The sequence below is a fragment of the Gottfriedia acidiceleris genome, from assembly GCF_004138285.1.
GTDB classification, from domain to species: domain Bacteria; phylum Bacillota; class Bacilli; order Bacillales; family Bacillaceae_G; genus Gottfriedia; species Gottfriedia acidiceleris_A.
In genome coordinates, this window is the sequence record NZ_SCFN01000014.1 from 1 (window position 1) to 57671 (window position 57671).

The 57671-nt window shown below is 31.9% G+C and carries 51 protein-coding genes and 1 riboswitch; of the genes, 43 read left to right on the forward strand and 8 right to left on the reverse strand.

Annotation, left to right across the window (positions count from 1 at the left end; translation table 11 throughout):
• Positions 1-826: 826 nt before the first annotated feature.
• A riboswitch (FMN riboswitch) is annotated at positions 827-974 on the forward strand.
• A 333-nt stretch (positions 975-1307) separates the two neighbouring features.
• From ribE (EP747_RS17795) to EP747_RS17830, 8 genes are all read left to right on the forward strand, one after another.
• A complete protein-coding gene (gene ribE, locus EP747_RS17795) occupies positions 1308-1955 on the forward strand; it encodes a riboflavin synthase (RefSeq protein ID WP_129691438.1) in 648 nt (215 codons plus the stop codon).
• Positions 1956-1967: 12 nt separating this feature from the next.
• Positions 1968-3161, forward strand: coding sequence for a bifunctional 3,4-dihydroxy-2-butanone-4-phosphate synthase/GTP cyclohydrolase II (locus EP747_RS17800; protein ID WP_129691439.1), 1194 nt, complete (start codon positions 1968-1970; stop codon positions 3159-3161).
• Between the two features lie 17 nt (positions 3162-3178).
• Positions 3179-3640 carry a 6,7-dimethyl-8-ribityllumazine synthase gene (ribE, locus tag EP747_RS17805; RefSeq protein ID WP_088014180.1) on the forward strand — a complete coding sequence of 154 codons (462 nt, stop codon included), beginning with the start codon at positions 3179-3181 and terminating at the stop codon, positions 3638-3640.
• A 355-nt stretch (positions 3641-3995) separates the two neighbouring features.
• Entirely contained in the window at positions 3996-5282 is a 1287-nt protein-coding gene (locus EP747_RS17810) for a class I SAM-dependent methyltransferase (protein WP_129691440.1), read from the forward strand.
• On the forward strand, positions 5279-7864 hold the full coding sequence (locus EP747_RS17815; protein WP_129691441.1) for a metallophosphoesterase: 2586 nt from the start codon (positions 5279-5281) through the stop codon (positions 7862-7864). The genes EP747_RS17810 and EP747_RS17815 overlap by 4 nt, the downstream gene beginning before the upstream one ends.
• Before the next feature lie 133 nt (positions 7865-7997).
• Entirely contained in the window at positions 7998-9092 is a 1095-nt protein-coding gene (locus tag EP747_RS17820; RefSeq protein ID WP_129691442.1) for an MBL fold metallo-hydrolase, read from the forward strand.
• 75 nt (positions 9093-9167) lie between these two features.
• A complete protein-coding gene (locus EP747_RS17825; protein ID WP_235832928.1) occupies positions 9168-9650 on the forward strand; it encodes a YbaK/EbsC family protein in 483 nt (160 codons plus the stop codon).
• A gap of 161 nt (positions 9651-9811) precedes the next feature.
• On the forward strand, positions 9812-10633 hold the full coding sequence (locus EP747_RS17830) for a hypothetical protein (RefSeq protein WP_129691485.1): 822 nt from the start codon (positions 9812-9814) through the stop codon (positions 10631-10633).
• Positions 10634-10832: 199 nt separating this feature from the next.
• On the opposite strand, the gene EP747_RS17835 is transcribed toward EP747_RS17830, so the two are convergent.
• Positions 10833-11270, reverse strand: coding sequence for a VOC family protein (locus EP747_RS17835; RefSeq protein ID WP_129691444.1), 438 nt, complete (start codon positions 11268-11270; stop codon positions 10833-10835).
• A gap of 335 nt (positions 11271-11605) precedes the next feature.
• The gene (locus EP747_RS17840) at positions 11606-12796 is read right to left on the reverse strand and encodes an ABC transporter permease (RefSeq protein ID WP_129691445.1); all 1191 of its coding nucleotides are present in this window, start codon (positions 12794-12796) and stop codon (positions 11606-11608) included.
• Between the two features lie 182 nt (positions 12797-12978).
• Between EP747_RS17840 and EP747_RS17845 the strand changes: the two genes are divergently transcribed.
• Complete coding sequence (locus tag EP747_RS17845; RefSeq protein WP_165347130.1) at positions 12979-13587, forward strand: TetR/AcrR family transcriptional regulator; 609 nt, start codon at positions 12979-12981, stop codon at positions 13585-13587.
• Between the two features lie 81 nt (positions 13588-13668).
• On the opposite strand, the gene EP747_RS17850 is transcribed toward EP747_RS17845, so the two are convergent.
• Positions 13669-14517: a MurR/RpiR family transcriptional regulator gene (locus EP747_RS17850; protein ID WP_129691447.1), complete on the reverse strand. Its 849-nt coding sequence runs from the start codon at positions 14515-14517 to the stop codon at positions 13669-13671.
• 628 nt (positions 14518-15145) lie between these two features.
• Between EP747_RS17850 and EP747_RS17855 the strand changes: the two genes are divergently transcribed.
• The 13 genes from EP747_RS17855 to EP747_RS17915 all read left to right on the forward strand — a co-directional run bounded on the left by EP747_RS17855 (position 15146) and on the right by EP747_RS17915 (position 34561).
• Positions 15146-16405, forward strand: coding sequence for a helix-turn-helix domain-containing protein (locus tag EP747_RS17855; protein ID WP_129691448.1), 1260 nt, complete (start codon positions 15146-15148; stop codon positions 16403-16405).
• A gap of 376 nt (positions 16406-16781) precedes the next feature.
• On the forward strand, positions 16782-20942 hold the full coding sequence (locus tag EP747_RS17860; protein ID WP_129691449.1) for a S8 family serine peptidase: 4161 nt from the start codon (positions 16782-16784) through the stop codon (positions 20940-20942).
• A 454-nt stretch (positions 20943-21396) separates the two neighbouring features.
• The gene (locus tag EP747_RS17865; RefSeq protein WP_129691450.1) at positions 21397-25569 is read left to right on the forward strand and encodes a S8 family serine peptidase; all 4173 of its coding nucleotides are present in this window, start codon (positions 21397-21399) and stop codon (positions 25567-25569) included.
• A gap of 127 nt (positions 25570-25696) precedes the next feature.
• Entirely contained in the window at positions 25697-26767 is a 1071-nt protein-coding gene (locus tag EP747_RS17870; protein ID WP_129691451.1) for a GerAB/ArcD/ProY family transporter, read from the forward strand.
• Positions 26764-28230, forward strand: a complete 1467-nt coding sequence (locus EP747_RS17875) for a spore germination protein (protein WP_129691452.1) — start codon at positions 26764-26766, stop codon at positions 28228-28230. The genes EP747_RS17870 and EP747_RS17875 overlap by 4 nt, the downstream gene beginning before the upstream one ends.
• 8 nt (positions 28231-28238) lie before the next feature.
• Positions 28239-29354 carry a Ger(x)C family spore germination protein gene (locus EP747_RS17880; RefSeq protein WP_165347132.1) on the forward strand — a complete coding sequence of 372 codons (1116 nt, stop codon included), beginning with the start codon at positions 28239-28241 and terminating at the stop codon, positions 29352-29354.
• A 127-nt stretch (positions 29355-29481) separates the two neighbouring features.
• Entirely contained in the window at positions 29482-30201 is a 720-nt protein-coding gene (locus EP747_RS17885) for a hypothetical protein (RefSeq protein ID WP_235832929.1), read from the forward strand.
• Positions 30202-30264: 63 nt separating this feature from the next.
• Positions 30265-30831 carry a bifunctional adenosylcobinamide kinase/adenosylcobinamide-phosphate guanylyltransferase gene (gene cobU / locus EP747_RS17890; protein ID WP_205753847.1) on the forward strand — a complete coding sequence of 189 codons (567 nt, stop codon included), beginning with the start codon at positions 30265-30267 and terminating at the stop codon, positions 30829-30831.
• Between the two features lie 10 nt (positions 30832-30841).
• Positions 30842-31582: an adenosylcobinamide-GDP ribazoletransferase gene (gene cobS / locus EP747_RS17895; protein WP_129691454.1), complete on the forward strand. Its 741-nt coding sequence runs from the start codon at positions 30842-30844 to the stop codon at positions 31580-31582.
• The gene (locus tag EP747_RS17900) at positions 31579-32178 is read left to right on the forward strand and encodes a histidine phosphatase family protein (RefSeq protein WP_129691455.1); all 600 of its coding nucleotides are present in this window, start codon (positions 31579-31581) and stop codon (positions 32176-32178) included. Before cobS ends, EP747_RS17900 begins: the two co-directional genes overlap by 4 nt.
• A 14-nt stretch (positions 32179-32192) precedes the next feature.
• Positions 32193-32690, forward strand: coding sequence for an ECF transporter S component (locus EP747_RS17905; RefSeq protein ID WP_165347134.1), 498 nt, complete (start codon positions 32193-32195; stop codon positions 32688-32690).
• Positions 32691-32703: 13 nt separating this feature from the next.
• The gene (locus EP747_RS17910; RefSeq protein ID WP_165347136.1) at positions 32704-33441 is read left to right on the forward strand and encodes a hypothetical protein; all 738 of its coding nucleotides are present in this window, start codon (positions 32704-32706) and stop codon (positions 33439-33441) included.
• 31 nt (positions 33442-33472) lie between these two features.
• Positions 33473-34561 (forward strand): DNA alkylation repair protein, encoded by a 1089-nt coding sequence (locus EP747_RS17915; RefSeq protein WP_129691458.1) that lies wholly within the window; start codon positions 33473-33475, stop codon positions 34559-34561.
• A 66-nt stretch (positions 34562-34627) separates the two neighbouring features.
• Here EP747_RS17915 and EP747_RS17920 read toward each other — a convergent pair whose 3' ends face one another.
• Entirely contained in the window at positions 34628-35500 is an 873-nt protein-coding gene (locus tag EP747_RS17920; protein ID WP_129691459.1) for a hypothetical protein, read from the reverse strand.
• 463 nt (positions 35501-35963) lie between these two features.
• Between EP747_RS17920 and EP747_RS17925 the strand changes: the two genes are divergently transcribed.
• Positions 35964-37097 (forward strand): zinc-dependent alcohol dehydrogenase, encoded by a 1134-nt coding sequence (locus EP747_RS17925; protein ID WP_129691460.1) that lies wholly within the window; start codon positions 35964-35966, stop codon positions 37095-37097.
• Between the two features lie 38 nt (positions 37098-37135).
• Here EP747_RS17925 and EP747_RS17930 read toward each other — a convergent pair whose 3' ends face one another.
• Entirely contained in the window at positions 37136-38386 is a 1251-nt protein-coding gene (locus tag EP747_RS17930) for an MFS transporter (RefSeq protein WP_129691461.1), read from the reverse strand.
• Between the two features lie 537 nt (positions 38387-38923).
• On the opposite strand from EP747_RS17930, the gene EP747_RS17935 reads away from it, so the two are divergent.
• From EP747_RS17935 to EP747_RS18005, 15 genes are all read left to right on the forward strand, one after another.
• Entirely contained in the window at positions 38924-39298 is a 375-nt protein-coding gene (locus EP747_RS17935) for a hypothetical protein (protein ID WP_129691462.1), read from the forward strand.
• A 445-nt stretch (positions 39299-39743) separates the two neighbouring features.
• Positions 39744-40622, forward strand: a complete 879-nt coding sequence (locus EP747_RS17940) for a LysR family transcriptional regulator (RefSeq protein ID WP_129691488.1) — start codon at positions 39744-39746, stop codon at positions 40620-40622.
• Positions 40623-40909: 287 nt separating this feature from the next.
• Positions 40910-41455: an NADPH-dependent FMN reductase gene (gene ssuE / locus EP747_RS17945; RefSeq protein WP_129691463.1), complete on the forward strand. Its 546-nt coding sequence runs from the start codon at positions 40910-40912 to the stop codon at positions 41453-41455.
• A 30-nt stretch (positions 41456-41485) separates the two neighbouring features.
• Complete coding sequence (locus EP747_RS17950) at positions 41486-42307, forward strand: transporter substrate-binding domain-containing protein (protein ID WP_129691464.1); 822 nt, start codon at positions 41486-41488, stop codon at positions 42305-42307.
• 25 nt (positions 42308-42332) lie between these two features.
• Positions 42333-43115, forward strand: coding sequence for an amino acid ABC transporter permease (locus tag EP747_RS17955; RefSeq protein ID WP_129691465.1), 783 nt, complete (start codon positions 42333-42335; stop codon positions 43113-43115).
• On the forward strand, positions 43112-43822 hold the full coding sequence (locus EP747_RS17960; protein WP_129691466.1) for an amino acid ABC transporter permease: 711 nt from the start codon (positions 43112-43114) through the stop codon (positions 43820-43822). The genes EP747_RS17955 and EP747_RS17960 overlap by 4 nt, the downstream gene beginning before the upstream one ends.
• Positions 43819-44571, forward strand: coding sequence for an amino acid ABC transporter ATP-binding protein (locus tag EP747_RS17965; protein ID WP_129691467.1), 753 nt, complete (start codon positions 43819-43821; stop codon positions 44569-44571). Before EP747_RS17960 ends, EP747_RS17965 begins: the two co-directional genes overlap by 4 nt.
• 18 nt (positions 44572-44589) lie before the next feature.
• On the forward strand, positions 44590-45600 hold the full coding sequence (locus EP747_RS17970; RefSeq protein ID WP_129691468.1) for an LLM class flavin-dependent oxidoreductase: 1011 nt from the start codon (positions 44590-44592) through the stop codon (positions 45598-45600).
• A 25-nt stretch (positions 45601-45625) separates the two neighbouring features.
• On the forward strand, positions 45626-46804 hold the full coding sequence (locus EP747_RS17975; RefSeq protein ID WP_129691469.1) for an amidohydrolase: 1179 nt from the start codon (positions 45626-45628) through the stop codon (positions 46802-46804).
• Positions 46801-47274 carry a DinB family protein gene (locus EP747_RS17980; protein ID WP_129691470.1) on the forward strand — a complete coding sequence of 158 codons (474 nt, stop codon included), beginning with the start codon at positions 46801-46803 and terminating at the stop codon, positions 47272-47274. Before EP747_RS17975 ends, EP747_RS17980 begins: the two co-directional genes overlap by 4 nt.
• Before the next feature lie 15 nt (positions 47275-47289).
• A complete protein-coding gene (locus tag EP747_RS17985; protein WP_129691471.1) occupies positions 47290-47823 on the forward strand; it encodes a GNAT family N-acetyltransferase in 534 nt (177 codons plus the stop codon).
• Between the two features lie 14 nt (positions 47824-47837).
• On the forward strand, positions 47838-49166 hold the full coding sequence (locus EP747_RS17990) for an LLM class flavin-dependent oxidoreductase (protein ID WP_129691472.1): 1329 nt from the start codon (positions 47838-47840) through the stop codon (positions 49164-49166).
• Positions 49167-49344: 178 nt separating this feature from the next.
• Positions 49345-49617 (forward strand): hypothetical protein, encoded by a 273-nt coding sequence (locus EP747_RS17995; RefSeq protein ID WP_129691473.1) that lies wholly within the window; start codon positions 49345-49347, stop codon positions 49615-49617.
• A gap of 388 nt (positions 49618-50005) precedes the next feature.
• A complete protein-coding gene (locus EP747_RS18000) occupies positions 50006-50677 on the forward strand; it encodes a response regulator transcription factor (protein ID WP_129691474.1) in 672 nt (223 codons plus the stop codon).
• A gap of 8 nt (positions 50678-50685) precedes the next feature.
• Positions 50686-51921: a sensor histidine kinase gene (locus tag EP747_RS18005; protein WP_129691475.1), complete on the forward strand. Its 1236-nt coding sequence runs from the start codon at positions 50686-50688 to the stop codon at positions 51919-51921.
• Positions 51922-52255: 334 nt separating this feature from the next.
• On the opposite strand, the gene EP747_RS18010 is transcribed toward EP747_RS18005, so the two are convergent.
• Positions 52256-53389, reverse strand: a complete 1134-nt coding sequence (locus EP747_RS18010) for a tyrosine-type recombinase/integrase (protein WP_129691476.1) — start codon at positions 53387-53389, stop codon at positions 52256-52258.
• Between the two features lie 83 nt (positions 53390-53472).
• Here EP747_RS18010 and EP747_RS18015 point away from each other — a divergent pair, with 83 nt between their 5' ends.
• Positions 53473-53700 carry a helix-turn-helix domain-containing protein gene (locus EP747_RS18015; RefSeq protein WP_129691477.1) on the forward strand — a complete coding sequence of 76 codons (228 nt, stop codon included), beginning with the start codon at positions 53473-53475 and terminating at the stop codon, positions 53698-53700.
• Between the two features lie 137 nt (positions 53701-53837).
• Here EP747_RS18015 and EP747_RS18020 read toward each other — a convergent pair whose 3' ends face one another.
• Entirely contained in the window at positions 53838-54242 is a 405-nt protein-coding gene (locus EP747_RS18020) for a hypothetical protein (protein WP_129691478.1), read from the reverse strand.
• A 278-nt stretch (positions 54243-54520) separates the two neighbouring features.
• On the opposite strand from EP747_RS18020, the gene EP747_RS18025 reads away from it, so the two are divergent.
• Complete coding sequence (locus EP747_RS18025) at positions 54521-55120, forward strand: recombinase family protein (protein WP_129691479.1); 600 nt, start codon at positions 54521-54523, stop codon at positions 55118-55120.
• 393 nt (positions 55121-55513) lie between these two features.
• Positions 55514-55645, forward strand: coding sequence for a DUF3953 domain-containing protein (locus EP747_RS25420; RefSeq protein WP_419179322.1), 132 nt, complete (start codon positions 55514-55516; stop codon positions 55643-55645).
• A gap of 212 nt (positions 55646-55857) precedes the next feature.
• On the opposite strand, the gene EP747_RS18035 is transcribed toward EP747_RS25420, so the two are convergent.
• Positions 55858-56166 carry a DUF6980 family protein gene (locus EP747_RS18035; RefSeq protein ID WP_129691481.1) on the reverse strand — a complete coding sequence of 103 codons (309 nt, stop codon included), beginning with the start codon at positions 56164-56166 and terminating at the stop codon, positions 55858-55860.
• Between the two features lie 368 nt (positions 56167-56534).
• Between EP747_RS18035 and EP747_RS18040 the strand changes: the two genes are divergently transcribed.
• Both EP747_RS18040 and EP747_RS18045 read left to right on the forward strand, forming a co-directional pair.
• Positions 56535-56996, forward strand: a complete 462-nt coding sequence (locus tag EP747_RS18040; protein WP_129691482.1) for a hypothetical protein — start codon at positions 56535-56537, stop codon at positions 56994-56996.
• 83 nt (positions 56997-57079) lie between these two features.
• Complete coding sequence (locus EP747_RS18045) at positions 57080-57589, forward strand: O-acetyl-ADP-ribose deacetylase (RefSeq protein WP_235832931.1); 510 nt, start codon at positions 57080-57082, stop codon at positions 57587-57589.
• Positions 57590-57671: the final 82 nt, after the last annotated feature.

A 57671-nucleotide genomic window follows, 5' to 3' on the forward strand; every position in this document is an offset into this window, starting at 1 on the left:
TATGACACAACTTCCTTATCAAGGATCAAACCAACAATTTAATTGACAAATTCTTTTTTCAACAGCAAGAAACTTCTTTAAAAGAAGTTTCTTTTTTTTGAAACTAAGATTTGATAATAATTCTTACTGTTGTATATTTATTATTATTTAGAAAGGGATGTTCACTAAAATATTCTGCCTTTTTGTCAGTTTGAAATATGGTGAATCCTTCTTTTAATCAATAAAATGTTTCGTATTTTTCTATTCAATTATTTCCATTTTGTAGTGCATACGAAGGGCTTTTGTTTTATTAGAATTATATATAATTTTAAAAACCAATTAAGGAATTTATTTCTATTTTTAATGTAGGAATAAATACATCGAAAAAACAACATGATAAGAATTCTAGAGATATACGTATATTGTTAAGGGTGATTTATTACTTTTGATAAAAAACAGTATAACGATATAATGAAAAACTTGAATTTATACTAATGAAAAATCGAATTCGTTTGTAGTAACAATTGTGTTGAATTCATGTAATTATGGAATGTGAAGGTCTTACTTACTACAGTATTTATAGAATTCTATCATTTCTGAAAATTTTACGATAATTAATATTTATACATTTTTAATATTAATTTCAAAAAATATATGAATCAAGAGGATTAAAGTTAGAAATAAATTAATAAATTTTTTAATTAAATAGAATGCGAAAATTTCCATATTTTATAAGGTTTCTTTACACTATTTTTGTTTTCTATCTAATTGTTTTAAAAGAAAATAGAAGCATAAATTCTTTACAATCAAATAATTGCTAGTTATAATGAAACCAAATTTGATAATTAGTGTCCTTCGGGGTCGGGTGAAATTCCCAACCGGCGGTGTTGTATATTTTTATACTAAGCCCGTGAGCTTCATATAGATTTTTTATATGTTGCTGATCTAGTTAGAATCTAGAGCCGACAGTATAGTCTGGATGGGAGAAGGATGGAGTGCATATATGGTATGGTTATTTGTTTTTTCAAAAATACTATCCGTATAGGCTTAGTTCGTTGTGCATATTTTAGTACAACAATAGACGCGCTATAGTACTGTCTTTAAATAGACTCATATTGTGTACTAGCGTTTATTTAAGTATGCTTCCTTTCTTAAACATCTATTGCCCCTTAGGAGTTTTCTCTAAGGGGCTTTTCACTTTTTCAAATTAATTTGAATTAGAGGGTGTGATAAGTTGGATCAACTATTTATGAAATTAGAGATGGATCTTACAAAGTCATTTACCGGGCTTGAGTGTAATGTGCTTTTTCGAAATGAGGTGAAAAAACTTGTTTACTGGAATCGTTGAGGAAATAGGAACAGTAAAAAATATCGTAAAAAAAGGTAAAACTTTATTGCTAACAATTGGAGCATTAAATATCTTAGAGGATGTTCATTTGGGAGATAGCATCTCTGTAAATGGTGTTTGTTTAACCGTTACGGATTTTACTAAAAATGAATTTTCTGTTGATGTCATGCCTGAAACATTTCAAGCATCTAATCTAAGTACTTTGGGCTCTAGCCAAAAAGTAAATTTAGAACGAGCAATGGCTGCAAACGGACGGTTTGGTGGTCATATTGTATCGGGTCATATTGATGGTACAGGTAAAATTGTATCTGTTAAAGCAATGGAAAACGCAGTAATGTATAAAATTAATATTCCAAGTCAGTTTGCTAAATATTGCCTTCAAAAAGGTAGTATAACGATTGATGGTACAAGTTTAACAATATTTGAAGTTGAAACTGATATTGTAACAATCTCTTTAATTCCTCATACACGCTCACATACGATCTTAGGCAGTAAAAAAGTTGGAGACGTTGTTAATATTGAGTTTGATTTATTAGGTAAGTATGTTGAAAAAATGCTTGGTATGAATGAGACGAAAAAGGGTTCTGCAATAACAACTTCATTTTTATCTCAAAATGGCTATATATAAAGGAGTAAGCTCATGTTCTCTAAAATAGAAGAAGCAATTGAAGACTTAAAAAATGGAAAAATTATTATTGTTTGTGATGATGAAGATAGAGAGAATGAAGGAGATTTTGTTGTTATCGGAGAATATGCAACTCCTGAAAATATAAATTTTATGGCGACACATGGTCGCGGATTAATTTGTGCGCCTGTTTCTGAAGAAATAGCTAAAAGACTAGATTTATATGATATGGTAGCAAAAAATACAGATTCTCATGGTACTGCCTTTACTGTAAGTATAGATCATATCGATTCTACTACTGGTATCTCAGCATTTGAACGCTCACATACTGTTTTACAAATGTTAAATAATGAATCAACTGGAGCAGATTTTAGAAGACCTGGGCATATGTTTCCTCTAGTCGCTAAAAATGGAGGAGTTATTGAGAGACCGGGCCATACAGAAGCGGCAGTAGATTTAGCTCGAATGGCTGGATCGAAAGAAGTTGGTGTCATTTGTGAAATTATGAATGACGATGGAACGATGGCAAGAGTACCGGATTTAATTCAAATTGCAGACAAGTTTAATTTAAAAATGATAACAATTAAAGATTTAATTCACTATAGACGTGAAACTGAACAACTTGTACAAAGAGAAGTTGAAATTAAATTACCAACTGATTTTGGTGATTTTAAGATGATTGGTTATACAAATGAAATAGATGGTAAAGAGCATATTGCGATTGTAAAAGGTAAAGTTGACGATGGTGAACCAGTACTTGTACGTATTCATTCAGAATGTTTAACAGGTGATGTATTTGGCTCATGTCGTTGTGATTGTGGACCTCAGTTGCAATCAACATTATCGATGATTGAAGAAGCAGGCAAAGGCGTAATTGTTTATATGCGTCAAGAAGGTAGAGGGATTGGTTTACTCAATAAGTTACGTGCATATAAGTTACAGGAAGATGGCTTTGATACTGTTGAAGCAAATTTAAACTTAGGATTTGATGCAGATTTAAGGGACTATGCGATAAGTGCTCAAATTATTAAAGATTTAGGTATTGTGAGTATTGATTTAGTAACTAATAATCCACTTAAATTAGATGCACTAAAATCTCACGGAATACGGATAAACAATCGAGTGCCAATTCAAACTGAAATGAAAATAGAAAACGAAAAATATTTAAATACTAAAATCGAAAAAATGGGACATTTACTACACTATTAAAAATGGGAGAGATTAAGATGAAATTTGAAGGAAATTTAGTAGGATCTGGGCTTAAAGTTGCTGTAATCGTAGGACGTTTTAATGAATTTATTACATCAAAACTACTTGGTGGTGCAGAAGATGCTCTATATCGTCATGGTGTAGAAGAATCAGACGTTGATGTTATTTGGGTACCAGGAGCATTTGAAATTCCATTAGTTGCAAAGAAACTAGCTGATTCAAAAAAATACGATGCAATTATCACGCTAGGAACAGTTATTCGTGGGGCAACTACTCATTATGATTACGTATGTAACGAAGTAGCAAAAGGTGTTGCTGCTATTACTCTACAAACTGGTATCCCTGTTATTTTTGGTGTATTAACGACAGAAAATATTGAACAAGCAATTGAAAGAGCGGGCACAAAAGCTGGTAATAAAGGCTGGGATGCTGGTATTTCGGCAATTGAGATGGCTAATTTATTAAGAACTTTAAACTAAGTGTATATATAATAGAAGAAACTGGTTAAGGAGAGGTGAATTTTACCTCTCTTTTTTTATTGGCTGTGTCAAAGATTGTTAATTTTCATAAGACTAAATAACAATGATTTGTTACAATACTAAAGAATTAGCAGCTAGGATGGTGACTTTATTTGATTATTCCTTTAATCGGTCTAATCTTACAAATAATATATATTTTGTAAAAAAGCCACTGAGGTTCAGTGGTTTTTATTTTATTTCAAATACCAACATTTAATAGAGCCTTTTTATGAAATAACCAATAATCCTTTAGAAATTACATGTTAAAATAAGATTAATAATTTGATAATTCGAAAAGAAGGGATGATTCACTCAAGTGGCTATTTTTCAATTAATTTCAAATAACCCTGATTTTTCTTATATAATTGCAAAAAATCCAAGCTCTGGGATGAGTATTAAGACAATTAGGAAGGGAAACGCATTTGCGTGGTATTCTACAGAAGATACATACAATGTTTATTTTAAAGATGCTGATAATGAAATTTCGTATAGAGAACAAGCAGAAGAAATGTTTGAATACTTAAATACGACAAGATATTGTTCAACCCTATTCCCTTTAAATGCAATCAACACATTCTTTTCTTCAGCGTTAAAAAAGTTACATGAAAAAGATCAGAATGAATATGAAAGTAGCGTATTGATTAATGCTATTCATGTGAAAAACATTAGTTACTTAAACTTCTTTCAGAGGCATTTAAATGAATTTGATCTAACCTTTGAAGAGTTAGCTAGTAAAACTTATCAGCTACGTATTAATACAACAAAAACAATTCATGAGCTACTTCACTATACGACAGCGCTATGCGTATTCTTGAGCATCGTTTCAGATGAGTATATCGATTTTACAGATGATGTCATACGAAAATATATAACTAGTATGCAAGTCATTGATGCACCTTACTATATACGTTATTTATTTGCTAGAAATGTGTTAAATAGTCGTAAAAAATTTCTTGCATTTAAACATGAACTTGAAAAAACAAATCATTATAAAATTGAGTTTAAATTTGGAAATACTGCAAGACAACGCCAGGAGTGGATTTCAGAACAGTTAAAATTTGAGCGTTCTATTCTTGATATTGGTTGTGGTGAGGGAGCTTATGCAATTCCTTATAGTCAAAAAATCAGTGAGTACGATTATTTCGCAATTGATATTGATGCCGAAATTAGAGAGCGATTGAAATTTAAAATAAATAACAAAGTGATTGAAAATATTGCGATCTATGAGTCTTTAACTCACTTTCTAGAATTTTACGACCGCGATTTGAATGTTGATGTATTGTTAACTGAAGTTGTTGAACATATGAGTGTTAAGGATGCTACAAAATTAGTAAAGAGCGTACTATCTTATGTTAATTTTGAGAATTTCATCATAACGACTCCAAATGCAGAGTTTAATAATCTATACCAATTAGATGGATTTAGGCATGATGATCATAAATGGGAAATGACAAAAGAAGAATTTGTTAAATGGATTGATTCAATTTTAAGTAATACGACATATTCTTATACGTTCTCAGATGTAGGAGATCGTGTAGACGGAATTTCACTTTCTCAGGCAGTTGTTATAACGAAGCAAAAAGTAAAGGAGCATCAGGAATGAAAATCTCAACAAATGTTCATACGATTTTTCTTTTAGTAGGCTCTAGTGAATGTGGAAAATCGACTTTTGCAAAAAATATTTTAATTCCATCCCTATCTTATAGAGATGAGTCGAGAAATTATAAAACGAATATACAGTATTTATCATCTGATGATATTAGACGGGAAATTTTAGGGGAAGATTTTGATAAACATAGTACTATTATGCTCGAGGCGAGTGAACAAGCATTTGAACTTCTATTTACTAAATTAAAGATGGTTACAACGTTCCCAATTAATGCAGAATTTGTTATTGTCGATACAACTGGTCTATCAGAATCATTCCGTGATCAAGTTGTAGAGATTGCAAATGAAAATTCATATAATGTTGATTTAGTATTATTTGATTATAAAAACATTCGCGAGTACTATTCTTCAGACCGATCAAAGAAATTAATTGATAATCACGTAAGACGCCTTAGAACGGAAGTAATTCCAAATATAAAAAGAAGTAATTATCGAAATTTACATCGTATTCGTGAGAAGAATTTTCTTAACCCGACTGAATTTGAGATTAATGTGGAAAATATGGAAGAGTATATTTCACGTAAGCTACCTACAAAATACAAATATACAATCGTAGGGGATATTCATGAGCAGGTTCTTACATTTCAGAAGCTGTTGTCAAAAGCTGGTTTCACGGTTCAAAACAATCAAATAATAGAATCAGAGAAAAGTAGTAATCACCGCATACTATTGGTAGGAGATTGGATTGATAAAGGAAACAAAGTTAAAGAAATAATAGAGTTCATTTATTCAAACCGTTCATGGTTTTATTTAATAAAAGGTAATCATGAAAATTTTGTTAGTAAGTATTTATTAGGTCAATTAAAAGATTCTTCAATTGATCAGAGTTTAGTAGAAACATACTTTACTTCTATTAAAACTTTGGAAAAAGATGAAGAGCTTCAAGATAAGTTTTTAGAACTGGTTAATGAAAGTAAGGAGTTTTATCACTATATAGGTGAAGACTTTCCTTCATATTATATTACTCATGCTCCATGTAAAAAGAATTATATTGGAAAAATGGACAATAATTCATCACGCCATCAACGTTCTTTCCGAATTGACCGTAGTAAACCGATTCAGGAGCAATTACAATTTTTAGCTGAGGAAGCTGTTTCAAATCATCCTTATCATGTATTTGGCCATGTTGCTAGTAAGAAATTAATTCGTATTAAGAATAAATTTGGAATTGATACTGGTGCTGCTAGTGGTAATCAACTGACTAGTATTAGAATTTATTCAAATAACCCATATTTGTATAGTGTTCCTTCAGTTGATGAAGACTTCGTGAATAAAGAAGAATTACCTGAATTATTTAAGGGAAGAGAAAAAAGTATCAATTTAAATGAATTGGATCAAAGAGATAAACGACGTCTCAATTACGTATTAAAAAATTCAATTAATTATATTTCGGGTACGATGAGTCCGGCTGATAAGGATACAAATGCGAATGATTTGGAGTCTTTAAAGCAAGGACTACAATACTTTAAAGATAAAAAGGTTCAAGAAGTTGTACTCCAACCGAAATATATGGGATCAAGATGTAATATTTATTTATCTAAAACGATTGAAGATTGTCACGCAGTCAGTCGTAATGGGTACCGTGTAAAAAATGTTGATCTTTCGGGAGTTTATTCTAAGTTATTAGAGCGATTTAGTAGTTTTATGGAAAAAGAGAATATTAAAACTTTAATTCTAGATGGAGAGTTATTGCCATGGAGCGTATTAGGTACGGGATTAATAGAGGGTAAATTTAATGTCTTATCAAAATCATTGAGATCTGAATTAAACATATTAAAAGAGACTGGATTTGATGAGCATTTTAACAAACTGATCTCTCGATATGAGCAAACGGACTTTCATGATGAAGTAAATCATACTACGAAACAAGTATTAACGAATAAATATGGTCATAATGACTATTCAACATTTAGTGCAGTAAAAGAAACGTTAAAGTCCTACGTACCGATTAAAAAGCATGAAGAGTTACTAGATATCTATGATGAGCAACTAACAATATATGGAGCGGAATCAGAAATAGAGTATAAGCCATTTAACCTCTTAAAAATGGTTTATGAAAATGGTGAGGAAAAATTACCTACATTAAGTACAGCTGAAATTTTCTTACTCGTATCAGATGACGATTATTTAGTTCTTTCATTAGACGATGAACATTACTTTGAAAAAGCTAATCGTTATTATGAGAAACTAACGACAACTAGAAAAATGGAAGGGGTAGTCATAAAACCTAGCCATAAATCTTTCAATAGTGCTCCATTCTTAAAGGTTAGAAATGCTGATTATTTAACGCTTGTTTATGGATATGATTATAAATTAGAACATAAATATCAGAAGTTAATTAAACAAAAGCGGATAAATAAGAAGATAAATGCCTCAATTAAAGATTATGTTTTAGGGCAAAAGATGCTTGAATATCCATTATCGTCAATCTCCAATGATAATGAGCAGTATAAACAATTAATTGCAAATAAATTATTCGAAGAACAGCAGGCAAAGGAAATCGATCCTAGATTGTAATATAAAACACCTTTTATGATTTCAAAATAAAAGGTGTTTTTTCATTCGAAAAAACAACCTGAATATTTGTTTAATCTTCTGAATTTGTGGTAGTGTAAAATTTAGTAAAGGTTAGTTTGGAGGTCGAAATTTAATGTTATTTTTACTAATTTTAGTCATATTATTAATCGTTATTATGGCGTTTTTAAATACATATCCACATTTTGGGAAGAAATACTCTAAAGATAAAATGGAGTCGTTTAATGCTTTAGAACATTATCAAAATGGTAAGTTTATAAACCCAGTCCCTACAAGTATGAGTATGGATTTAAAGACAAATATTTCTATGATTAGAGATTTTGTTAATAAAAATCCGAATCGAACTCCTAAAGATGGTATTCCAATGGAGAAAATTGATCTTTCAGCATTTCATTCCAAAAATAAAGACTCGAAAATTACTTGGTTTGGACATTCAGCTTTATTAATTGAAATAGACGGTAAAAATATTTTGGTTGATCCTATGTTTGGGAACGCACCAACGCCGTTTCCGCAATTTGGCGGTAAAAGATATAGTGGAGGTTTGCCAATTGAAATCGGTGAATTACCAAAAATAGATGCTGTCATTTTATCGCATGATCATTATGACCATTTAGATTACGGTACAATAAAGAAAATCAAACAGAAAGTAGAACGATTTATTGTTCCACTCGGTGTAGGAAGTCATTTAGTGAGTTGGGGAGTACCGAAAGAGATTATTTCTGAACATAACTGGTGGGATGAATTTAAATTTGAACAGTTAACATTAGCTTGTACGCCAGCAAGACATTTTTCAGGAAGAAATTTAACTGATCGTAACAGTACATTATGGTGTTCTTGGGTCATTGTTAGTGAGAAAACGAAAATTTACTTTAGTGGAGATAGCGGTTATGCACCTCATTTTAAGGAAATAGGGGAAAAATATGGACCGTTTGATCTAGCGTTAATGGAATGTGGTCAATATGATAAACGATGGTCTGCAATTCATATGCTGCCGGAAGAAACAGTTAAGGCTTTTATTGATGTAAAAGGTGAAGTTCTTGTACCAATTCATTTTGGTGCTTTTACATTAGCATTTCATGACTGGAATGACCCGATTGAACGTGTTGTGAAGGCTGCTAAAGAAAATGAGGTAAAGTATTCCACACCTAAAATTGGAGAAACAATTAACATAAGTACAGGTGAATATCCTAATTCAATTTGGTGGAAGTAGTTTATTTATTTGAATAATAGAAGGATTATATCTTTTATTGTTGAAAAATAAAAAAATCAATTTTTTAGGGAAGTGATGTTGGTGGAAGCATTAAAAGAAAGTGCAAAAATAGTACAAGATTTAATTTTTGAGTTAGGTTATTCAAATAAAGTGATTGAACTGCCAAATAGTGCAAGAACTGCTAAGGAAGCAGCGGATGCATTAAATTGTGAAGTGGCTCAAATAGCAAAGTCTATTATATTTAAATTAGAAAGCTCAAATAGTCCTGTCCTAATCGTAGCAAGTGGAATAAACCGGGTAAATGAGAAACAAATCGAGAAAATACTAAATGATAAACTAGGTAAAGCAGATGCTGACTTCGTACGTGAACAAACAGGTTTCGTAATTGGAGGAGTATCACCAATCGGTCACAAAAACCAAGTAATTACATTTATTGATGAGGATCTATTACAGTATAGCGAAGTATGGGCTGCTGCCGGTCATCCTAAAGCAATTTTTCAGTTAACACCAAATGAATTAATTGAAATGACGAAAGGTAAAGTTGTAAAAATTAAATAATAGAATGCTTTAATTTTAATTATTTAGGCACATTCAAGTGTAATAAATCAGTTTTTGATTTACTATACTTAAATGTGTCTTTTTATATTGGGAATTTTTACCTTGAAACTCATATGAAATACGTCAGAGTAAATTCGAAGGAAAGTGAGATGAATGAGCAAATGTTCAACTTTATTTGTACGACTTGTGGTGTTCAGTATAACAAGTCTATTGATCCTCCTGAGTACTGCACAATTTGTTCTGAAGAAAGACAATATATCAATCCAAGTGGTCAAAGTTGGACAACATTACAATCAATGAAAGAACAGAACTATCAAAATATAATTCGCTTGGAAGAAGAAAATTTATATAGTATTGTACCTAGCCCTAAATTTGGAATTGGTCAAACTGCATATTTCATTAAGAATGAAGGATTTAATGTGTTATGGGATTGTGTCTCATATCTAGATGAGAAGACGATTGAAGAAATTATGAGGTTAGGAGGAATGAATGCGATTGCTCTATCACATCCACATTATTACTCTAGTCAAATTGAATGGGCTGAAGAATTTAATGTACCTGTATACATACATGAAGATGATCAAGAGTGGGTTACGAGAAAAAGCGATAAAATTATTTTTTGGTCCGGCGAATCGTTAGAGCTTAACAAAGGAATTGAAATTCATCGATTAGGTGGACATTTTAAAGGCGGAGCAGTATTGGAATGGAAAGGTGGAAATGAGCAAAAAGGAATACTGTTAACAGGAGATATTATTCAAGTAGTTGCAGATCCAAATTGGGTAAGTTTTATGTACAGTTATCCTAATTTAATTCCATTACCAGCAAAAAAAGTAAAAGAGATATCGTTAGCCGTAGAGAAGCTATCATTTGATAGGATTTATAATGCATTTCACGGAATCGTAAAAGAAAATGCAAAATTAGTAGTCTATAAATCTGCTAAGAGATATATTAAAGCATTGAATGGGCAACTATTTGATACTTAATATAATGGAAAGGGCCAGGCTAATTTTATATTTAGGTTGAAAGATAAAACATCTGAAATTAAAGGAACCACACAATATGTGTGGTCTGTTTTAGCTTAGTCTTATATAATTTGACTAATGCACCAGATAGTTTAAAAAGAAATCTTTAAAGTTGGAAAGCTAAATCATTTAAAGTCCCATTCAATATCCCATTCAATATTTATCTGATTTTCTCCGCCAACTCTAAAATAATTCCTTCTGGACCACGAACGTAACATAACTTATAACTTTCTTCATATTGCTGTATCTCACTGAAGATTTCCGTGCCCTTTTTTTTCAACTTTGCAACAATAGCTTCAATATCTTCAACAGCAAAGCAAATATGTCGGATACCCAGCGTATTTGCAAAAGGTTGCTGAATATCATTTTCATCTGACGGCGAATAAAATTTGACTAGCTCGATCCATGTCTGACCATCGGGCATCCCCAATCCTACACATGCCGTTTTAACACCATTAAGCCCAACTATTCTGTCCAACTGCTCTCCATCCAATTCCCATTCCGCGTGCACTTCAAGTCCTAAATCAAGAAAAAACGCTTTAGCCTCTGAAAGATCATTTACGTTTATACTCACATGATCTATTCTATTAATCTTCATATCTCATACCTCCTATGTTCCTGTTCTTTTCAATACCTGTATTCGCATAAGGTTCGTTTGAAATTTTAATTCGCTTAAAACAGGAAAATATCCTTCTTCAACAAATCTGCCAGGTTGATCAATTAAGTTATGCAGTTGTATCTATTTACAATATCCCGTTTCCTGCTAAACCAAAGTATACAGATAAAAACGGCAACTATACTGATGATAATAGGCAAAACCAAAAACTACAAATAAAGGAAAACCTATAGATAGCCTTTTAAAAATTTAGGATTAGATCAGTAAGAAGGAAAGGGAAACCAAATTAAGTTGGTTTCCCTTTTTTTATGTTTAATTTACTTCATTGATAAAGTTTGATTTAGTTCTTCTTTTTTCGGTTTAAAAGCAGATAAAGATAAAACAATGATAGAGATTATACCAATCCAAATAATAATACTCATTGGATGACTCATTGATAATCCTTTATCAAAATAGAAGATTTCTCTTAATCCATCTGCACCAAATCGCATTGGAACCCATGAGTAAATCCAGTCCTTTGAAAAAACTGGTAAAAGCTCTTTTGGCATTCCAATTAAAGAACCTGAGAAGAAGAAAATTAGGGCAAAAATCCCTACTCCACCAAAACCTATCCATGATATGACAGCAGAAATTAGGATATGGAAACAGAAATAAGCAATTGTTAAATAAAGTGCAACATCCAAGAAGTTTGGAAGAGTAAAGCCAATCCATTTCGCCATTATTGTTATGCCAAAACCGATTAGGAATGATAAGATAACTCCCAATATTAATTGTTCAAAAATAACTTTTAATTTTCCAATTGGATTTGAAGTTTGTGTTTTCTTCTTTGCTAAAAATACAATTACTGCTCCAATTAAACTAGACATCCAAAGTGGAGTGATTAAGCTTACTGGTGCATTACCATTTGCTGTATGTGTTCCAATTGCATTTACGTTTTCAACCTTCGTTATAATTGGATTTGCTAACACTTCAGCTTGATTGACTGAAATTGAGCTCACATTTTTCTTCAATTCATTAAAAATTTCAGTATGCATATTTAGGTTAAGATTTTCTACTAAATGAGTCAGCATTTGACTAGCCATCGTTGATCCATTTGTATTCATACCTTGGTTAACTAGAATTTTAATCGTAATTGCTGATGGATTTGCTGTTTTTAATGAAGTCTGGTTTTTACTTAAATCATTTGGAAGTATAAGTGCAGCATAGTATTCTTGGTCATTTAGTCCTTTACGTACTTTTTCTTCACTTGATACTTGGATCCACTTAATCGCTGGCTTTTCACCATTATTCGTTTTAGATAGTTCGTTTATTTTTGAAACCATCATATCACCTATATTAACATTCCCTTTTGAAGGAACTTGGATTCCTTGATCTTCGTTTACGATTGCGATTGGAAGATTTTTAGGTGTAGGGTTAACGGACGACGCTAATGTAAGACTGAAAATAATCGCAACAACTAACACTAGTATAGGAGCTAATATAGATTGCTTTTGTTTAAATAAGTTCATTGTAAAACCTCCTAATTCCTTTATGATTAAATTAATGAACAACGTGTTGACTATTGTTATGTGAAGATATTACAATGAGTTTTAATAAATCACAATAAGCAAATCATACAAATGTGTTCATTGCTAAACACATTTATGAAATTTGTTTAGTAAGAACTTATATTTCAAAGGGATGGTATAATGTGACTCAATCATTGAGAGAATTAAAAGTTGCAAAAACGAAAGAATTAATTAAAGAGACATTATTAGATTTAATAGAGGAAAAAGGATTCGAATCTATTTCAGTAAGAGATATTACTTTAAAAGCTGGACTAAATCGCGGTACATTTTATCTTCATTACAGAGATAAATTTGATTTACTGGAAAAAAGTCAAAATGAAGTATTAGAAGGATTACAGGATCGACTTAAATTTGTAAGGCCGAAAGAATTGAATGAGTTTTATTCAATAGACATGGTCTATCCGCCTATACTTAATGTATTTCATTATTTAAAAGAAAATCAAAGATTTGTTAAAATTCTAATCAGTACAAAAGGTGACCCAGCTTTTCCAAAGAAAATGAAAGAATATATAAAAGAAACAATCTATGAAAAACTAGTGGATATTATAGAAAACGAACATATTATTGATATACCACATGAATACGCAACAGCGTTTATTTCATCCGCATTTTTTGGTCTTATGGAGCAATGGTTAGAAAAAGAAAAACCAATTACCCCTGAAGAAATGGCTATCATGCATATGAAGCTATTGAAGTTTATGAAGCAATTTGTTAGTCAAATCGTTAAATAATGCGGGATTAAGGAAGAAATTCTATTTTCGATGTCAAAAAAAATTGTCTCAAATGAATTTGACATTTGAGACATCTTTTAATTAAGATCTTGTTTCTGATATTGCTGTTCTTACTTTTTCAAATGATGTTTTAGCTTTGTGAGAGTTTAAGATCATTAGGTTTACATATAATGCATCTATAATACTTAATTGTGCAATTCTTGAAGCAAGTGCTTCTGGTCTATATTCTGTTTCCTCAGAAGATGTGTATAGCGAGACATCAACATTTTGACTTAAAGGAGATTTTGGGAAACCTGTAATTCCAATCGTTTTGGTACCGTTTTCATTTAATACTTGCAAAATACGAAGGATGTCTTTATTTGAGCCTGAGTGTGAGATAACGATTGCCACATCTTCCTTTGTCAGTTGAGAAGCTGACATCAATTGAAAGTGCGAGTCTGTGTACGAGTTCGCTTTTATTCCTGTACGAATAAATTTATGGAACGCATCCATCGCAATAACAGAAGAGCCACCGACACCGTATAATTCAACTTTATTAGCTTTTAATATAAGATTTACTGCTTTTTTAATCGATGTACTATCTAGAATTTGGGCAGTATTTTCAAGTGTTCGAATATTAGATTGAAATATTTTATTTGCAATTGTTATTTCATCGTCTTTTTCGTTAATTTCTTCGTGGATTTGCTGGATCGGCGTCATAATTTCAGTTGCTAATGCAATTTTAAGCGCTTGGTATCCTTTAAATCCAATCCTTTTACAAAATCTAAAAACAGTTGCATCAGCAACGTTTAAGTCTTCAGCTACTTCTGTAATCGTACTGTGAATAATATGCTTTGGGTTTTGTAATATATAATCAGCGATCTTTTTTTCTTTATCACTTAATCGCGCATAATAAGAACGAATTTTACCTAAACTGTTCGTTTGTTCCATATTCTTTACACCTTTCCTTAGGGAATTGATTTTTAGAATAAATAAATTTTTAATATAGTATTAAATTGAAAATGTTTGTATTTTAAAAATTTAGAAATGCAGTATAATTTGCTTAATAATTATTATATAGGAAAAAAGAGTTTTTTTTAATAATAATATGAAAACCCTTTCTTGTGAAAATTATTTCGTATATTATCATTTTTGTCAAAAAAAATTTTTTCACACATAATTTTTATATTTGTATAAGAAAGAGTTTGATTTATATTTTACGAAAGGTGGTTTTGGTTTAATCAAAAATATGGAAGCATAGCAAATTCCAAAATAAGTGGATTAAGTGATACTAAGAGTCAAATAAATGAAGTTTCTCTTAGGTTTGAATGAGAAATGATGTAAGATAAGAATATTTGTTCAGATAGGTCTTTAGAATTGGAATAATGATATAAAATAGTCTTTAAGATAGGATTTCATTTTCAAATCCTATCTTTTTTTTAGTTATATTGTATTGATTTTGAAAGAAAATTTCCTAGTATTAGGTAAAAATCATTAATTGTTTTTTCCTTAAAAGGATATTAAAATTTAGTAAAGAATATTTAGATAAATATGTTTATAGAGATAGAGGAGGGTGCATATGATTGAGGGGGAAATCATAAAGTTTTATCGTGAAAAAATGGGGTTAACTCAAGCTATGCTTGGAGAAGGTATATGTACAACTACTCATGTAAGTAAGATTGAAAGAGGTAAGACGGCATACTCACCTGATATTATTGCTTTATTTTCAGATCGTTTAGGAATTAATATTAATCATGAAGTCCAATCGTTTTATAATTTAGAGAAAAAGTTACACATTTGGCATGATGCATTAATAATGAAAAAAGAAGCTCAAATAGAAGAATGTAAAGCAGAACTTGAACAAATGCCCTTTATTGACTATTCACAATATGCAGCCCACTATAATTTACTAAGAGCAAGGTATTATTTTCATTATCAAAATTTAGATATGGTAAAGCAAATACTTACATATGTGAAAAAAGAATTTAGTGATTTATCTCCATTCGAGAAAAATTTATTCTATCATCTTCAAGGTATGTACTATATATCGAACTATACTAGCCTAAGTAGTGAAGACCATCAAAAGGCAATTAAAGTATTAAAGATGATTAATATTGATGAATATCGAAATGAAGAATATTATCACCATCTAGCAATTGCCTATCATTATGGAAGTTCAAAAATCTTAGCATATAAATATGCCGAAATGGCACTTAAGTATTTTCAGAGAACAAATAATTATTTATTCGCAATTAGTTCCGAAACACTTATGCTATTGCAGTACGGTAGTGAATTAGAAATGAACTTTAATGAAGTTGTAGAACGGTATAAAGATTTAATTCATAACTGTGAAGTATTAGGGGATCGAGAACGTAAAGCTATTTTATTAAATAATCTTGGAGTGAAATATTTTAAGCGAGAAGAATATGAAGCTGCATTGTATTATTTTGAAGAAAGTATTAATGAAACCGAAAATAAAAAATCAATAAATTATCTAAGACGTTTGTGCAATTATTTAGAGACATGTACTGAAGGCACACTATTAGAAAAAGAGATACTACTTAGTGTGTTGAAAAGAGCACTAGCATTAGCGAAAATGTTAAAAAGCCCAGTGCACATTACCTTAATTAAACTATTTAAGTTTAAAGCTGAGGGAGCCCCAGAAAAATTTTATCAATACCTATCGGATGAGGCACTCCCATTCTTTTATTCTACTAATAATAAATTTTATATCGAACAGTTCGGTAAGAAATTATATAGATACTATATAGAGATCAAAGAATATCAAAAAGCTGCTGAATTGTATGAATCTATTGAACATACATTTGTTAGCATGTAGAAAAGAATATACATAGGCAACGTTAAATAACGTGTCTATGTATTTTTTTTTGTCTTTTTTAGAAATTTATTTCCTAGAAATAGGCTAATTTATTAATATATTGAATTTAAAGTGCATGAAATTGGTTTAATCTGAAGGGGAATTATGTTGTAATTTGTCGAATTTTTAATGGGTATTGAATAAACGTTGATAAATCAAGGTTTGTTATAACCCAATTGCTTAAAAATAGAAAATTCTCAATAATATAATTAATAGAAATAAACGACAAATGTCATTTCTATTTTGTTGATTACTAGAAGAAGTTGTCAAAAAAACTTATTTCTAGTAATTAACATAAAAGGAAAACTAAGAAGAAAAATGAACTGGAGGAAGAAAAATGGGGGAAAAGAGAGAAAAAAGTAAAGTTCTAAAAAGTTTTACCGTTTTAGCTTTAACATCTAGTTTTATTTTAGGTTCTCTTGGACAAGTAACAAATGTATCAAATGCAGCAAGTCCAAGTAAAGCAGAAGATATTTTGGCAAATTTAAATTCAGAGCAAAGAGCAGCTCTTAAGCAACTTTCAACTAGTGAAGATTCAGGGCTACAAGTTTCGTCTGATATTAATTTGGAATCTACTGAACAAACGAATGTCATTGTAGAGTTTGCTAATAAACCAGTTAAAGTCGCTCAAATTGAAGCGAGTGTAGAAGGGAAAACTTTAACGAAAACAGATGCTGAAAAGCTAATTGATCAAGATCATGATACTTTTACGAAAGATGTAAGCCAAGTTATATCAAGTGGTAAAAGTAAAAAAGTAGATTATAAAATCAATCATTCATATAAACACGCATTTAACGGTGTTTCCATGACATTACCAGCAAACCAAATTAAGAATCTACTAAAATCTAAAGCTGTAAAAAAGGTGTGGAGTAACCAAACATTTACAATTGATCCACCGAAAGAAAATGATCAACTGAAAGCTGATGAAGCAAATGTTGCAAACTATACTCCATATGATGCCCTAGATCGCTTACATGCTGAAGGGTTTACGGGTAAAGGAATTAAAGTAGGGATTCTAGATACAGGAATGGATTATCATCATCCAGACTTGAAGGATGCTTATAAAGGCGGGTATGATTTCGTTGATAACGATAATGATCCAATGGAAACAACTTATGCAGACTGGAAAAAATCAGGTCAACCTGAAATTAGTGGCTCTTCAACTTATTATACTGAGCATGGTACACATGTAGCTGGAATTATTGGTGGACGTGGTGTAGCGAATAGTGAATATAAAACAATTGGTGCGGCACCTGATGCTGACCTTTATTCTTATCGAGTTCTTGGACCTTATGGATCTGGAACTGAGGAAGACATTATTGCAGGAATCGATCGTGCTGTTCAAGATGGTATGGATGTTATAAATATGTCATTAGGTGCAACCTTAAATGATCCACTTTATGCAACATCGATTGCAGTAAATAACTCTGTGTTAAGTGGTGTAACGACAGTTGTTGCAGCAGGAAATAGCGGGGATCAAATGTATACACTTGGTTCACCTGGTGCTGCAGCTTTAGCATTAACAGTTGGTGCATCGTCAATCGCATTAGATGTTTATCAATATGCTGGAGTAAATAATGGTAAAAACTATTCAGTTAGACAATTAGCTCGAAATTATTCAGATGACTTAACAACATTAAAAGGAAAAACATATCAGTTAGTTGATGTTGGTTTAGGTAATCCTGCAGATTTCAACGGTAAAGATGTAAATGGGAAAATTGCTTTCATCAAACGTGGAACGATTGCATTAATCGATAAAATTAAAAATGCAAAAGCAAAAGGTGCAGTTGGCGTTTTAATGTACAACGACGAAACAAATCAAGCTGAAGGTGCAATCCAATCTTTCCTTGGCGAATCAGTTGATGCAATTCCAGCATTCTCTGTTTCTAATCAAGAGGGTATAGAAATTGCAGCTGCAATCAAAGCTGGTAAATCAGAATTCACTTTTGGTGACTTTAAAAAGGTGCAAACAGCATCAGATGAATTAGCTGGATTTAGTTCAAGAGGTCCTTCTCGAGTAAACTATGATATTAAACCAGAAGTAACAGCTCCTGGTGTGGCGATCCTTTCAACCGTACCATTCTATGTAAATAATAAAACTAGTGATGGATCAAAACCTGAAGATTACAAATATGCATATGAGCGCTTATCAGGTACATCGATGGCGACACCTTATGTAGCAGGAGTATCAGCATTATTACTTCAATCAAATAAAGACCTACAACCAGAAGATATCAAATCAATTTTAATGAACACTGCTGATCCGTTATCAAAAGCATATAGTGTATTTGAAGCAGGTAGTGGACGTGTTGATGCATACGAAGCAATTCATTCGAATGTAGAATTAGAAGTGGTAGATCAAACGCCAACATATATCAATGGCAAGCAAAAATCAATTCAAGAATTAACTGGTGGCATTAGCTTCGGATCATATGGTTTCGATGATAAAGATATTGCAGATTCTCGTAATATTACATTAAAAAATCGTAGCGAAAAAGCAAAAACATTTAATGTAAATGTGAAATTCCAAACTGGGTTAAGAGGATCTAAAGATGCAGCACAAAATAATGTAACTTTAACTGGACCTACATCTGTAAAATTAAACGGGATTAGCCAAAAGAATGTTAAGTTTAACTTAAACATTCCAAAAACAGCGGAAAAAGGAACATATGAAGGCTTTATTACATTTACAAATGCAGCGGATCCAACAGAAAACTATCAAATTCCATTTGGCGGTCGTGTAGTCAATGAAGGAATCGATTATTTTAAAATCGACAATCCAATGTTTGGTACGGATACAAGCTGGCCAGCTAATTCATTTCCATTTTTATCATTCGATCTTTCATTAAAGTCACATATGAAAACATTAGATGTATTATTGCAAGATGCTACAACAGGTGAAGATCTTGGTTTAGTTGGTTCTTTTACACCAATCACAATGAATGAAAACCAAGATTACTTTATTGGAAGAGGATTTAGTTCAATTTACTATCCATTTACTGGTGATACAAAAAATCCGATTAGTTATGATCCAGTGGTAGCAAAAGCAGGAAACTATAAATTAAAATTAGTTGGTACGAATGAAAAAGGTAAAACATTCGTAAGAACTGCTGATTTTATTTACGATGTTGCAGCACCAACTATGACTTCTAGCTTTGACACATTAGATCAAAAAGTAATTGAATACAAAGATAGCCAATTTGATTCAAACGGACAATTCTTATACGACTTTAACATTAATCTAAATGATCCTGAAACTGCTGAAGCAAGCCGTTTAGGCCTGCCGGTTGATCAATCAACGAATGGAGTTGTATCGTTTTACGATAGTCCGTTCCCAGCTAATCCAATTAAAACAGATAAGAACGGTAACTATACTGACCAAATTTTAGTGAAAAAACGTTCAACACCATTACAAGTTTCATTCTATGGTATGGATGCGGCAAAAAACTTTACAAGCAATGCTACAAACAACTTAAGACTTGTATTTGTTGATCAAAATTTCCCTTACTACTACTTAAAAGCAAATAAACAAACAGTAACAACAGGTGATACTGTAAATTACAGTGTTCGTTCAAATAATATTAAAAACTTAAAAACAACTAAAATTAATTTCAAGGTTGATCCGAATCTAGCAACAATTCAAAATGTCACTGTAAATGATGCAGTAAAGCAATATGGTGATGCACAAGTTTCAGTAACTTCAGTACCTTCTGGATTAAGTCAGGTTTATACATTTACATTTACTTATACTGGAACAAAAGCTTTACCAGATGACTTACAATTATTTAATTTTGACATGAAAACAGCAGAGAAGTTCACTAGAAATGTGCCACATGATTGGTATACAATGACTGCGTCTACAATTGACCAATCAAATGTTGTGACAAATGATGTGTATGCGTACATGGAATCTTATAAAATTAAGAACACTTATTCAAAAATAGATGGTGCATTACGCTTAGAAGGAACAACAGATCCAGCAACAGGTAACCCAATTTATTCAATTGATCAAAGTGTAATCGGGGCAAAAGTAACCGTTACTTCTTATGATGGAAAAACAACTGTTCAACCTTCAATCAACAAAAGCGGACAATATAGTGCAGAGGGACTGAAAGCAGATCCAAAACTTTATACTTATAAAGTTGATGTGCCAGGACATTTTACAATGAACAGACAAGTACTTTTATCAGATGAAGTACGTGGAGAAACCCTAGGAAAGAGATATAATTTAGGTTTATTAACAGCTGCAGCTGGAGACGTTAACAAAGATGATGTAATCGATGTGTTAGATGCATTAGCTGTACAAACGTATTGGGGTACAAATAAAGCTACAGCAGACTTTAACTTTGATAAGGTAGTAGATAAAAAGGATATGGACTTTGTTGTAAGAAACTATGGATTACAAAATCCTACTGTTGATAATGCGCCAAAACCAAAAACTACTTATAAAGGTGCAACTTTAGATAGTATTTTAAAAGATTTAGGTTTAGATCAATAATCTTTTAGAAAAGGGAAGCCAGTTAAATTGGCTTCCCTTTTTAGGTTGTTGGAAGATATGTGAAGTAGTGAAGTGCAAATAAAATCGGTGAAACTGCAATTAAAATTGAGGAAACTGCAAATAAAATTGGCAGTTCTGCAATTAAAAAAGTAAGCGATTTCAAAGAATTTATTTTTTCTTTTGAAATGATGTATAAATTGGGTTATTTCGATTGTTTTTTACGGGAGAATTTAGAAGAATCCTGTCGAATGTAGAGAGCAAAATTTCGAACTATTGGTAAATAAGGGGAGGGATAACCCAATTGACCGAAAATTGGAAAAAATTGATAATAAATGTAGAAAGTAAATTTGATGTAAAGAATTAAATATGAAGATAAAAAGTAGCTTACTATTTTATAAATCATAGATCTTCATTGAATTTTACTTTAGATAAATAGAAGCCAGGAGGAAGAAGAATGGGGAAAAGAGTAAAGAAAAGTAAGTTTGTATCAGGATTTACCGTATTAGCTCTATCATCTAGTGTTGTAGTTGCACCGATTGCACATGTAACAAATGTTTCAAAGGCAGCAGAGAAAACAAAGACAGAAACAATACTTGCAAATTTAACTTCCCAGCAACGAGCTGCTTTAAAACAAATTTCAACAAATGAAGCGACAGGGCTACAAGTTTCATCAGACATAGATCAAACGACTACAAAACAAACTTCAGTTATTGTAGAGTTTGCAAATAAACCTGCGAAAGTGGCTCAAATTGAGGCGCAGGTAGAAGGCAAATCATTAACTGAGACACAAGCAGGGAAATTAGTTGATCAAGATCATGCTACATTTAATGAAGAAGTAGGACAAGTTCTTAAAGATGAAAATAATAAAAAGGTAGACTTTAAAATTAAGCGTTCATATAAAAATGCCTTTAACGGCGTTTCAATGAGTCTACCAGCAAATCAAATTAAGAATCTATTAAAATCAAAAGCAGTTAAAACTGTTTGGAGTAATGAAAAGTTCTCAATTGACCCTCCAAAAGAATCAGATAAGAATAGCGAATTAAAAGCAGACGAGTCTAAAGTAGCTAACTATACACCATATGATGGCTTGGATAAGCTACATGCTGAAGGCTATACAGGTAAGGGTATCAAAGTCGGTATTCTTGATACAGGTATCGATTACAACCACCCAGATTTAAAAAACGCTTTCAAAGGTGGATATGATTTTGTAGACAATGATAATGATCCAATGGAGACTACATATGCTGATTGGGTTAAAGCTGGTAAACCAGGTTCTGCAAATGGAGCTGACTATTATACTGAGCATGGTACTCACGTAGCAGGTATCATCGGTGGACGTGGTGCATCAGATAGTGAATACAAACAGGTTGGTGCAGCACCAGAATCTGATATCTATTCTTATCGTGTACTTGGACCTGGTGGGGTTGGAACAAGTGAAGCGATTATCGCTGGTATTGATAAAGCAGTAAAAGATGGTATGGATGTTATTAATATGTCATTAGGTGCATCGTTAAATGATCCACTTTATGCAACTTCTATCGCGGTTAACAATGCTGTATTAAGTGGCGTAACGACTGTCGTAGCTGCAGGAAATGATGGAGACCAAATGGACACATTAGGTTCACCGGGAGCGGCTGCATTAGCATTAACTGTCGGAGCTTCATCAGTTGCAATTGATCTTTATCAATTTAACGGAACACAGGATGGAAACAAATACAACTTTAGACAATTAGCTCAAAACTATTCTGATAATTTAACGACATTAAAAGGTAAAACCTATCAACTTGTTGACGTAGGTTTAGCAAATCCATCTGATTTTACAGGAAAAGACTTGAAAGGCAAGATTGCTTACATTCAACGTGGAACAATTGCATTGATTGATAAAATTAAAAATGCAAAAGCAGCTGGCGCTGTAGGTGTATTAATGGCTAATAATATTGATAACCAAAGTGAAGGGGCAATCCAAGCATTCTTAGGTGAGTCGGTAGATGCTATTCCTTCATTCTCAGTATCATATGAAGAGGGATTAAAAATCACAGCTGCAGTTAAAGCAGGTAAAAATGAAGTTACTTTTGGTGATTATTCTAAACTGCAAACAGCTTCAGATGAATTAGCGACGTTTAGTTCAAGAGGACCATCACGTGTAAACTATGATATCAAACCAGAAGTGACAGCTCCAGGTGTTTCAATTCTTTCAAGTGTACCATTTTATGTAAATAATAAAACAGGCGATGGATCAAAGCCTGAAGATTATAAGTATGCATATGAGCGTTTGTCTGGAACATCAATGGCAACACCATATGTAGCAGGTGTATCCGCATTATTACTTCAATCAAATAAAGACTTACAACCTGAAGATATCAAATCAATCTTAATGAATACAGCTGATCCATTATCAAAAGCGTATAGCGTATTTGAAGTAGGTAGTGGACGTGTAGATGCATTTGAAGCAATTCATTCAAATGTAGAATTAGAAGTGGTTGATAAAACACCAACGATCGTAAATGGCAAAGAAAAATTAATTAATGAGTTAACCGGTGGGATGAGCTTTGGTTCATATGGATTTGACAATAATGATATTGCAGATTCTCGCAATGTTACTTTAAAGAATCGTAGTGAAAAAGCAAAAACATTTAGTGTTGACGTGAAATATCAAACTGGATTAAGAGGATCGAAGGATGCAGCTTCAAATAATGTTACACTTTCAGGTCCCACATCAGTTAAGTTAAATGGCATTAGTTCGAAAGCAATTAAGTTTAATTTAAACATTCCAAAAACTGCTGAAAAAGGAACATATGAAGGTTATGTTACATTCACGAATACAGCAGATCCAACTGAACAATATCAAATTCCGTTTGGTGTTCGTGTAGTTGAAGAAGGTATCCAATCATTTAATTTAATCAACCCACTTTATTCAAATAAAATTACGAATCCAACTTATGCGTACCCGTTTATTGATGGAAGTGTTTCTCTAAAAACACATATGAAATCATTAGATGTTATCGTTCAGGACCCAACAACTGGTCAAGACTTAGGTATTATTGGTTCATTTAATACTTCAGTAATGAAAGAGGATGTAGTTTACAATATTGGTCGACTTGTAGGAGCATATTACTTCCCATTCACTGGAGATGCGAAAAACCCGATTAGCAGTAAATATGAATTAATTAAACCAGGTCATTACAAATTAAGACTAGTTGGTGTGAGTGAAAGTGGTAAAACTTTTGCTGAAGCAAGAGACTTTATGATGGAATATGCTGTTCCAAATATGACTTCAAGCTTTGATAAGTTAGATCAAAAGGTTATCGAGTATAGTGATAGTCAACTAGATAAAAATGGACAAATGTTATACGACTTCAACATTAACGTAAATGATCCAGAAATCGACGAAGCTAAAAAATATGGTATTAAAGCTGACCAATCAGATAACACAATTGTTTACACTTATAATTCTTTCTTCCCATCATTACCTATTAACGTTGATAAAAACGGGGATTATAATGATCAAATTTTAGTTGATAGTAAATATTCAGTATTACCTTTAACATTCTATGGAATGGATGCAGCGTTAAATCCAACTGCTCAAATTAGAATTGCTTTTGTAAAAAATACAACACCATATTATTACTTAAAAGCGAATAAGCAAAATATCGTACCTGGGGATACTGTAAACTACTCTGTAAAAGCAAATAATATTAGTAACTTAAAAACAACTAAACTAACACTTCAATTGAATAATAATCAGGGGATCATTGATAATATTCAAGTGAATGATGAAGTTAAAAAATATGGAGACGCACAAGTTACAGTAAAAACATCTCCTACTACTTGGGATTATATTACGCAATATGACTTTACTTTTACTTACTCAGGTTCAGCTAAGTTACCAGAGGATACTCAATTATTTAATTTCGATATTAAAACAACCGATAAATCATTTACAACAGGATCAGCGATTAACTTCTCAGGTAACGGTACATCTACAATTGATACATCAAATGTAGAAACGAAAAATGTTTACACTTATATTGAAGGATACAATGTAAAACCATCAGTTTCAAAACTTACAGGTACACTTCAAGTAGAAGGAGCAAAAAACCCACTAACTGGTGAAACAAACTATGCAATTGATCAAAGTAAATTAGGTGCAAAAATTACATTAACATCGTATGATGGCAAAACTGTTTTACAAGCACCAATTACTTCAAAACAAGGTGATTATGCATTCGATGGTGTGAAAGTAGACAGCAAACCTTATAAATTATCTGTAGATGTACCAGGACATTTTACGATGAATCATACAATGGATACTTTATTTGATAATATCCGCGGTGATTTAATTGGTAAGCAATTACGCTACTTATTAGATGTTGCACCTGCTGGTGATGCAAATAAAGACGATGTAATCGACGTACTAGATGCATTAGCTGTACAAACGTTCTGGGGCACAAACAAAGCATCTGCTGACTTCAACTTTGATAAAGTAGTTGATGCAAAAGATATGGATTATGTAATTAAGAATTTTGGATTACAAAATTCAACAGTTCCAAATCCTCCTAAAGCTAAAAAATCATATAAAGATGCTACATTAGATAGTATCTTAACAGAGTTAGGATTAAACAAATAATAAAAGCAGCCTTCTCCCGATTATTTTTGGAGAAGGCTTTTTATTTTAGTTAATTGGTAAATTTATACATAATAAAATTCATTTCAGGTTAATTTAAAGGAATAAAGGATTTGTAGGGAGACTTTTTATGAATAAAAAGTTTATTTATTCAACTCATATTTATATCTTGATTATTATGTCTACCGGATTTATGTTGCATGTGTTTATCGTTCCTGGTATTTTGACATCTACTCATAGAGATTCATGGGTAACGGTTGTTGCTAGTATTCTCCCTTTCGTGATTTGGACAACTTTAGTTTTTTATTTGTATAAAAAGCTTAAAAATGAAGATATTTTATCTGTGATGTTTAAAGTATTGTATAAACCGATAGCGTACATACTGTCTACCATCTTTGTTGCCTACTTTTTATTATCAGCTTTTGTTACCTTTCGATTTACCCTTATTTGGGCAAATACAAATTATACCCAAGATATTCCGGATATTATTGTAGCGTTTTTAATTTTAATGATCTGCTTTTATGCGGCATTTAAAGGGATTCGTACAATTGGTACGATTGCATTTTTGATTTTACCACCAGTTGTTCTGTTTGGTTTTTTAGTCGGTATAGGGAACGATAAGAACAAAAATTATGGTTTGCTATTTCCTATTTTCGAAAAAGGATATCATGATTTTTTTCATGGCTTTGTATATACTTGCTCAGGTTTTTTTGAAATCATTTTCATATTATTTTTAAATTCCTTTTTAAAAGATAAAGTAAAAGCAAAATGGTTAATGATCGTAAGTTTTATATTATTAATGTTAATCCTAGGGCCACTGACAGGAGCGATTATGGAGTTTGGACCTGTAGAGGCAGAAAAAATGAGAAATCCCGTTTATGAACAATGGAAACTTCTAACGTTAGGAGATAATATTACTAGATTGGATTTTTTATCAATTTTTCAGTGGTTGTCAGGCGCGTTTATTCGAATCAGTTTAAATCTATATATTGCAAATTACATCATCAATTATAGTGGAAGAAAAAAGTGGAGTTTACCAGTATTGTCACTTTTTTTATTAGTAGCAGTAATGATTCCCTGGAATGCAACGTCATTTTATTACTTTTTACAATACTACTATTTTCCAATAAATTTAATCTTTTTATCGTGTACCATGCTAATATTTTTAGTTATTTCAAAATTAAAAGGTGATTCAGCATGACTAAAGAATCGACAACTTTAGAAAACCTTAATTTATTAAAATTTATGGAGTCTTTTAATCATTCATCGGATATAGATTTCAGAACGAAATCATATAAGGAAGGAGAAGACTCGCATTTTGTCATTATAATGTTTTGTCCAAATTTGATTGACACTCAATTTAGTAATCAAATCATTAATGATATCTTTAATGTGATTAAGAAAGAAGAGAAATTCAATTTTGAGTTATTAAGTAATTTAGTCGAGACTAAAAGGTTGAAAGAAATATCAAATATTAAAAAGGAAGTTGAAGAAAATTTATTTTCTGGTGATTTAGTCATATTTAGTTCGTATTTAAATGATGTATTCTTTATACAAGTAGCGAATCCACCAAAACGAAATCCAGAAGAATCTAATTTAGAAAATTCAATTCGTGGCCCAAGAGATGGATTTGTAGAAAATATTTCCGATAATATGGCATTAATTCGTCAAAGACTTAAGACCTCAACATTAAAAAGTGTCGAATTTACAATAGGTGAACGAAGTCGAACGAAAGTTCTATTAGTTTATATGGAAGATATTATTAATCCTTCGATTCTATCTGATGCAAAGCAACGACTTAACTCAATAAAAAAAGACGTAATTGTAAGTAGTTATGAAATTGAAGAGGCACTATATGATCAACCATTTTCAATTTTTCCACTATTAGATAATATAGGTAGACCCGATTTCGTTGTACAATCATTAAATCAAGGAAGATTTGCAGTAATTGTTGATGGAAATCCAACTTGTTTATTAGGACCAACCAATTTAAATCAACTTATTTATTCACCTGAAGATATACATGCAAGCTTTTATTATAATAACGTAGTTAGATATCTTAGAATTATTGCAATTGCAACAACCATTTTCCTACCGGGATTTTATATTGCATTAGTGACATTTCATATAGATCAAATACCTTATCAATTACTTGCCACGATTGGTATGGCTAGGAATGGACTACCATTTTCAGCACCAATAGAAGCCTGTTTAATGCTAGCATTTTTTGAATTATTTAAAGAAGCCGGGATCCGCTTGCCAAAAGCAGTAGGACAAACTGTAGCCGTTTTAGGGGGACTATTCATTGGTGATGCCGCGATACGCGCAGGATTAACATCACCTTCTATGCTTGTTGTAATAGCTTTAACTGTTATTTCAGGCTATACATTAATTAATCAAAATATATCAGGAAATATTGTAATCCTACGCTTTTTTGTTTTATTTTTATCGTCTATTTTAGGGTTGATAGGTTTTTTTACTGGCTTTTTTCTAATTAGTACTATGATTGTTTCGTTAGAAAGCTTTGGTCAACCGTATATAACTTTATTATCAGTTCCGAAGCTATCTGACTTCTTAAATGTAGTTCTTAAGTTGCCGCAAAAGTATAAGAAGACAAGACATCAAGCTCTCAAGCCAATTGATGAAGACCGTCAGAAGGAGTGATGTATAGGATGAAAAAATTACTAATCATCATACTGATGGTCTTTTATTTATTCACTTTAACAGGATGCTGGGGAGAGCGAACGATTATTGATCAAACTTTGGTAACGAGTTTTGGAATTGATTATAAGGACAATCAGTATATTGTAACAATTCAAGCGCTTAACTTTTCGAATATAGCGAAGCAAGAAAGCGGGGCATTACAAGTACCTGCTCCTCCATTAATCGGTCAAGCAACAGGCAAAAGTATACAGTCAGCGTTTACTAAATTGGAATCAAAATCACCAATACCTTTATATTATGGTCATGTTAACAGTGTCATCTTAAGTAAATCGGTAATAGAAAAAAAAATGAAAGATGTCAATTCATTTATTAGCGGAAGACCGTTATTAAGATACACATTGTGGTTCTATGGTACCGAGTTGGAAATTAAAGATATCTTGTTAAGTCAAAGTTTTTTTAATTTACCCTTTTTATATACAGTAGTGAATACCCCTGCTGAAAAGAGCAGAGGTAGCCTAATTCTTTTAAGTATGCAATTTCATAATTTTATTTCAAGATATACTCAACCAGTAGGAACAGTATTGATACCTTCACTAGGTATTGAAGATAAGAATTTTAATGAGCAAAAAGAGGATAAGATAGCCTATATTGATTGTGCCTATGTAATCTCGCAGCAAAAATATAAAGGTCAAGTAAAATTAAAAGATATAAAATCACTGGATTATTTGCAGCAAAAAAATTATAGTTTGCCACTAATACTTGAAAAAGATAAATTGAATATAGAAATTAGAAGCTCAAATGGTTCAGTTAAAGTCATAAAAGGTGGTAAGAAGCCAAAGTATATTATAAATATAAAAACAAATGTAGCTATTGTACAGAACGAGAATAATTTAAGTAGAAAGAAAATTGCTTCTAAAATCAGAAATAAAATGAAAAAAGAAATTATAAAGACAATGAAAAAGGGAGAAGAGCTTCATGCCGATCTCTTAAATATTTCGGAAAAGCCTTATCGATTTAATCGAAAAGAATGGGATTTAAGGGCCTTGAATGAAGTTGATACTAATTCAATAAAAGATATAAAAGTAAATGTGCATATTATAGGAAGTAAAGTTTATAAAAGATAAAAATTGTTTTGAATTGAGAAGAGCGAAAAAGGAAGGTTAATTTTTATCAAAGAGACCTTCTTTTTTATGCTCATTTTTATTAAAAATGAATTATGATAGAAATGAACTAAGTAAAAGGAGAAAGGTTATGTCTGAAGGAGTAAAAGATAATTGGTTTCCAGGGCGATGGTTAGGTGGGATATCCTTAATTTTAGGTCCAATTTTTATGTTGGTTGGTGTCATTTTAAGAAGTAAGTTTCATTTCTTCTTTCCTGACCAACTTGAAGCATACAAAGCTCATCCAACTTTACTATTTTTATCTTATAGTTTCTTTATTGCTGGGAATGTCTTATTGTGGCCAGCAGTTATCTCACTTTGTAGATTAATCAGTATAAAAAAGCCAAATTGGGCAGTATGGGGAGGAAGTTTTGCGATATTTGGCCTATTTGCTCGTACATTTCATGCTGGAGTCGATCATCTAGCTTTTCAAATGGTTCGAATTTTAGGTGTGGACACCGCTACAAAAGTTATGGAACAATCTTATAGAGCGTTTCATATATTCCATAGTCTATCCCCTTTAATTATGTTTGGCTGGATTATTTTAGCTATTGGCTCATATCGTGCGAATGTATTGGGGTTAATTCGTTCCATACTGTTAGGACTTATGAGTTCATTACCATTAGGCGTACTAAAAGGTACAACTCCATTTTCTATTGTAGCTACATTGGCACTTTGCATTGCACTTGTACCACTTGGGTTAAGAGTTTTAAAAGATGGTTCGAGACCTAGTTTGAAGAAAATAATTGGTTCAGTTATATTAATAATCATTTTGTTAGTTGGTTTATTTGTACTTGGAGAGTTAGGATAATTAGGACAAGATATTGCGATTCTTTAATTAAGGTAGATTATTTTATACGTGGAGGTGAAGACGTTGATTCTAGTTATTGGTGGGGCTCGTAGTGGAAAGAGTTCCTATGCCGAAAGACGAATAAAGGAGTTACAAACAAACGCAAATGATGTAGTTTATATTGCTACTGCAATCCCGTTTGATGGAGATATGAATGAAAGAATTAAAAGACATCAAGAAGATCGTCCGATAGATTGGCATACTGTTGAGCGATATAAACAATTTAATCAATTAAAAATGAATGAAGAATTTATTAAATCGAAGTATGTCATTTTAGATTGCATGACAGTTATGATTACAAATTTACTGTTTGATCATTATACTGATATTGATTTTGAAACCATTAAGAATGAGCAAATAAATAAACTAGAATCAGATATAGAAAATGAAGTGAACGAGTTGATAGATGTTTGTGATCAACACGGTAAGACATTCATAATTGTATCGAATGAGGTAGGTTATGGACTTGTTCCATCTTATCGATTAGGCAGGATTTTTAGAGATATTGCTGGGCGTATAAATCAAAAAATTGCTGCAAGAGCAGAAGAAGTTATACTCGTTACAGCTGGTATACCATTAAGAATAAAGTAGGAGTACCGATATGAATCGTTTTAAAATGATCCTCAGTTTTTTTTCAACAATCCCGGTTAAAAATTACGATTTTATTGAAGCCGAACTAGGAAAAGGAATTAGATTGGTTCCATTAGTAGGTGTGTTATTTGGTTTAATACTTGTTAGTTTGAATAGTGGAATTTCATTTATTTTGGAGAAAGAAGCGGGTGCATTTCTTATTCTACTAGTCTATTTATTCTTAACGGGTGGATTACATTTTGATGGAGTAGCTGACACATCAGATGGAATTTTTAGTCATCGTTCAAAAGAAAGAATACTAGAGATTATGAAAGATAGTCGCATTGGGGCATTTGGGGTAATTTCTTTAATTGTTATATTTTTAGGGGATTGGTTATTTTTATCAAAGAGTACAACATTTGTTATTTTTTTATTTCCGATTATTGGAAGATGCATCGCCTTATTCACATGCAGAATAAGTACTTATGCTAGAAATGAAGGATTTGGAAGTCAATTTATAATAGAAGCCAAAAAATCTAATTCATTATTTGTTCTAATTGTCTATGTGTTACTCATTTGTGTAAGTAGTATTTTAATTAATGAAATAGCCATTATTGTTGCGGTATGCGTCACGTTTATTTTTATTACTTTCATAACGAAAAGAATCAATCAAAAACTTGATGGAATTACAGGGGATGTAATTGGATTTACAATTGAAATTTCCCAATTATGCTTTTTAATTTTTGCTGTTATAGGTGAGAGATTAGTATGAGAATTTATTTAATTAGACATACAGAAAGCATTGGAAATAGACAAAAGGTTTATGCAGGAATGACTGATTTTGATTTAACAGAAAAAGGCTATAGTCAAATAGGTGGTGTGATAACCCAGTTTACGAAAATGATTGAACCTACTTCACGCTATACTTTGTATTCTAGTCCACTTCGTAGATGCACTTTATTAAGTGATGCGATTGAAGAATTAATAGGAGAATCAAAAATAGTTGATTGTAGGTTACAGGAGACAAATTTTGGGCTATTTGAAGGGAAATCATATACTGATCTTTTAAATGAAGTGCCTGAAGTTGTAGAAAAGTGGAATGAAGATTTGATTCATTTTCAAATTCCGAATGGGGAAAGCTTAAAGCAGTGTGCAGAAAGAGTTAATACATTTTGTCATGACATTAGATCGAAAAACGAAGATGTAATAGTAGTATCACATGGGGGAATTATGAAGCTACTACTCTTAAATTTACTTCATTTAGATTTAAGTCATTTCTGGAAATTTTATACGAGTAATGGATGTATTATTGAAATTGAGTATAATGATGGTTTTGGATTTTTGAAAAATATCATTCAACTAAATTAAGAGGATGGAGAAACTTGAACACAAAAAGAATTGTTTTACTTTCATTATTTATCGCATTAAGTGCAGTACTGTCTAATATAAAAATAGTCTATTCTATTGCATTTGATTCATTGCCGGCTTTTCTGGCTGCTATGATGATTTCACCGATTGCCGGCGGGATTGTAGGGGCACTAGGTCATCTTCTTACAGCAATTACTTCAGGTTTTCCATTTACAGTACCAGTGCATCTATTTATCGCAATACAAATGCTTGTGATTGTTTGGATTTTTGGCGTATTATTTAAAAAAATGAATCAATACATCGCAATGGTAGTGGCAATTATTTTAAATGGTCCAGTCGCAACTTTATTAAGTGGTCTATTAATTGCTTATTTGAATCACTCGTTTACAGTAAAGACTATTAGTAGTTTTTTTATGTTAATGGTTGTGCCATTGACTTTAGCTTCAGCGGCCAATATTGTTTTAGCATTTATACTTCAAAAGGTGATGAAACGTGCAAATTTCAAAATATAGGGATTTAACCTTAATGCATATAGATAAGAATCGTTATTTTACAATTGCTTGTGATAGCTGCGGTGGAATAGGGATGAGCGAGCTTGATTTCATAAAAGTTGATGAAGAAATTGTAGGTTATTTAACGGCGAAATTATGTTTAGTTGAAACATTAGCATTTCGCGCTAAGCCTACGGTATTAATCAATACTTTATGTGTAGAAATGAACGGAAGAGGTAAGCGAATAATAAACGGGATTGAAAAAGCGATTAAAGAATATAATGAAGCTAATTTTTATGAAGACAACTTAGAAATAAACATTACTGGAAGTACAGAAGAAAATATCCCAACAAAACAAACAGGTTTAGGAATTACTTTAATGGGAGAAATTTATAATCCATTTAATAGAAAAGAAGTCATTTCAGGTGACGTTGTAATATTAATTGGCTATCCAAAAGTAGGAAATGAAGTATTAGAGGATTTAAATAAAAATAAAAACGAAATCATTAATTTTAATTCATTAAAGCATATAACTAATTGCGAAGATGTCTCTGATCTATTACCAATTGGATCAAAGGGCGTTCAGTATGAATTGAATCTATTGATGGAGACGAATAATATCGATATAAAATTATTGAGTCAAACTAGTATCCCGTTACATAAATCAGCTGGTCCAGCGACATGCGCACTAGCAATTATTAAACATGGTGCTATTGAAGAATTAAAAAGGCAAATCTCACAGCCAATCACTTTACTAGGTGAGATTGTTTAATAGTTTGAAATAAAATGATTGGAGAATTAAAATGGCAGATGCTTTGAAAAATGTATATAACCACGAATTAATTTCAAAAATCGCAAACGAAATCAATACCGTTTATACAGAGTTTAATCGTAAAACTTTTATTGATAAAGTATTCAATGGAAACTGGGAAGAAAAAACATTAAAGGAAAGAATGAGACATATTACGATTTGTTTGGGAGAGACACTTCCAAACAAATATGAAAAATCAATAGAGATTTTAAGTAGTATTTTAGAGAAATTTCCAAAGGGCCAATTAAGTAGTATTTTCTTTCCTGATTTTGTTGAAGTGTACGGCTTAGATCACTGGGAAAAATCAATAGAAGCCCTAGAAATATTCACACAGCACTCAACATCAGAATTTGCTGTTAGACCTTTCATTGTACAAGACCAAGAACGAATGATGACACAAATGCTAAAATGGTCTACTCATCCAGATGAACATGTAAGAAGGCTTGCAAGTGAAGGATGCCGACCCAAATTACCATGGGGAATGGTTCTTAAAAGTCTAAAAAAAGACCCAACTCCAATTCTTCCGATTCTAGAAAACTTAAAGGAAGATGAGTCATTATATGTTCGCAAAAGTGTAGCAAATAATTTAAACGATATTTCTAAAGATCACCCAACTCTAGTATTAAAGATTGCGAAAGAATGGTACGGTAAAATTCCACATACCAATTGGATTACAAAGCACGCATGTAGAACCCTATTAAAAAAAGGTAATATAGAAGCTTTAACGATTTTTGGATTCCAAACGACAAAAGCAATCCATATAGACCAATTCCAATTACAATCAGACAATATAGAAATTGGTGGGGACATAAAATTTTCTTTTACGATTCATAGTAACGAACCGACCACCACAAAACTTAGAATCGAATTCGCAATTGATTACGTAAAGTCAAAAGGTAACCGTACAAGAAAAATCTTTAAAATATCCGAAAACACAATTGAAAATGACAAAACATTATCATACAACAAAACACACTCTTTCAAAAACTTATCAACAAGAAAACATTACCCAGGTCAACATAGCATCACACTACTAATCAATGGAGTGGAAAGTGGAACGTATGACTTTACGGTAAAATAAAAATGAGATTCCAATTTTTTGGAATCTCTATGTTTTTAAAAATTCAGCTTACCTATCTTTTCCCACTTACCCTTGTCTCTTGTGCATCATCACATCTTCTGTTAATGGTGTAAAGCCAAGTTTTTCTTGTAAAACATTTTTAGGAATTTGTGACTTAGTGATTGTAACTGCTGTAACTTTTCGATTGATGTTTTCATTATGGATGATCGACATTATATCATAAAAATAAGGTATAGCTGCTTCAGTATAAGCAACAGCTAATATTTCTGAATACCCGGTATCTGGTCTTATTGTCATACCAAAATAGGCAATGACTTGGTTTTCTAGTTTACATTCAACTGCATAGTCGAATTCAATTGATCCATAATACTCATTCATCATGGCAACTTGTTCGTTAGTAAGAATTTGTTGCTTCATTTTTAAATCTTTCCAAACATTAAATTGAAATTGATCTTTTATCTCATACGAAAATCCAGGAATACTTTGGATCGTTTTTATAAGAAGTGGATAATGCGCACCAACTATTTGAGAACGACTTGTAATGTTGAAGCCTTTTGATAAGAAATAGTCTATTTGTTTTCCCCACTGTCCTCTAAATCGCTGTGCAAATAGTTTGCCACCGTATTCCTCACTAACAGCAAATTGATAAACTCTTTCAAATAATTCATCTCGCACAGTATCCTCATATTCTGGCAATACCCATGGATAACCTAAAGAAACAAATTCTCCTTTACCAGAAAAACTCATATAGCCAACAAGCTGATCTCCGTCAAAAGCAAAGCATCTAGATTTTTCATTAAATTCAGATTGGTGTTCAAATAATTTTGGAGATAAAGTTGGTTTCCAAGCATATGGTAGAGATTCTGTCATCTTATTCCAAAAATCATACTGCAAATCAAGATCTGCTGGACTCTCATAAAAACGATAATCTATAGTCATATCAATATCCTTTCCTAAATCGTACTAATTTTAATAGTATCAAATTAATTTGGATTTGAACGTCAAGAATAGCTAATTTTACTAAAATATAACAGTAACATCTAAGAGGGTCAATTAAATAAATATCACATTAATTAAAGTATGATTTTATCGTCATTCTGTTTCCTATAAAAAGAGAATTGAGTAAAATCAATACTTAGATGATAAAGATATTAGGTACTGTCCAGTATTAAAGGTATGCAAATAAAATAGTGTATTTATATATTAGAAACGTACAAATAAAAAAGCTAAAACTGATTAAATTTGGAAAATCTGTAATTAAAAAAGTCAAATCTGCAAATAAAATTAGTGACTAAAAATAATTTAGTGAATAACATCCCGATAATAACGTTCTTTATTAATAATTACATATTTATAGTCCTTAAGGTAACGCTATGAAAATGACCTAAATTAGGAGGGTACTATGCGAGCGGTTACTTATCAAGGGCATTATAATGTAAAAACGATTAAAGTAGATGATCCAAAAATTCAACATAAAGACGATGTCATTATTAAAATTACTTCAACCGCGATCTGTGGTTCTGATTTACATCTCTACCAAGGAAATTTTCCAATTAAGGAAGGCTATATTATTGGACATGAGCCGATGGGAATAGTTGAAGAAGTTGGTTCAGGTGTTACTAATTTAAAAAAAGGGGATCGAGTCGTAATTCCATTTACAGTAGCATGCGGAACTTGTCCATATTGTAATCATGGTTTACAAAGTCAGTGCGATAACTCGAATCCACATTATGATTCAGGTGGCTATTTTGGCTATACTTCCAAGTTTGGAGATTATCCAGGTGGACAAGCAGAGTATTTAAGGGTACCGTTTGGCAATTATACACCGTTTAAAATACCAGAAAGCTGTGAGTTAGATGATGATCATCTATTGTTTCTCTCAGATGTACTACCAACTGCATATTGGAGTGTTGATCATGCAGGAGTGAAAGAGCGAGATACAGTCATTGTATTAGGATGTGGTCCAATTGGGTTAATGGCTCAGGAGTTTGCCTGGAAAAAAGGCGCAAAAAGAGTTATTGCAGTAGATTATATCGATTATCGATTAGAACATTCGAAAAAGATGAATAAAACTGAAACCTATGATTTTTCGAAAGATCCAGATATGGGTGAAACCTTAAAGGAGATAACAAAAGGTGGAGCTGATGTTGTAATTGATTGTGTTGGTATGGATGGGAAGAAATCGCCGTTAGAATTCATTGAACAGAAAATGAAATTACAAGGTGGAACACTAGGACCAATTCAAATTGCTACAAAAGCTGTTAAAAAATGTGGAACTGTTCAAATCACAGGAGTTTATGGTGGGAACTATAATGCTTTTCCTTTAGGCGCATTTTTTAGTAGAAATATTAATATAAAAATGGGTCAAGCTCCGGCAAGACATTATATGCCATTCCTATATGAACAAATAGAAAGTGAAAAGATTGATCCAACAAAAATTATTACTCATAAATTATCTTTAGATGAAGCAGATCATGCTTATCATATTTTTAATAATAAAGAAGATAATTGTATTAAAGTAGTTTTGAAACCATAAATAAAGGAGGTCAATATTTTGAACTCCTTTAAATTTATCTAGAGAGATATCTTATTTTGTTTATAATCTAATTGATTTGAATGCGACATTTTATAGGCCATCACTCCAAATAATACTCCCGCCAGTCCTCTGAATATTGTTGAAATAATCATCGCAATATTCATACTGAATGATTCAAGTAAAAAAACACCAAATTGTGGAGCGATGAAGGCAACGATTGAAAGTAAGAAATTATAATTAGCAATATAGGAAGTGCGATGTTCTTCTTCAGTAGCCTCTAGTAAGCTATTAAATAATATTAAAACTGTACCAGATACAAAAAATCCTGAAGTAAAGTTTACGATAAATAAGTATACATAATTTGTTGATAAAATATTTAAAATAGGTGCAGAGGCCATTCCGATTGAAATCCAAATTAATAATTGAGTATTACTATAACGGTTCGCCATCTTTGCCCACCAACGAAAGCTAACGATTTGTGAAAGTTGGTTGCTTACTGTAAATAAACTAATCCAAAAAGCAGTTGCATGAGCAAATCTTATTTGATAAATCGAAAATAAAGACCATGCCATTTGCCACGCGAAGTTAAAAAATAGTGCACAAACTAAAAATGAGATATAGGGTTTATACTGAAAAAGATGTTTTGAAAAAGGAGAATGATGATTTGAAATTTCAATTTTTTGCTTCTCCTCTTTATGTTTCAATATATAAAAGAACTCAATCATTCCAAATATAAATGCAAATAAAAAAAGTAATTGATATGGAAGGGCACTTTTTGGGCTAATGGATTTCATACATATTCCTGCTACAAGCGTTACAATCATTCCCGTAAAGGTTAGTATTCTATTTCGATTGCCAAAAAATGTGTTTCGACGATCTGCTGGAATTAAATCACCAATAAATGCTTGCCAGCTTAAGTTTAAAAATGTACCGGGAAAATTCATTAATGCAATTAAAATAACAAAAAACCATGCGATATGCTCTGATTTAATAAATGGAAGAAAAACCATTATTAATAGAAAGAAACGCGTAAAGAAAATGGAGTAAGCAGTGAATTTTCTTTTCTCTTCTAACTTATTAACCATAAACGCAGCTGGGAGCATTGCGGCCATTCCGACAATTGAAGGTAAGGAAGAAATTAAACCAACTTGATAATTGGTAGCACCTAAAATTGCAATTGCGAACAATATAAAATAGTTATTTGATAAACTAATTGCGATTGTAGATGCGGCTCCATTTTTAATACTCTGGGATTCATTGTGTAGCACATCCTGTTTACTGTAAATCAACTGACGTTCCTTCTTCCTTTTTTAATTTCATAATTTAGATAAAATATTCGATTTTAAATTTTTAAATAATTCATTAGAACAATAGCATATTTATTCACTAAATTCTATGTTTTAGAACTAAGATTTAATGTAAAATAATGGCTTTATTTTAAGTAGAAATTTCCAAAAATTAGCTATTAATTTCAGAGTTTAAAAATTGCATTTTATAGTTATTTTTAATAAACTAGAATAATCTGTCTGATGTACTAGGAATCATATTTTAACCATATTAAATATTGGAAAGAACATTTTTTAATAGTTAAGCCATACTAATATTAGAATTGACGTAAAAATAATCCTAATTATTTCATCGTCAATTTTTTATTTCACTTTAGGAAATTATATATTGGCAACGATGATAAGTGCTCGACGTAGTAGCCAATTCTAGGTATAGAGTATAAGTGCAACTACGTCTCTGACTTCGCTCAAAAAGGTTTGCCAATAGACAAGTTTTCTTTATTTACATAATGAACTATATTCGGCAAGGAGAAGAGACATATGTTTTCACCAGTTTACAAGGTAAATGATGAAGGAGAAATTTATTTAAGTACGAAAAGTTTTTCAGTTTCATACGACCAATTTAAAGAGGATGAGCAAGGAAACGCATACGTAATTGTAAAAAGCGGGGAAGAACCTCTAATTAGAGTAAAGCTACTTCTTCAAAATATAGGTAATGCGAAAACACCGGAATTAGAAGTGAAAAACAAATCTGGACTAGGTCAGGTGGAAATAAGATTACTTCGAGTAAAAATTAAAAAATTCAAAAATGGATGGGGAGCAAAAATTGCTTTATCGAATGGAGAGGTAACGATTAAAGGAGATATTCCAAAACACGTCAAGATCCAAGTGGTTCGAAAAGTAAAGTTAGCGTAAGTAGTATTTTTAATTAATTTAAAATTTAATGAATTTTGTTCTAATATTTTCTTGTACTTATTATATATATTACTCTTAAAATTTTTAATCTAAAAATCTTATTCATAATGAATGGAGACTGTTAGACAGTTTAACCTCCGACTTTAGCCTGAGTTCTCAAACGACTCAGGTTTTTTATTGAATTATTCAAGTAAATATTTTCTTTTTTAGATTTACTACTTTGAAAAAATATATTAAATGAATCAAACAATTTTGTGGAATATATAAAGGATTTATTGTGGTATTAAGGAATATTTAAAGAAAATAATATTTTCTAATAAACTTTTTTAATGATACTATTTAACAAAATAATTAATCAGATCCCCAATAGGTTCTAGTTATTTACTAATACCATTATTTTAGTTATCGGACTATAAAATAAATTGTTATTAAGGATGTGAAAGTAATTAATATTGAAAATATAGAAGCGTTTATACATGTAATACACTATGGTAGCTTTAACAAAGCTGCGGAATCACTTTTTCTGACACAACCAACAGTTACAGCTAGAATTCAATCGTTGGAAAGGGAATTAAATTGCCAACTTTTTCACCGTACTGGTAAGCAAGTTAATATCACAGAAGAAGGTAAGCGTTTCTTACCGTATGCTCAACAATTAGTTCATATATACGAAAAAGGGAAAATGCATATAAATCCAAAAAAATCTCACAATAATGAATTGAAAATTGGCTGCACAGTATCAGTTTCAAATTATGTAATATCAGAAATTCTGCCAAAGTTATCTTTAAGTAATAAAGAAATACATTATAAAGTTATTACAGGAAAGAGCGATGAATTAATAAATAAAGTATTAAATAATGAAATTGATATAGGTTTTGTTCGGAAAATAAGTCACCCTAGTTTAGAATCAATTAAATTATTTGAGGATCCAATTACACTTTATGTATATCAAGGTCATCCGTTTATTTCAAGAAATTTAATTACAATCCAAGATATTGCTCAAGAGAATCTTATTTTTTTTGAATGCGGCTCATTGGATTGGCTTAGAATTCATCGGTTATTTGAAAATCTAGAAGCTCCTCCAAATATAAGAATTCATACTGATAGTTCCGAGATGGCTAAAAAACTTATTTTAGAACGATTTGGAATTGCTTTCTTGCCTAGTATAAGTGTGAAGAGAGAAGTTAGTGAAGGATTGCTATATCCAATACATATTGAAGAAACAAAAGGAATTTATCTACAAACAAATATTTTCTGTAATCGTGGAGAATATACAGATTTACTGAATGAAATAGTTGATTTAAGCAAAGAGTTGGTGAAATAACCAGCTCTTTTTTTATTAGGAAAGTTAAAGTTTTATGCAATTTAAATAGTACTGAGAGAAATCCATGAGACTTATTAAGAACAATAGATAACAATTATGCTGTATAAGTACAAGCATAAACTTAGAATTCGTCCTATAAGTTAATTCAAATATTTAATAGAACGATAGAAAAGTTCTATTGAAAAACCCGTTGACTAAATTTTCTGTCAGTGATAAAGTTTATAACAATTAATTCCAAGTTAACCGATAAGAAATATTGGTTTTGTAAAACGTGAGGAGGGAAAGCTTTGAAGGATATCGTCATTATTTCTGCTAGTTCATCACCAAACTCGAGGTTGAATGGCATACTCCAATTTGTTAAAGAAAAATGGATCAAAGAAGGTATTAATGTATGTCAGGTAAATATTGGGGATTTACCATCGGAATCTTTAATTAAAAGTGATTTTAATAATGAAGAAATTAAAGAGGCGCTTAATAAAATTGAGAATTCGATTGGTGTTGTTATTGCAGGACCTGTTTATAAAGCATCTTATTCTGGTTTATTAAAAATATTTTTAGATTTAATACCTCAGAATGGTTTGAAAAATAAAGTTGTCCTTCCTATTTTTATTGGCGGTACAATTGCTCATTTACTAAGTCTAGAATATGCATTAAAACCAGTTCTCTCTGTACTTGGGGGAAACCATTTTGTAACGGGGGTTTATGCGATTGATGATTGGATTAGTAGAGATTATCAAAATCATTTTTCTTTATCAAATGAATTAACAGAGAGGTTAAATAAAGCAACTGAAGAATTATCCGAAGAGTTAATTTGGCTAGCAGTAAGACCCTAAAAAAAATTATTAAGAAATGAGGAAATGGGAATGAAAAAGTTTGTAATTACACTTGTATCGTTAGTAGTCATAGTTTTAATCATTACATTTGCTTTAAAAAATAAAGATAAAGAGGCAGCAACAGCTTCTGATTCAAATACAAAAGTTCAAATGATTGTCGTAGGTACAGGTACACAATTTCCTAAAGTGTGCTTTATCGATAAAGATGGAAATTTAACTGGCTTTGACGTTGAACTAGTAAAAGAAATTGATAAAAGATTACCAGAATACAAGTTTGATTTAAAAACGTATGAATTTTCGAGCTTATTGTTAAGTCTGGAAACTAAGAAAATCGATTTTGTTGCACATGAAATCGAAAAAAATCCAGAGAGGGAAGAGAAATATTTATTTAATAAAGAAGCTTATGCACATTGGAAAAATAAAATCGTTGTGGCAAAAGGGAATAATTCAATTCAATCAATCGATGATTTAAAAGGCAAAAAGGTATTAACATCGGCTACAAGTGCAGAAGCACAGATTCTTGAAAACTATAATAAAGCACATAATAACGCAATTAAAATTGTTTATCAAAATGGTGGAGCGAATGACACTGTACAACAAATCACGTCTGGGCGAGTAGATGCTACAGTTGCTGCAGATTTTACTTTATCTTTGATTGATCCAAAAGGTGAATTAAAGACAGTAGGTCCAGCTTTAACCGAGGCTGATGTATTGTTTGCATTTAGAAAAAATGATGCAAAAGATCAACAATTAGCAGATGCAATTGACGGAGCATTAGTAAAAATAAAAGCTGATGGAACACTTGCTAAGTTAAGTAAACAATGGTTAGGTGCAGATTTTACAAATAATTAAAGCAAAAACCAAAGGGTGAGAAGAAATGGGTGCTGAATTTAAAGCTGTTTTGATAATTGAGTATTTTCTTAAATTACTACCTTTTATAAAGATTTCGTTAATCATTGTCGGGAGCTCTATTTTAGTGGGGTTGGGCATTGGGTTACTTATAGCTCTACCAAGATTGTATAAGGTACCAATTTTTCAAAGAATCTCGCAGGTATATGTTTCGTTTTTTAGAGGAACTCCAATTTTAATTCAATTATTTTTAATTTATTATGGTGTACCTGAGATATTGAAACTAATAAAAGTAGACGTTAGTAGAATCGATGTTTTGTATTTTGTCATTTTAACATATGGCTTACACAGTGCAGCCTTTATTTCAGAAGGGATTCGTGCATCAGTTAGTGCTGTAGATCGAGGACAAATTGAAGCGGCATATTCAGTTGGAATGGATAGTTACCAAGCTTTTAAGAGAATCATTGCACCACAAGCTTTCACTATTTGGATACCAATATTAGGGAATTTATTAATAGGAACTCTAAAAGATACATCATTAGCGTTTACGTTAGGAGTGATGGAGTTAACGGGTCAGTCACAGACATTAGGATTACTAAATCGCCATTTCATTGAATCTTATCTTGCTCTTGCAATCATGTATTTTATTTTAAGTGTCTTTCTTGAAAAAGGATTTAACTTATTAGAAAAGCGGTTTGGAAAATATGAAAGTATTAGTGTTGAAAAGCATGTAAAGTCTTTTAAAATCCGTAATCTATTCGGAAAAATGAACCGTGACGTCGTAGTTGTGAAAGAGAGTACGAGATTATGAAACTAGATATCTCATTTATATGGCAAGCATTTATACAAATTCTACCTGCGATTCCAACTTCACTTTTCATTACTGTTTTGTCAGTCTTTATTGGATTTTTTATAGGAACTTTTACTGCAATTGTTCGGATTTATAAAGTCCCAATTCTGAGTCAGGCTGCATCTAGTTACGTTACGATTATTCGAGGAACGCCAATGATAACGCATTTGTTAATTATTTATTACTCGGTCTCGATGTTACTAGATCCATTTGCTAAACATTATCACTTTGGATTTAATTCATCATCAATACCAATGATGGCTTTTGCAATTATATCTTTTTCTATTACAGCAGGTGCGTACTTATCTGAGGTGGTTAGAGCTGGAATTACAAGTATCGATCGAGGGCAAATCGAAGCTGCTTATTCAGTGGGTATGACAACAACACAAGCACTTAGACGAATAGTATTTCCGCAAGCCTTCGCTGTGAGTTTACCAAATTTATCAAATACATTTATTGGCATGCTACATGGATCAACTTTGGCATTCATTGTTTCTGTTGTGGATATAAACGCAAAGGCACAAATTGTAGCCTCTACAAATTGGAAGTTTTTTGAGGCTTATATTGCAGCTGCATTAATTTTTTGGGGAATCACTTTTGTCATTGAGAGAATGACAAGTTTATTAGAAAAGAGATTTAGTGTCTTTAGTCGAGGTGGAGTGAAATGATTACTTTAACGAATGTAACAAAGTCCTTTGGAAAAAATCACGTGCTAAAAGGTATCGACTTAACTGTTAAAAAAGGTGAGGTCGTCGCAATTCTTGGACCAAGTGGATCAGGGAAAACAACTTTACTTCGTTGTATAAATTATTTAGAAAAACCTAGTAAAGGGCAAATTACAGTAGACGATTTTAAAGTAGATTTTAGTCAAGCTTCCAAAAACGAAATTCTTTTATTACGTCAGAAAACAGCTATGGTATTTCAGCAATTTAATTTATTTAAAAATAAAACAGTTGTTGAAAATGTAATGGAAGGATTAATAGTAGCTAAAAAATGGTCAAAGGAAGCAGCTTACAAAAAAAGCGCTGAATTGCTTGAGAAAGTAGGCTTAGGAAACAAGTTAGATTCTTACCCTATACAGTTATCAGGTGGACAGCAACAAAGAGTAGGAATTGCTCGTGCTCTTGCTTTAAATCCAGAAGTCATTTTATTCGACGAACCAACCTCTGCATTAGACCCTGAATTAGTAGGTGAAGTATTAGCGATTATACGCAAAATAGCAAAAGAAGGAATTACATTGATTATCGTTACACATGAAATGGCATTTGCAAGGGATGTAGCCAACCATGTTGTGTTTATGGACGGCGGCATAATTGTAGAGGAAGGAAATCCAAAAGAAATATTTCAATCACCTAAAGAAGAAAGAACAATTCAGTTTTTAAAACGATTTTCAGAGGAAGACATGTACTATATTTAAAAAAATGGAGGAAAGTAAATGGGACTTAAATATGGTTTCTTAGATCAAAGTGTTATTTTTCCAGGCCAAACTGCAAACGAAGTACTTTTAAACACTATTAATCTAGCAAAGGAAGCCGAAAGATTAGGATTCAATCGATTTTGGGTATCAGAACACCACAATTCACAAGGGATTGCTGGATCTTCACCTGAAGTACTTGTGTCACATATTCTTGCTAAAACTGAACGAATTTCTGTTGGTTCAGGTGGAGTTATGTTACAGCACTATAGTCCGTATAAAGTGGCAGAGAACTTTAACGTATTAGCAAATTTATCACCTAATAGGGTAGAGCTTGGCATAGGTAGAGCACCGGGAGGATTTCCAAAATCGAGCCAGGAGCTACAAAAAAACTTGAAAGAACCGCAATCTCTTGAAGAGAAAATCGATGAACTAGAAAATTTTTTATATCAAGAAGCTTCAGAAGTAAGCTCCTTTGATTCTTTACAAGCTTCCCCATTACCACAGATTAGAGTTCCGCTATTTTTATTAGGAACGAGTGCATCAAGTGCAAAATTTGCAGCTGAAAAAGGTTATCCATATGCTTTTGCATTATTCATAAATAATGATCCAACCGCAGCAAAGGAAGCGATCAAAGTTTATCATAATTCATTTAATCATCAAAGTGGTCGAAAGCCAAAGTTCATTTTAGCATTGTCTACGATTGTTACTGAAACGGAAGAAGAAGCACTAAAACTTTCAAATCAATTGCAAACAGTAAGAGTTACATTAGGAAATGGTCAAATCGTAAATGTTGGAACACTAGAGCAGGCTGAGGTTTATGCTAGGCAAGCGGGTCAAACCTATACTACTGAAGTTCGAGATGCAGATGTTCTTAATGGAACAAAAGAAACTTTTCAAAAAAGAATTTTTGATTATCAAAGAGAATTCGGGATCGATGAATTTATTTTTACATCATTGATTCCAAATTTTAAACGAAGAGTTCGTTCACTTCAATTAATAAAAGAGGCTTTTACAGAAATAACCGTGTGAGACAAAAGTTTAGGAGTTGAAGACCATGCAAATTGATATACCAGAAGCACTATTTGAAAAACTAGTCCAAATAAGAAGGAATTTGCATGCAAATCCAGAGTTAGCATTTGAAGAATATGAAACAACAGCTACACTTGTGCAACTTTTAACAGAGTATAACATTCGAATCCTTCCATTGCCTTTACAAACGGGACTTGTTGCAGAAATCGGTAATGAAAATGACGGACCTACGATTGCAATTAGAGCAGACATCGATGCGCTTCCAATTCAAGAGGAAACTGGATTATCTTATTCATCAAGAAATCCTAATAAAATGCACGCCTGTGGACATGATTTTCATACAGTAGCAATTCTAGGTACAGCAATTTTATTAAAAAAAATTGAAAAAGAGCTACCTGGGAAAGTTCAAATCATTTTTCAACCTGCAGAAGAAATTGGAAAAGGTGCATTAGAAATTATTAAAACAAATGTATTAAAGGATACAAAAGTGATTATTGGCATGCACAATAAACCTGATTTACCAACTGGAACCATAGGCATAAAGGCAGGTCCCTTAATGGCATCTGCTGATGGATTTACTGTTGAAATAAATGGGAAATCAAGCCATGCAGCAGTGCCAGAAGCAGGCTTGGATTCTATTTTATCGGCATCACATATTATTACTTCACTTCAATCGATTGTCAGTCGTAATATTAGTCCGCTTGAAAGTGCAGTAGTAAGCGTAACGAAATTTCATAGTGGGAGAGCATCGAATGTGATTGCAGACAAAGCGGTTTTTAGTGGTACGGTTCGTACTTTTAATAAGAAAGTAAGGCAGACCATTCAAGACCGATTAGATGAAATTTGTAAGTCCGTTGGAGGTGCATTTAACACGGATGTTCATACTATTTGGAATGCAGGCCCACCTACTGTTACAAATAATGAAAAGCTAGCACGAATTGCACGGGATATTGCAATCAAACAAGATTTAAATGTAATTGAGCCAAAAGTTTCAGCTGCTAGTGAAGATTTTTCCTACTATTTAGAAGAAATTCCAGGCTTATTCGTATTTTTTGGTACTTCAGGAAAACACGAGTGGCATCACCCTCAGTTTGACCTTGATGAGAGTGCAATTTTGTTAAGCATTAGATTTTTTACAGATTTTTCGATCAAGATTCTGAATGAACTTTCTAAAAAAGTAGTTAATATAGGAGGAAATAAATGAGTACTCTATCAATTGAATTAAGTAACTTTAGTCAACTTTATGAATTATTACATCAAAAAACATTCAACTTAACAAAAGAGAAACTGCAATGGAAGAAAAATGATAAATCATGGAGTATTGCAGAAGTATTAACACATTTATTAGATCATCTGTTTGTAGTGAACTTCAGACTAAGGGAAGTATTAGCAGGATCAAGTGTTCAATTACCTGCTTTTAATCAAGATGAATGGATTAAAGGGCAGTATGCAAATGATGGAGATGTTTCTGACGTACTAGAAACTTACCGTATTAATTTACATTACAATAATCAATTACTTAAACGATTAACAACTGATGATTGGAAGAAAAGCGGAACAAATGCTCATAATGTAATTGTTACTGTTGAAGAAATTATTAAGTCTTTTATCTCACATGTTCATCTTCATTTGAAACAAATACAACGTATTTTGTATGAGTACAGTTTAGTTTAAATGAGGAGGTAAATTATGTCTTCAAACCGCTTAATTATTAGAGAGTCTAAGCCGAATGAATTAGATAAAATAAAAAAAGTGTTAATAGAAGCATATGAACAATATGCTGCCATTCTTACTAAAGAACAGTGGGAAAACTATAAAAATAGTATTATTGATGCAACTGAAAAGAGTAAAACAAAGACAAAACTTGTTGCGATTGCAGATAATGTTCTATTAGGAGCATGTTTTATCTATGATTCTGCTGAAAAGGCATATGGTTTAACGGATCTAGAAATTGATTATCCTATTATCCGGTTGATAGGCGTTTCTCCTAAAGCAAGAGGATTAGGAATTGCTACAGAACTAATTAGAGCAAGCTGCAATCTTTCATTAGAATGGGGATCGGATCGAATCGTTCTTCACACATCCGATATGATGAAATCTGCTATTAGATTATATGAGAAATTAGGGTTTAAACGGGCTAAACAATATGAATTTATGAATGGAAATATTCTTGTTAAAAGCTACGAACTAAATATTAACAATACAGCAATATTAACAAATTAATGGAGGGGAATAGAATGACTAAACGAAAAAAACTAAAGCTAGGAGCACTAGTACATGGGGTAGGAGGCAGCATGTCTGGCTGGCGACATCCGGAAGTTCAAACAGATGCAAGTGTAAATCTTTCCTACTATCAAGAGCAAGTGAATATTGCTGAGAATGGAAAGTTTGATTTAGTTTTTATTGCAGATGGTTTATATATTACAGAAAAATCAATACCGCATTTTTTAAATCGTTTTGAACCAATTACAATATTATCTGCACTAGCAACCGTTACAAAGAATATTGGCTTAGTCGGCACTCTATCAACTACCTATAGTGAACCGTTTACTGTAGCAAGACAGTTTATGTCAATTGATCATATTAGTAATGGCCGTGCAGGATGGAATCTAGTTACTTCACCACTCGAAGGTTCTGCTAAAAACTATAGTAGAAACTTACATCCTACACATGATGATCGTTATAAAATTGCAGAAGAACACTTAGAAGTAACAAGAGGTCTATGGGATTCTTGGGAAGATGACGCATTTATCCGAGATAAAGAATCAGGTGTGTTTTTTGATCCGAAAAAACTACACAGATTAAATTATGAAGGCAAATATTTTCAAGTAGAAGGTCCTCTTAATATTGGACGCTCTAAGCAAGGCCAACCAGTAGTATTTCAAGCTGGTTCATCAGAAAGCGGTAAGGATTTAGCTGCTAAGGCAGCCGACGCAGTATTTACTGGTCATGATAATATAGAAGATGCTAAGCAATTTTATAAAGATGTAAAGGATCGAGCGGTAGAGTACGGCAGATCAAAAGATGATCTTGTTATTTTTCCAGGCATTGCCCCAATTGTTGGCCGAACTGAAGAGGAGGCAGAGCAAAAATATTTAGATCTTGTTAATTTAACAAGTATTGAAAATGCATTGGATTACTTAGGGCGTTTCTTTGAACATCATGACTTTTCTCAATATCCGTTAGATGAACCATTCCCGGATATTGGCGATTTAGGGAAAAATAGTTTTAGAAGTAATACGGATAAGATTAAAAAAGAAGCGAAAGAAAAAGGCTTAACACTTAGACAAGTAGCTTTACAGGCAGCTACTCCTAGAAGTGCTTTTATTGGCACACCAGAAAAAATTGCCAATCTAATTCAAGAGTGGTATGAACAAGAAGCAGCTGACGGTCTAATGATTTACTCCGCAATTCCAAGTGCGTTAAAGGATTTTACTGAACAGGTCATTCCAATATTACAAGAAAGAGGAATCTATCGAACAGAATATGAATCTTCTACTTTGAGAGGAAATTTAGGTTTGCAAGTACCTGAAAATCGTTATATTTCTAATCTAGTTAAAAATTAGTACTAAAATTAATCAAAACCATCTAAACAAAGATGGTTTTTTCTTATTCTTTATAGTAGTCATTTAAAAGCAAGCTACAATCGGATTTTGAACAAAATAGTAGTGATTTAAGTTTTTAAGTAAAAATTAAGGATTCTATTACATAATTTAATTATTCAAATAAAAGGAGAGAAATAAGATGGATAATTTAGAATCAAATTTAGTAGAAAAAAACCAAAAAACGAATTTGAAAAATCGTTCTATAGGTGGGCTTTCTCCTAAAGTTATCTCAATTTTATTAATCGTAAATTTAGTAATTGGAATTTTTACTTTAGTAGGTGTAGGCTATTTAAGCTATAAAAATAATAACCGTGCAGATATGATGAGAAACTTCCGAAACGGAGGAGGCTTTCCACAAAATAGTGGCGGTGGCTATTTTAATCAACAACCACCATCAGGTAACAGCAATTAAGAAGATCATCTTGATCAAAAAGTTGGGTGAAAAGTTTTTGCTATTTTGGAAAGACTTTATGATGAATCCCAAACTAAATGTAGAAAGTACTTTATCTGTTCAGCTTTTGGAATTATTAACATATAAAACTATTGGCGCTAAATAAACAGATATTTTGCGGCCTTTAATTGAAAAATCTTATAAATCGTTTTGGTGGTATGATAGGAGTAAAACTAGAGGGAGTTGCTAAAAAAACTATAGTTTAGTATAACATCGCATTTCTCTTTTAGTAGGATATATTTCCGGGATTTTCCTTTATGAATCCAATTCAGTATTAAGTTTTGAATAAAAGAAAAGGAGCGTTGCATTAAAAGGAACGCTTCTTTTTTAGTCTATGGAGGCAAAAAAAGTGAGAATATTAGTTGTAGAAGATCATATAGAAGTTTTAAATTCAATCGTTGAATTATTATCAATTGATTTTACAGTAGATAAAGCTTTAGAAGGGGAAGAAGGCTTTTTCTTAGCAATGCAAAATATATATGATGTAATTGTTTTAGATGTAATGCTGCCTGAGAAAAATGGTTTTGAAATCGTAAAAGACTTAAGAAAAGAAAGTGTACATACGCCAGTACTATTTCTAACTGCAAAGGATTCATTAGAAGATCGTGTTGAAGGATTAAACTTAGGTGCTGACGATTATTTAGTAAAACCATTTCAAGGGCCGGAGCTACTAGCAAGAATCTATGCATTACTTAGAAGAAGTGGTAAATTAACAATTGATAGTTCATTGAAGTATCAAGGAATTATTTTAAAAGGAAAAGAGCATCCTGTTGAAATCAATAATGAAACGATTCATTTAACAATCAAACAATATGAATTACTAGAATACTTCATTCAAAACCAAGGCAAGATTTTAATGAAAGAACAAATTTTTGATAGAATTTGGGGATTTGATTCAGATACGACCGTTGCAATCGTTGAAGTATATGTACATCAACTCCGAAAAAAGCTAGAACCATTTAATTATGGCAGTATGATAAAGACTGTCAGAGGAATCGGCTATATTATGAAAGATGACTAGGTGAAGAGATGTTTAAAAAAACAAAAATTCGATTAACGATTATAAATTCAGTAGTATTTATCCTGCTAATTGGCATCCTTTCTTTAATCATATACTCTTATACAAATAATCGTTTATATAAAGAAGTTGATCAATCACTTTTATGGAATATTAATCGTATACAAAATAGTGATAATCCGACTCGTTTTCCGATTAATAATCGAGATCCTCGGGTGTTAATGATCATGTGGGATGAAAATAAAAAGTTGGTTAATCCGATGCCAGGTATGAATGCGATTATACTACAAGATGAACTTAAATATCCTACAAAGATAAACGAAATATATAATGATAAAATCGGTGATATGAATTATCGAACAATCTCAATTCAGGGTGAGACAAATCGAGGGAAAATTACACTACAAATATTACGTAATATCGACTCGGAAAAGGATTTAGTTGATACATTATTAATTATATTAATCGTTGGTTGGGTTTTAGGAAGTGCATTATCAGTTGTGGCAGGTTATATTTTGGCTGGGCGTGCACTCGTACCAATTACAAATGCTTGGCAAAAACAACAAGAGTTCGTATCCGACGCTTCTCATGAAATCCGAACGCCTTTAACCGTTATTCAATCACGTTTGGAATTATTGCTTAGAGAACCAGGTGCAACAATTGAAGAAAAGGCACAAGATTTTTCAATAATGTTAAAAGAGAATAGGCGCCTTTCCAAACTAGTTGCAAGTTTATTAACGTTAGCTAGATCAGATTCCGGACAAATACAATTAAATAAAAAAATATTCTCTTTAAATGAATTATTAGAAGAAGTCGTTTCACACTTCACTGAAATCATTTTCTTTCAAAATAAAGAAATATTTTTGTCTATTAAAGATTCGTATTTTTATTTTGGGGATCAAGAAAGAATTCACCAATTACTCGTGATTTTAATCGATAATGCAATGAAATTTACAAACGAAAATGACACGATTCATATTAGCTGCGAACAAGTAAAAAATAATTTTCTTATAAAGGTTATAGATAGTGGGTTAGGTATAAAAGAAGAAAACCTTCCTCGAATATTTGACCGTTTCTTTCAGGAAGATGTGTCACGTACATCCAAAAATGGAATTGGACTTGGATTATCAATAGCAAAATGGATTGTTGAAGAACATGGTGGGAAAATCAAAGTGCAAAGTGAAAAAGGAAAAGGCACTAGTTTTGAAGTATCCTTACCAATTATGTCCTCTTCAAAAAACAGCTAAATTTCAAGACATCGTAGCTACTTAAGAAAGTGATTTTGTGATTTCCCCAAGAAAACAAAGTATATTTCCGACATTATTTCCTAAGAAATACTGTCGATAATTCAAATACCTTGTTGTATAAGGTGTCCTCAGTAATGAAAATATATAATTGATGTAAAATTGATGTAATATGAGATTTTTTATTATATTTACTAAAGTTATTAGTAAGAACTGTTTATACTAGACACCTAGACACAATCTAGACAAACCGTTGTGGCTCTGAGGTCCCAACGTGTCTAGAAGGCATTTTATTATCTAGACAAACCTAGACACTTAATAAATAAAAAAGCCTCTCTCATTTCGAGTAGGCTTTCTTATTATTGAACGCATTTCCTAGTTCTTCAGCGATCATACTATGAGATTCTTTTAGAATATGACTATAAATATCCTGTGTAATTGCAGTCGAGCTATGTCCTAAAATAGCAGATACGTATTTAACTGGTACATTCTTTTGAAAAAGAGCAGTTGCGACAGAATGCCTTAAATCATGTAGCCTAATCGACCTTAAGTCGTGACGTTTTAAAAATTTCTTAAACCATGCAGTTGGCCGATCTTGATGAAATCCTCTACCATCTTGATGACAGAAGATAAAACGATAATCGCCACCAAGCCAATTTTTAGTATATTGAGTACGTACTTGTTCGTCACGATAAACCTTTAGAATACTCAAAATATCATCATTTAACGGTATGATCCTTATTCCACTATTTGATTTTGGGTCAGTAATAATTGGTTGACCATTTTTAGAAAATGAAAGTGTTTGTTCAATTGAAAGGGTCTTTTCCTCCCAATTAACATGCTTCCATTCAAGTCCAGTCAATTCACCTCTTCTTGCTCCTGTGTTAAGAGCCAATTCAATATATACTTGCCATATAAATGGCTCAGACTGTAAAGAAGATAATAATTGCTGAACTTCACTTGCGCTATAAGGAACATTGGTTTTATTTCCATTTAATTTTACTTTGATATTAACTGTAGGGTCTTTTCTAATTTCTTCTAAGCTAACTGCATATTGAAAAATAGATTTAATCACTTGTACGATCATTTTAATTGAGCCTTTAGACAATGGACCTTTTTTACCATCTAATCGGGAACCTTCTTTTGATAGATCGTGAACATAATCAGATATCATCTTTACAGTAATTTCATCTAAATACATCTTCCCGAACTTTGGAATCAATCGTGATTTTAAATTACTTTCGTGCATTTTAATGGTATTTGGCTTCAATTCACTAATGGCAACTTTTTCAAACCATTCCATGGCGAATTTCTCAAATGTTAGCTTCTTATTTCGGCTAGGCTCAATATATTCACCAGTTGCAATACTTTCACTAAACTTTATATATTCGGCTTCAATAATTTTTCTGATCTTCGCAGGAACTTCACCTTTTGAATTAAGCGTTACTTCTTCGTAGTGAGTGTATGTCATTGTTTCTCGATCATATTTACCTTTTGAATTCTTTGCTAAAACGACTGTAAAGAAAAAACTAGATTTTGTGGAGGGATGTAAAAATGATTTGGGGGTTAGGTAAAAAAAGGACGAAATTAGGTAGATTTTTAGATTCGAACGGTTACGAGCAGAAAGATCTGGAGAAAGCAGCTAAGTTAAGTCAACCTACTGTAACAAAGTTATGTAATGATGATGACTATATTCCAAGCCAAACGGTAATGAAGAAGGTATTAACGGCTATTCGAAAGATTAAACCAGAAGCCAAAATGAACGATTTCTGGGATATGTAGAGGAATCGAGCAAGGTAGTTGTCCATAAAGTTAAATTTCGATGCGTGAGAATGTGCATAATAAAAAGACCAGGGTAACCTGGTCTTACAGAATATGCATAAATATATCTCCTAGTCTTTGGTCTTTACTATATACGCCTAGTAAAATACTCCATTTACATATAGTTGATCAGCGTTCGTACCATCTGCAATTAACTTCCGTTTAGCTGCTTCTGCATCCTCTATCGTTTTGAATCTGTATAGCTCACATTCATCTGCAACTTGTGTAGAGAAGGAATAACCTTCTTCAGCGCCAATACTGCTAGCCATTAATTGTTCGCTTTTATCAGTGATCTTAACACCACTCTTAGTTAGATATGTAAATATAGCATCTATACTAGGCGATGTTTCAACTGGTGCTTTCTTTACTGGTGTTTCCTTTTTAACTGGTTCTTTCACTGCTGTTTCCTTCTTGACTTCCTTTTTAGGTGCTTCATTACTACATCCAGTTAATAAAATACCACCTACTAAAATTAGTGAACTTACCTTTTTAATTGTTTTCATCCAAGTTTTCCCCTTATTTTCTGTTTATGCACTCATACCTCTAGGCAGATTGTTGAACATCTCGCTTATTTAATTTTATATTAATTGCCAAAATCCTAGTATTAATTATTTTAAGAACTATCTAACCAATTTTTTCCGTCTCTAAAGGTGTACCTTTAAGAACTATATTTCTTTTCTTTACTTTCTACTTTTTTTAAGTTTGTAAAAGTGTAATATTGGATTTGCAAACGTTCATAAAATATTACATACCTTTTAAAACAAAAAGAGTGGGGATTATCATGTCAAAAACATTCGGTTACATTCGTGTGAGCAGTAAAGACCAAAATCTTAATCGACAACTAGATGATATGTTAAAAATGGGAATTGATGAGAGGGATATTTATATTGATGAGCAGAGTGGAAAGGACTTTGAACGCCCTTCATACCAAGCGTTAAAGCAATGTTTGAGAAAAGGAGATATATTGGTCATAAAGGAATTAGACCGCTTAGGAAGGGATTACGAAGGCTTAAAGCGTGAATGGTACATTATCGTAGAAGAATTAGGTGTAAATATTAATCTTTTAGACACTCCAATATTAAACACTACTAATAAGAGTGATCTGGAGAAGCAACTAATTAAAAATATAGTTTTTGAGTTATATAGTTATCTTGCGGAGAAGGAACGCCAAAAGATAAAAACACGCCAAGCAGAAGGCATTGCAGCCGCTCAGAAGAGAGGTAAGCACCTGGGGAGACCTAAAGCATCAACACCAGAGAACTTTGCAACAGTCTATAAGCAATGGAAAAACAATGAGTTATCAGCCGTTGAATCAATGAAAGTATTAAATTTAACTAAAAGCACCTTTTATAAGTTGGTTAAACAATATGAGGGGAAATAGTATGCTAATGTTAATCGTAGGAATTGGATGCTTTTTATTCATCACATTTTGTGCCTGGATGATTAAACAACTTGATAAATAAAACAAGGACCAAGATAAACTCTTAGTCCTCTTTTTCATCCATTCCTTATGCAACTAAATGGCAGTTTAGTTCAATAAGGATTTTATGAAAAAAAGCAAAATTCCCCCAAATTACAATTACTTACGCCATTGTTATAATTAAATTAATTCCTAAATCAATAAGTTTGGAAATTGGTTTGTATTTAATAGGTGGTGAATATATTGTTAAAATCTTTAGGAACAATTTTAGGAATAAGCATATTTCCTTTAATCGTCGTAGTTTTAGGTATATACGGTTATAAAACTAATAAGATGGGATTAGCGCTACATTATATGTTCCTTTTCTTAGGATTAATGTTCTTGAAGTCAGGTATAAGAGAATTTCGATTAAACAAAAAAAGAAGCTATATTCATTTTTTTGTAGTTTTGTTGAGTTTCGTAAATTTCTTCTTCTTAACGAACTAACGCATGCATTAGTTGAACAACAAGATCGGCTGTTTAGTCGATTTTTTTTATTCAACATAATGGCAGTATAGTTGCATAAGGAAAGGCTGAAAGATTGGATGGATGCCACATCAAGAAAGATTAAAAGATTTACTTCTTGGTTCTTGTAAAAAAGTAAATTTTACAACTGTAAGTGGCATAAGGGCTTCTTAAAAAGCCCTTATAATAGAGGCTTATTTGTTGTACCATTTATCTGATTCAAATTCTTCAGGTATATCCTGCTCAAAAGGTTCGTCATAACCTAATTTTTCAAGTGTGTCGAGCCATAACTCTCTTTTTGACATTGGTAGTTTTGTACCACACCAAGGACAGTACATAATTTCTATAAATGAAGACCTTCCATCGTGAATAATTATTCCGTATTGATCAAATTTAGCAAGGTAAAATACCAAGTTATCTGGACAATCAAATGGGTCTTCGTGTTGCTTGCAAACATAATTAACATTATAAGTCATTAATTCGCAACAATGTTTTTTTTTCATTTGTTTTCCTCTCTTTTAATAAAACTTATATGACAGAATTATATCAAAGAGCAACAATATTTATGAAAAGAGCCTAGTGTTTTTAATTAATTTTTTATGCAACTAACGCATGCATTAGTTGAACAACATGATCGGCTGTTTAGTCGATTTTTTTTATTCAACAAAAAGGCAGTTTAGTTGAACAAGGAATTCCAATTATGCCATCGAATTAATCTATTAGACATATAATTCTTTAAGTGAGAATTATGTTTTTTTGTACAAACAAAGTGCAATTCAAACATATGTTGATATCTTGAAACGAATAGATAATGGAACATTATAAGTAGTTTCAATAGTTTTGAAAATTTATATTTGTTGGAGGTGCGAAATTGAATGATTTTGCAGATGAAACCTTCTTATCAAAGGGGATTTTTTGGATAATTTGCAGTTTCGTAGATTGGAATGGTGAAATCTCAATTGATTTAAGTGAATATAAGTTACTTTATTTTTCAGTGCCATGTAATGAAAATGGTGATGTGGAGTCTAGCTATGCAATACAATCTAATTCAAAAAAAGGTGATTCTTTTAATCATAAAATCACATGGGAAAGCGGTTTGTTTGGAAATGTTGAGTTTGCCAAATTAGCAAGACAACATCCATATAATTATTACCCTAGGGGTAGAGTAGAAATTTCAAATCGTAAAGTAATTATCTATCTTAACAGAAACATAAATACTGATACTATTATTGGTGAAATCAAAAGTAAATTTGGACTTAACAGTAATTTGAAGTTAATAAAAATAAAAGTTGATAACTCGCAACATTATCATTGTTATGCGGATGGTATATAAGTAATCAATTATTTTTGGTTAGAATTACCTCAAAGACAGGATGATTAAAAAATCCTTTATAATTAAAATGTAGGGTGATGAAAATGGTAAAAATAAAAGTAATTAAAGGCGATATCACCAAACAAACCGTTGATGCCGTTGTCAATGCAGCAAATTCAAGCCTGCTTGGTGGCGGAGGCGTGGATGGTGCTATTCATCGTGCGGCAGGAAAGGGCTTATACGATGAATGCGTTGCTATAAGAAACAAACAAGGCGGTTGTCAAACAGGAGCGGCTGTGATTACAACCGGTGGGAACTTGCCGGCAAAGTATGTAATTCATACCGTTGGTCCCGTATGGAACGGCGGAAATAAAAACGAAGAGGGTCTATTATCAAGTTGTTATTTAAATTCGCTTGATTTGGCACGTGCAAATGGAATTGAAACTATTGCCTTTCCAAACATCAGCACTGGAATTTATGGATACCCGAAAATACCAGCGGCTCAAATTGCAATTAAAGCAGTAAACGAATACCTTGAAAACAATGAAGGAATTAAAGAAGTTGTTTTTGTATGTTTTGATGAAGAAAATTATCAAATTTATATTAATCTTTAATAATTCCTTATTGACCTAATGCAATGCTTATGTTGAATAAGATCACGAGTCGCAAATACGGTTTTACTTTTTCAACATAATG

Bases quoted from the DNA above. Each gene is read 5' to 3' on its own strand.
- EP747_RS17800 (WP_129691439.1), top strand. From the start codon at position 1,968: ATGTTCTCTAAAATAGAAGAAGCAATTGAAGACTTAAAAAATGGAAAA.
- ribE (WP_088014180.1), top strand. From the start codon at position 3,179: ATGAAATTTGAAGGAAATTTAGTAGGATCTGGGCTTAAAGTTGCTGTA.
- EP747_RS17815 (WP_129691441.1), top strand. From the start codon at position 5,279: ATGAAAATCTCAACAAATGTTCATACGATTTTTCTTTTAGTAGGCTCT.
- EP747_RS17820 (WP_129691442.1), top strand. From the start codon at position 7,998: ATGTTATTTTTACTAATTTTAGTCATATTATTAATCGTTATTATGGCG.
- EP747_RS17825 (WP_235832928.1), top strand. From the start codon at position 9,168: ATGTTGGTGGAAGCATTAAAAGAAAGTGCAAAAATAGTACAAGATTTA.
- EP747_RS17830 (WP_129691485.1), top strand. From the start codon at position 9,812: ATGTTCAACTTTATTTGTACGACTTGTGGTGTTCAGTATAACAAGTCT.
- EP747_RS17835 (WP_129691444.1), bottom strand. From the start codon at position 11,270: ATGAAGATTAATAGAATAGATCATGTGAGTATAAACGTAAATGATCTT.
- EP747_RS17840 (WP_129691445.1), bottom strand. From the start codon at position 12,796: ATGAACTTATTTAAACAAAAGCAATCTATATTAGCTCCTATACTAGTG.
- EP747_RS17850 (WP_129691447.1), bottom strand. From the start codon at position 14,517: ATGGAACAAACGAACAGTTTAGGTAAAATTCGTTCTTATTATGCGCGA.
- EP747_RS17855 (WP_129691448.1), top strand. From the start codon at position 15,146: ATGATTGAGGGGGAAATCATAAAGTTTTATCGTGAAAAAATGGGGTTA.
- EP747_RS17860 (WP_129691449.1), top strand. From the start codon at position 16,782: ATGGGGGAAAAGAGAGAAAAAAGTAAAGTTCTAAAAAGTTTTACCGTT.
- EP747_RS17865 (WP_129691450.1), top strand. From the start codon at position 21,397: ATGGGGAAAAGAGTAAAGAAAAGTAAGTTTGTATCAGGATTTACCGTA.
- EP747_RS17870 (WP_129691451.1), top strand. From the start codon at position 25,697: ATGAATAAAAAGTTTATTTATTCAACTCATATTTATATCTTGATTATT.
- EP747_RS17875 (WP_129691452.1), top strand. From the start codon at position 26,764: ATGACTAAAGAATCGACAACTTTAGAAAACCTTAATTTATTAAAATTT.
- EP747_RS17880 (WP_165347132.1), top strand. From the start codon at position 28,239: ATGAAAAAATTACTAATCATCATACTGATGGTCTTTTATTTATTCACT.
- EP747_RS17885 (WP_235832929.1), top strand. From the start codon at position 29,482: ATGTCTGAAGGAGTAAAAGATAATTGGTTTCCAGGGCGATGGTTAGGT.
- cobS (WP_129691454.1), top strand. From the start codon at position 30,842: ATGAATCGTTTTAAAATGATCCTCAGTTTTTTTTCAACAATCCCGGTT.
- EP747_RS17900 (WP_129691455.1), top strand. From the start codon at position 31,579: ATGAGAATTTATTTAATTAGACATACAGAAAGCATTGGAAATAGACAA.
- EP747_RS17910 (WP_165347136.1), top strand. From the start codon at position 32,704: ATGCATATAGATAAGAATCGTTATTTTACAATTGCTTGTGATAGCTGC.
- EP747_RS17915 (WP_129691458.1), top strand. From the start codon at position 33,473: ATGGCAGATGCTTTGAAAAATGTATATAACCACGAATTAATTTCAAAA.
- EP747_RS17920 (WP_129691459.1), bottom strand. From the start codon at position 35,500: ATGACTATAGATTATCGTTTTTATGAGAGTCCAGCAGATCTTGATTTG.
- EP747_RS17925 (WP_129691460.1), top strand. From the start codon at position 35,964: ATGCGAGCGGTTACTTATCAAGGGCATTATAATGTAAAAACGATTAAA.
- EP747_RS17935 (WP_129691462.1), top strand. From the start codon at position 38,924: ATGTTTTCACCAGTTTACAAGGTAAATGATGAAGGAGAAATTTATTTA.
- EP747_RS17950 (WP_129691464.1), top strand. From the start codon at position 41,486: ATGAAAAAGTTTGTAATTACACTTGTATCGTTAGTAGTCATAGTTTTA.
- EP747_RS17955 (WP_129691465.1), top strand. From the start codon at position 42,333: ATGGGTGCTGAATTTAAAGCTGTTTTGATAATTGAGTATTTTCTTAAA.
- EP747_RS17960 (WP_129691466.1), top strand. From the start codon at position 43,112: ATGAAACTAGATATCTCATTTATATGGCAAGCATTTATACAAATTCTA.
- EP747_RS17965 (WP_129691467.1), top strand. From the start codon at position 43,819: ATGATTACTTTAACGAATGTAACAAAGTCCTTTGGAAAAAATCACGTG.
- EP747_RS17970 (WP_129691468.1), top strand. From the start codon at position 44,590: ATGGGACTTAAATATGGTTTCTTAGATCAAAGTGTTATTTTTCCAGGC.
- EP747_RS17975 (WP_129691469.1), top strand. From the start codon at position 45,626: ATGCAAATTGATATACCAGAAGCACTATTTGAAAAACTAGTCCAAATA.
- EP747_RS17980 (WP_129691470.1), top strand. From the start codon at position 46,801: ATGAGTACTCTATCAATTGAATTAAGTAACTTTAGTCAACTTTATGAA.
- EP747_RS17985 (WP_129691471.1), top strand. From the start codon at position 47,290: ATGTCTTCAAACCGCTTAATTATTAGAGAGTCTAAGCCGAATGAATTA.
- EP747_RS17990 (WP_129691472.1), top strand. From the start codon at position 47,838: ATGACTAAACGAAAAAAACTAAAGCTAGGAGCACTAGTACATGGGGTA.
- EP747_RS17995 (WP_129691473.1), top strand. From the start codon at position 49,345: ATGGATAATTTAGAATCAAATTTAGTAGAAAAAAACCAAAAAACGAAT.
- EP747_RS18005 (WP_129691475.1), top strand. From the start codon at position 50,686: ATGTTTAAAAAAACAAAAATTCGATTAACGATTATAAATTCAGTAGTA.
- EP747_RS18010 (WP_129691476.1), bottom strand. From the start codon at position 53,389: ATGACATACACTCACTACGAAGAAGTAACGCTTAATTCAAAAGGTGAA.
- EP747_RS18015 (WP_129691477.1), top strand. From the start codon at position 53,473: ATGATTTGGGGGTTAGGTAAAAAAAGGACGAAATTAGGTAGATTTTTA.
- EP747_RS18020 (WP_129691478.1), bottom strand. From the start codon at position 54,242: ATGAAAACAATTAAAAAGGTAAGTTCACTAATTTTAGTAGGTGGTATT.
- EP747_RS18025 (WP_129691479.1), top strand. From the start codon at position 54,521: ATGTCAAAAACATTCGGTTACATTCGTGTGAGCAGTAAAGACCAAAAT.
- EP747_RS25420 (WP_419179322.1), top strand. From the start codon at position 55,514: ATGTTCCTTTTCTTAGGATTAATGTTCTTGAAGTCAGGTATAAGAGAA.
- EP747_RS18035 (WP_129691481.1), bottom strand. From the start codon at position 56,166: ATGAAAAAAAAACATTGTTGCGAATTAATGACTTATAATGTTAATTAT.
- EP747_RS18045 (WP_235832931.1), top strand. From the start codon at position 57,080: ATGGTAAAAATAAAAGTAATTAAAGGCGATATCACCAAACAAACCGTT.